35 protein-coding genes and 2 pseudogenes are annotated in these 47,478 nt (G+C 35.4%); 14 read left to right on the top strand and 23 right to left on the bottom strand.

Annotation, left to right across the window (positions count from 1 at the left end; translation table 11 throughout):
* The first annotated feature begins 536 nt into the window (after positions 1-536).
* Together FGQ66_RS15835 and FGQ66_RS09835 are read left to right on the top strand one after the other, a co-directional pair.
* Positions 537-1,016 carry a helix-turn-helix domain-containing protein gene (locus tag FGQ66_RS15835; protein WP_138302335.1) on the top strand — a complete coding sequence of 160 codons (480 nt, stop codon included), beginning with the start codon at positions 537-539 and terminating at the stop codon, positions 1,014-1,016.
* A gap of 172 nt (positions 1,017-1,188) precedes the next feature.
* Positions 1,189-1,395, top strand: a complete 207-nt coding sequence (locus tag FGQ66_RS09835) for a hypothetical protein (protein ID WP_081133992.1) — start codon at positions 1,189-1,191, stop codon at positions 1,393-1,395.
* A 211-nt stretch (positions 1,396-1,606) separates the two neighbouring features.
* Here the strand turns inward: FGQ66_RS09835 and FGQ66_RS09830 are convergent, their stop codons facing one another.
* Positions 1,607-2,215 carry a hypothetical protein gene (locus FGQ66_RS09830; protein ID WP_138302307.1) on the bottom strand — a complete coding sequence of 203 codons (609 nt, stop codon included), beginning with the start codon at positions 2,213-2,215 and terminating at the stop codon, positions 1,607-1,609.
* A gap of 564 nt (positions 2,216-2,779) precedes the next feature.
* Here FGQ66_RS09830 and FGQ66_RS09825 point away from each other — a divergent pair.
* Entirely contained in the window at positions 2,780-3,988 is a 1,209-nt protein-coding gene (locus tag FGQ66_RS09825; protein ID WP_138302306.1) for an MFS transporter, read from the top strand.
* A gap of 472 nt (positions 3,989-4,460) precedes the next feature.
* Here FGQ66_RS09825 and FGQ66_RS09820 read toward each other — a convergent pair whose 3' ends face one another.
* Both FGQ66_RS09820 and FGQ66_RS09815 read right to left on the bottom strand, forming a co-directional pair.
* On the bottom strand, positions 4,461-5,654 hold the full coding sequence (locus FGQ66_RS09820; RefSeq protein WP_053108761.1) for an MFS transporter: 1,194 nt from the start codon (positions 5,652-5,654) through the stop codon (positions 4,461-4,463).
* A 161-nt stretch (positions 5,655-5,815) separates the two neighbouring features.
* On the bottom strand, positions 5,816-6,634 hold the full coding sequence (locus tag FGQ66_RS09815; RefSeq protein ID WP_138302305.1) for a MurR/RpiR family transcriptional regulator: 819 nt from the start codon (positions 6,632-6,634) through the stop codon (positions 5,816-5,818).
* A gap of 160 nt (positions 6,635-6,794) precedes the next feature.
* Here FGQ66_RS09815 and FGQ66_RS09810 point away from each other — a divergent pair, with 160 nt between their 5' ends.
* From FGQ66_RS09810 to FGQ66_RS09800, 3 genes are read left to right on the top strand one after another with little or no spacing between them, the layout of a single operon-like run.
* Complete coding sequence (locus tag FGQ66_RS09810; RefSeq protein WP_115235252.1) at positions 6,795-7,484, top strand: N-acetylmannosamine-6-phosphate 2-epimerase; 690 nt, start codon at positions 6,795-6,797, stop codon at positions 7,482-7,484.
* A 10-nt stretch (positions 7,485-7,494) separates the two neighbouring features.
* Positions 7,495-8,997, top strand: a complete 1,503-nt coding sequence (locus FGQ66_RS09805) for a PTS transporter subunit EIIC (protein ID WP_081133998.1) — start codon at positions 7,495-7,497, stop codon at positions 8,995-8,997.
* Between the two features lie 11 nt (positions 8,998-9,008).
* Positions 9,009-9,491, top strand: a complete 483-nt coding sequence (locus tag FGQ66_RS09800) for a PTS sugar transporter subunit IIA (protein ID WP_005877164.1) — start codon at positions 9,009-9,011, stop codon at positions 9,489-9,491.
* Positions 9,492-9,703: 212 nt separating this feature from the next.
* Here the strand turns inward: FGQ66_RS09800 and FGQ66_RS15830 are convergent.
* The 3 genes and pseudogenes from FGQ66_RS15830 to FGQ66_RS09790 form a co-directional block, all read right to left on the bottom strand.
* A pseudogene (locus FGQ66_RS15830) lies at positions 9,704-9,820 on the bottom strand (DUF3788 family protein); the annotation flags it as partial.
* A gap of 119 nt (positions 9,821-9,939) precedes the next feature.
* Positions 9,940-10,824, bottom strand: coding sequence for a diacylglycerol/lipid kinase family protein (locus FGQ66_RS09795; RefSeq protein WP_138302304.1), 885 nt, complete (start codon positions 10,822-10,824; stop codon positions 9,940-9,942).
* Between the two features lie 91 nt (positions 10,825-10,915).
* Positions 10,916-13,039: a VWA domain-containing protein gene (locus FGQ66_RS09790; protein WP_138302303.1), complete on the bottom strand. Its 2,124-nt coding sequence runs from the start codon at positions 13,037-13,039 to the stop codon at positions 10,916-10,918.
* A 208-nt stretch (positions 13,040-13,247) separates the two neighbouring features.
* Here FGQ66_RS09790 and FGQ66_RS09785 point away from each other — a divergent pair, with 208 nt between their 5' ends.
* A complete protein-coding gene (locus FGQ66_RS09785) occupies positions 13,248-14,768 on the top strand; it encodes an AcpB/EbpR/MafR family transcriptional regulator (protein ID WP_138302302.1) in 1,521 nt (506 codons plus the stop codon).
* Between the two features lie 502 nt (positions 14,769-15,270).
* On the opposite strand, the gene FGQ66_RS09780 is transcribed toward FGQ66_RS09785, so the two are convergent.
* Positions 15,271-15,966, bottom strand: a complete 696-nt coding sequence (locus FGQ66_RS09780; RefSeq protein WP_138302301.1) for a DUF4767 domain-containing protein — start codon at positions 15,964-15,966, stop codon at positions 15,271-15,273.
* Positions 15,967-16,388: 422 nt separating this feature from the next.
* Between FGQ66_RS09780 and FGQ66_RS09775 the strand changes: the two genes are divergently transcribed.
* A complete protein-coding gene (locus FGQ66_RS09775) occupies positions 16,389-16,880 on the top strand; it encodes a hypothetical protein (protein ID WP_138302300.1) in 492 nt (163 codons plus the stop codon).
* 464 nt (positions 16,881-17,344) lie between these two features.
* Positions 17,345-18,397: a zinc-binding alcohol dehydrogenase family protein gene (locus FGQ66_RS09770; RefSeq protein WP_138302299.1), complete on the top strand. Its 1,053-nt coding sequence runs from the start codon at positions 17,345-17,347 to the stop codon at positions 18,395-18,397.
* A gap of 174 nt (positions 18,398-18,571) precedes the next feature.
* Here the strand turns inward: FGQ66_RS09770 and FGQ66_RS09765 are convergent, their stop codons facing one another.
* Genes FGQ66_RS09765 through FGQ66_RS09740 form a run of 6 tightly spaced genes read right to left on the bottom strand, consistent with a single transcriptional unit; the run spans position 18,572 to position 27,129 of the window.
* Positions 18,572-20,278 (bottom strand): DUF4091 domain-containing protein, encoded by a 1,707-nt coding sequence (locus FGQ66_RS09765; protein ID WP_138302298.1) that lies wholly within the window; start codon positions 20,276-20,278, stop codon positions 18,572-18,574.
* On the bottom strand, positions 20,275-21,273 hold the full coding sequence (locus FGQ66_RS09760; protein ID WP_230315280.1) for an alpha/beta hydrolase: 999 nt from the start codon (positions 21,271-21,273) through the stop codon (positions 20,275-20,277). The genes FGQ66_RS09765 and FGQ66_RS09760 overlap by 4 nt, the downstream gene beginning before the upstream one ends.
* Positions 21,274-21,295: 22 nt before the next feature.
* Positions 21,296-22,645, bottom strand: coding sequence for a glycoside hydrolase family 1 protein (locus tag FGQ66_RS09755; protein WP_138302297.1), 1,350 nt, complete (start codon positions 22,643-22,645; stop codon positions 21,296-21,298).
* A complete protein-coding gene (locus FGQ66_RS09750; RefSeq protein ID WP_138302296.1) occupies positions 22,645-23,523 on the bottom strand; it encodes an ROK family protein in 879 nt (292 codons plus the stop codon). Before FGQ66_RS09750 ends, FGQ66_RS09755 begins: the two co-directional genes overlap by 1 nt.
* Positions 23,524-23,545: 22 nt before the next feature.
* Complete coding sequence (locus FGQ66_RS09745; protein ID WP_138302295.1) at positions 23,546-24,907, bottom strand: PTS sugar transporter subunit IIC; 1,362 nt, start codon at positions 24,905-24,907, stop codon at positions 23,546-23,548.
* A 2-nt stretch (positions 24,908-24,909) separates the two neighbouring features.
* The gene (locus tag FGQ66_RS09740; protein WP_138302294.1) at positions 24,910-27,129 is read right to left on the bottom strand and encodes a glycoside hydrolase family 3 N-terminal domain-containing protein; all 2,220 of its coding nucleotides are present in this window, start codon (positions 27,127-27,129) and stop codon (positions 24,910-24,912) included.
* Positions 27,130-27,231: 102 nt separating this feature from the next.
* Between FGQ66_RS09740 and FGQ66_RS09735 the strand changes: the two genes are divergently transcribed.
* Positions 27,232-28,404 (top strand): AraC family transcriptional regulator, encoded by a 1,173-nt coding sequence (locus FGQ66_RS09735; RefSeq protein WP_138302293.1) that lies wholly within the window; start codon positions 27,232-27,234, stop codon positions 28,402-28,404.
* A 438-nt stretch (positions 28,405-28,842) separates the two neighbouring features.
* Here FGQ66_RS09735 and FGQ66_RS09730 read toward each other — a convergent pair whose 3' ends face one another.
* The 3 genes from FGQ66_RS09730 to FGQ66_RS09720 all read right to left on the bottom strand — a co-directional run bounded on the left by FGQ66_RS09730 (position 28,843) and on the right by FGQ66_RS09720 (position 32,615).
* Entirely contained in the window at positions 28,843-29,154 is a 312-nt protein-coding gene (locus FGQ66_RS09730) for an RNHCP domain-containing protein (RefSeq protein ID WP_138302292.1), read from the bottom strand.
* A 647-nt stretch (positions 29,155-29,801) separates the two neighbouring features.
* A complete protein-coding gene (locus tag FGQ66_RS09725; RefSeq protein ID WP_138302291.1) occupies positions 29,802-30,812 on the bottom strand; it encodes a hypothetical protein in 1,011 nt (336 codons plus the stop codon).
* A gap of 6 nt (positions 30,813-30,818) precedes the next feature.
* Entirely contained in the window at positions 30,819-32,615 is a 1,797-nt protein-coding gene (locus tag FGQ66_RS09720; RefSeq protein WP_138302290.1) for an ABC transporter ATP-binding protein, read from the bottom strand.
* Between the two features lie 373 nt (positions 32,616-32,988).
* On the opposite strand from FGQ66_RS09720, the pseudogene FGQ66_RS09715 reads away from it, so the two are divergent.
* From FGQ66_RS09715 to FGQ66_RS09705, 3 genes and pseudogenes are all read left to right on the top strand, one after another.
* Positions 32,989-33,143: pseudogene (locus tag FGQ66_RS09715) on the top strand (ISL3 family transposase); the annotation flags it as partial.
* A 307-nt stretch (positions 33,144-33,450) separates the two neighbouring features.
* On the top strand, positions 33,451-33,636 hold the full coding sequence (locus FGQ66_RS09710; RefSeq protein WP_138302289.1) for a type II toxin-antitoxin system HicA family toxin: 186 nt from the start codon (positions 33,451-33,453) through the stop codon (positions 33,634-33,636).
* A 39-nt stretch (positions 33,637-33,675) separates the two neighbouring features.
* The gene (locus tag FGQ66_RS09705) at positions 33,676-34,053 is read left to right on the top strand and encodes a type II toxin-antitoxin system HicB family antitoxin (protein WP_138302288.1); all 378 of its coding nucleotides are present in this window, start codon (positions 33,676-33,678) and stop codon (positions 34,051-34,053) included.
* A gap of 222 nt (positions 34,054-34,275) precedes the next feature.
* Here FGQ66_RS09705 and FGQ66_RS09700 read toward each other — a convergent pair whose 3' ends face one another.
* Positions 34,276-34,875: a metallophosphoesterase family protein gene (locus FGQ66_RS09700; protein WP_138302287.1), complete on the bottom strand. Its 600-nt coding sequence runs from the start codon at positions 34,873-34,875 to the stop codon at positions 34,276-34,278.
* A gap of 293 nt (positions 34,876-35,168) precedes the next feature.
* Positions 35,169-36,494, bottom strand: coding sequence for a hypothetical protein (locus FGQ66_RS09695; protein ID WP_138302286.1), 1,326 nt, complete (start codon positions 36,492-36,494; stop codon positions 35,169-35,171).
* 246 nt (positions 36,495-36,740) lie between these two features.
* On the opposite strand from FGQ66_RS09695, the gene FGQ66_RS09690 reads away from it, so the two are divergent.
* Entirely contained in the window at positions 36,741-37,892 is a 1,152-nt protein-coding gene (locus FGQ66_RS09690) for a restriction endonuclease subunit S (RefSeq protein WP_138302285.1), read from the top strand.
* A 23-nt stretch (positions 37,893-37,915) separates the two neighbouring features.
* On the opposite strand, the gene FGQ66_RS09685 is transcribed toward FGQ66_RS09690, so the two are convergent.
* The 5 genes from FGQ66_RS09685 to FGQ66_RS09660 form a co-directional block, all read right to left on the bottom strand.
* Complete coding sequence (locus FGQ66_RS09685; RefSeq protein WP_138302284.1) at positions 37,916-38,839, bottom strand: site-specific integrase; 924 nt, start codon at positions 38,837-38,839, stop codon at positions 37,916-37,918.
* Between the two features lie 76 nt (positions 38,840-38,915).
* Positions 38,916-40,157: a restriction endonuclease subunit S gene (locus tag FGQ66_RS15300; RefSeq protein WP_212745822.1), complete on the bottom strand. Its 1,242-nt coding sequence runs from the start codon at positions 40,155-40,157 to the stop codon at positions 38,916-38,918.
* Entirely contained in the window at positions 40,157-41,746 is a 1,590-nt protein-coding gene (locus FGQ66_RS09675) for a type I restriction-modification system subunit M (protein ID WP_138302283.1), read from the bottom strand. The genes FGQ66_RS15300 and FGQ66_RS09675 overlap by 1 nt, the downstream gene beginning before the upstream one ends.
* A gap of 50 nt (positions 41,747-41,796) precedes the next feature.
* Complete coding sequence (locus FGQ66_RS09670) at positions 41,797-44,784, bottom strand: type I restriction endonuclease subunit R (protein WP_138302282.1); 2,988 nt, start codon at positions 44,782-44,784, stop codon at positions 41,797-41,799.
* Between the two features lie 2,460 nt (positions 44,785-47,244).
* The coding region (locus FGQ66_RS09660) for a type I restriction endonuclease subunit S (RefSeq protein ID WP_412766604.1) at positions 47,245-47,478 on the bottom strand (234 nt) is incomplete at its 5' end.

Raw genomic sequence — 47,478 nt, 5'->3', positions numbered from 1 at the left:
GCCTCTATCAACAATTATTACTAAAAAGTAACTATCGCACAAAAAAGTAGGTACTTCTTTTTGAGGGAAATACAGACTATCAAAAAAAAAACTAGAAAGGGTGACAAAAATCATTTTAGATTTATCGATTTTAAAGAGTTACTTTGGATTGAACAGAAAACAAATGATGAAAATTTTTTCTTGATTATGAAAAAAGTAGACACTACAGAAACTGTTTTTTAGTAGCCCTTTCGTTTATACTATTACTTATATAATGAAAAAATTGAAACTTAAAGTGTATCATCACGACGGACTAAACTTGGAAACCTTTGAAAAAAAACATTATTGTACATAAGGATTAGTATTTATAAAATTCGGAACAGTTTTATTCATTTATCTGTAGGATGTTCCTGTTGATTTAAAGCCAATTCGTAAAGTATCTATTTCTCAAAGTTTAACTTTTTTGAGTGTGGTGAAATAAATTCTATAGTTTATTTTAACCTTTTTCAGATTTTATGACCTGAAATTTATACAATTCAAGAAAAGAGGGCTGAAAAATTTCATTAGCAGAGCGATTAAAATATTACAGAAATAAATCCGGACTCTCACAAGCTACTGTAGCAAAGGAGTTAAAGGTATCCAGACAAGCCATTTCGAAATGGGAAAACGGCAGAGGTTATCCTGATATAGATAATTTGATTTTATTGAGTAACACGTATAAAGTATCTATCGACCAATTATTAAAAGAAATTGAAGAAGTCCAAGAAGAAATTACTAATAACAAAATTGAATATACTCAGAAAAGACAATTTTTAATATTGAACAAAAAAAAGACTGAAGTTGAATCAAATGATGAAGGTCTTATATTATTGACTATTGCAACCAACACTGTTTTGTTGTTCCCATTAGGTCTTCTCATTATTCCGTTTATTCTCATTCGCAACAAAAAAACGAATAGTTTATATAAGCTTGTATATTTTGTAAGTATTTTTTCTTTCTTGATTAATATTTTTTGTTTGGTAGATTTTATTTTTTAAAATCCCGGTACATTTTGGAAGATGTAATAATCGAAATAGTAAAATAATGTAAACTATCGATAATTGAAAACATAAGTAAAGAATAAATGATGTCAATCAAACATAATAAAATTAAGATTGTTTCAAAAAAATCTTACATTCAAATATAGTTTCCTAAAAAGGAGGTGTAAAAATGGAATATTTAGATAAAAAAAAATTAGGAGTTTTTTTTATCAGTACGTCTTTTGTCATAGGGCTATTTTTAATTTTCAATACATCTATATTTACTCCGACTAACGAATTGTATATAACTGCTCCTACATTGTATAGAAATATAACTATATTATTACTTTTAAATTGGTTATTTATTTTGGGAATAGTATTGATAAAGAAGGAGTGAATAAAATGGCTCTATAATTTATGGGGGCACTACAGAATCAAAATTAATTCTTCAATTCGATTTTTTATTAATGACTTTAGTCAGTTTCACACTCTTTGCGTGCAGAACAAAAAAATCTGAAACAAAATCGTATTCATTTTGTCTCAGATTTTATTTTATAAACTCATCAGTCCTTATTAATAAAGAGCAAATGAAATCTACCACTCCTTTATTAATATCGAATCAATGCGTATTCTCCATAAGTTGGGACTTTTCTGGTATAAGAATTAACGGAATAAATCCTTCCTGTAGCCAAATCATACTGTTCCCTAGTGCCTCTCTCAACTGAATATCTAACTCTATAGCCTACATAAACTCTCTGATTAGCACCAACATTCAATGTATACCCTGTGGAACTTGTTCGTGAAGCCGAAGCTGCAACTTGGATCCCATAAACATTTCCAGTTGTTGTAGCTCCAAACGTTGTTGATCTATTCGTAGTGATTGATCCACCTTTGCTGCCAGTTTTTAAGTTATCAGAAACTCTTCTATAGCCAGACCATTCGTAGAAAGTCGTTACGTTCTTTTTTCTGTATCTTATTGTATTAATCATTCTACTGGCATTTTCATTATTAAATTCGGATTCTCCATGACTAGTTGAATTTTGTCTTTCATCAAAAAAAATTTCAGTTTCATTTACTATATCGGGATTTATTTCATTTAAAGAAGAACTATCATGCATCAAATCATTTTCAGAAGCTAAAACTGTTTTAGAATTAGCTATTCCTAACCCCACCAGACTTATCATACCAATCTTAAGTAGTACAGAACTTTTACCCATTGTTTTTCTCCTCCTTAATTTTTCTACAAATCAAAAAATAATTTTTGACATACAACCATACATTTGATAAAAAAAGAAACGGACAAAAGACTAGAGAGATAATACAAATAAAAAAAATTGAATAAACTCATAATTTAAAGATAAATGAATAACTGTACAAAGCAAAGAAACAATCCGTTTACATAGGAGAAACGAACTATTTACATCCAATAAAAACTATTTTATGGTTCAAGGGAAGTTCCTTCATTTTAAAGCGATACATTTTGAAATAATGGCTCATTGTCAAATAATGTTGGTGATGAGAAATCTTAGAATAATTTGGACAGAACAGAAAGAAGAAATCCTCTTTTTGTTCTGTTTATTTGGTTAAAATGTTCAAAAATATAAAATACGTGTATTTTATAAACAAAAATTAGAAAACACTCATTAAACTATCCGTTAGAAATACCTCTATCAACAATTATTACTAAAAAGTAACTATCGCACAAAAAAGTAGGTACTTCTTTTTGAGGGAAATACAGACTATATTATGTATTCGTCAGGAAAAAACAAGGAGGATATCAAATGAACAAAAGAATTTCACCCATACTTACATTACTAGCATTAGTTATCAATGCTTTTGCTATCGGCTCAACAGAATTTATCAGCGTAGGCTTGATGCCACTGATCGTTAACAGTTTCCACGTCACTTTGGCACAAGCTGGCTTGACAGTTTCCCTTTATGCAATAGGTGTGACCATCGGAGCACCATTATTGACCGTTTTAACAGGAAAATGGAATCGAAAATATCTGATGATCGTCATCATGCTTCTATTTATTATAGGAAACCTAGTAGCAGCTTTTGCACTATCGTTTTCTATGCTCTTAGCCGGAAGAATCATCTCCGCTTTAGCCCACGGTCTGTTTATGTCTGTTTCTAGTGTCATCGCGGCAGATGTCGTTGAACCAAATAAACGAGCAAGCGCCATCGCTATCATGTTTACTGGTCTTACTGTTGCCACTGTAACTGGTGTACCTCTAGGAACATTTATTGGTCAACAAACAAATTGGCACTTCACGTTTATCTTTATTGCGATCATAGGGGCTATAGGCTTGATTGCAAACCTCTTCTTGATTCCAAAACAACTACCGATCCCTGGGGTTGTAGATCTAAGAGGAATCATCCGTATTTTTAAAAATAAGTTTCTGTTAGGTTCATTCATCGTCACTGCTCTTGGTTATGGTGGCACATTTGCAGCTTACACGTATTTAACACCGATTTTAGAAGATAAAATTGGGTACTCTGCCCATGCTGTAGTTCTTTTACTAGTAGTTTACGGCATCATGGTCGCTATAGGAAATACAATAGGTGGGCATTTTTCAAATAAACAGCCACTGAAATCACTTAGCTTGATGTTCGGACTCCTTTCTCTGTCTCTTGTCTTTTTATTTGTAGCGATCTTGAGTAATCAACTGATTTTGGCAACTCTTGCTACCTTGGTCTTGGGATTGTTTTCATTTATGAATGTTCCTGGATTACAACTCTATGTCGTTCAACTAGCTGAAGAATACACCCCTAAAGATATTACTTTAGCCTCAGCATTCAATATCTCAGCATTTAATATTGGCATTGCATTCGGTTCATTCGTTGGTGCACAAGTAACAAAATCAATTGGCGTCACTTATACACCAATTTTTGGTGCCATCATTGTCCTGTTGGCAGTATTCCTAGTTTTTCAATTGTTACACATTACAAGAAAAACTTCTTCATTAAAAGAAAAAACAGCAGAATAGCTAGTTATCAAAGAGGTCAAAACAAAAGTGTTTCTTACTTTTGTCTCACGCTCGTTTTTTTTTTGAAATTTCCGAAAAACATGACTTTTGGACGCTGTTTATTTGAGAGAGGCTGGGACAGAAGTGTTTAACGCCGATAAATAAGAAGAAATGAACGAAAATTGCTTTTCAAATTTTTGTGAATTTCGCTTATTTCCGAAGGAGTTGCTTCTGCTCCCGCCGTTTACTCGAGAGTTTGTAGTAAACCTGATTTTTAGATTTGTTCCACATTCTTTAGTTTTGAAACAATATTTTCTCTATACAAAAAAGACTAAAAGAGATATTTTTCGCTATTTTAGTCATATCATTGTGTGAACTAAACGGCATTTGAAAGATTGCTTCGGCGGAATCAAGCCGGATAATTCAAAAATATGGAAAGCTATTTTCAAATTATCCGGCTTAATTCTTGAAGCAGAGCATCTTTCAAATGCCTCTATTCTTGCAAACTGATTTTCAATTCTTTTACTCCCGTGATCGTCATCAAAACGAGTAAGCTGACTAAATAAATACTGCTTAAGAAGATGATAACGGCTGTTAAATTATAGTGATCCATCAAAAATCCGATCACAATGGAAGAAAATCCACCGACTGCACGTCCTAAGTTCATAATGAAATTATTGGCGGTGGCTCGGATCTCAGTTGGGTATAGGCTGCTGATGATTGCTCCATAGCCGCCGTACATTCCATTGATAAAGTAACCAACAACGACAGCAGCGGCTACTAAACTCCACTGGCTATGTGCCATTACTAGTAAGAATACTGATAGAGAGGAACAGAGCAAAAATATAGTGAATGCGGTTCTTGGCCCTAATTTATCCATGATGATCCCAAAGGTCAGCATACCTAAGGACATTCCGACGATCGTACTGACCATCCATAGTGAAGAGCCAGATACTGATAATCCTAATTGTGCTTGCATGATCGATGGCAACCAGTTCATCAAGCCAAAATAACCCGCGATTTGGACTGTTACCATGATGCTTAGGCCGATTGTTTGCCATGCAAGATGCTTTGTTTCAAAGAGATGACTCAGTTTCGTCGTTTTACCAGTAGCTCTTGTTTTTTGAAAATCCTCTGGTTCTTTTAAGCCTCGGCGAATGACCAAGACCATCAATACAGGTAGCACCCCGATAACGTATAACATTTTCCAACCCAACCAAGGAATAACAACAGCAGCTAAAATCGCAGCCAAGGCAGCTCCTACTTGTGCACCGATCCCAGCGATCGAAGAAGCTCTTCCGATTTGTTTCTTTGAGAAACTTTCAGAGATCAAAGACATACACGCCCCATATTCTCCTCCTGCCCCGATTCCTGCAATAAACCGAAAAAGATAAACAAGATAAATGTTTGAAGCAAAGAACATCAATAACGAGGCGATTGAAAAAAGTAGCACCGTTTGAGAAAACACCTTTACTCGTCCATATTTATCTGCCATAAGACCAAAAAAAATACCTCCAACGAGCATCCCCAAATTAGTGATCGTAGCAATCATTCCTGCTTGCGTTCCACTAATATGAAAAGTTGCTATCATTGAAGATAAAGAAAAAGCTAAAAACATGATATCCATATTCTCTAATGCGATTCCTGCTGATGTTGACAATAAGACTTTTCGTTGATACTTCGACATTCCTTTTTACCCCTTTTCCTTGACCCTAAATTGATAAAATCATATATAAAATCCAAGGAAAATGCAAGCACTTTTAGTTTTTTATTATAAAATAACAAAAAACGTTATTTATAAGAGATGCAATTGTTTTTTTATCACTTTTTATTCGAAGTATTATTCGATCAATCAATGCTTTTATCTAAGATGGATCGTAGCACTCTTTCCCGTAACTCGACTGCATTGATTTTATTCTTTTGCTCATATCCCTGTACAAGTAAATCGCAAATATACAGTTGTGAGATTTTTCCTGCTAACGATCCACCATTCAAAAATTCTTCAATGGCTGTTTGTAAGACAAGGTCGGCTGTTTGCCCAATGGGGGAATGAATATAATTGGTGATCGCTAAGATTTTTGCGCCATTTTTTTTAGCGATTTCTACTGAATCGAACGTATCCTTCGTTTTTCCAGATAACGAGAATGCCACGATTACATCCCCTTCTTTTAGCAAAGAAGCAACTTGTGCTTGAAAATGCGGATCTAAAACAGCCTTTGCTTGGACACCCACACGTAAAAACATACTTTCTAGGTCAAGACTCGTATTTCCACTAGACCCTACCCCAAATATATAGAGATGATTTGCTTCGCTAATTAGTTGAATCGCCTCATCTAATTTTTCTTCATTTAGTAAACGAGCCGTAGAATGAAGAGCTTCAGTTAAATTATTCGCAATTTCATCGTAATATTTTCCACTAGATGGCTGTTCTTTTTTTTGACTAAAATCTTCTTTCGCAATTTCGATTTTCAAATCTGAAAAACCAGAAAATCCTAATTTTTGGCAAAACCGGATGATCGTTGCATCTCCAACTTTGGTTTTTTCTTTGATATCGCTCATCGTACTGTAGATGATTGTTTTTCCAGAAGTAAGAATTAAATCAGCAACTTTTTTTTCGGATTTAGTCAATAATGGATAATGCTCTTTGATCAGATAAATATAATTCATACAAACTCCTTTATAGCAAGTTATTTTCTCCATTATACTCCAAAAGAATAAAAAAAACTCCAAAATTATCCAATTTCTACTTTACAGTTATGAAAGCGGGTGCTATATTTAATTCGGAGTTATTATCCAAAAATAATTCAAAAACGGAGTGTTTAGGAGAATGGATAAACAATCATTTTTAGAAGCAATTTCAGGTGGTCTGATCGTGTCTTGTCAGGCATTACCTGGTGAACCATTTTATACAGAGGAAGGAGGTCTTATGCCCTATTTTGCTCTAGCTGCACAAAGAGCTGGTGCGGTGGGCATCCGTGCAAATTCTGTTCGTGACATTTTGGAAATCAAAGAAAAAGTTTCCTTGCCTATGATCGGCATCATCAAAAGGGACTATCCCCCAGAAGCGCCATTCATTACAGCAACTATGCGTGAAGTAGATGAACTCGTTGCTACTGGTGTAGAAGTGATTGCGTTGGATTGTACGCTTCGCAAGCGCCATGACGGGTTATCCATCAATGCGTTTATTGCTCAGATCAAAGAAAAGTATCCTCATCAGCTGTTCATGGCAGATATCTCTACTTTTGAGGAAGGAAAAAATGCTTGGGAAGCTGGAGTTGATTTTGTCGGGACAACGTTAAGCGGCTACACGGAAGAAAGTAAAAAACAAGATGGTCCAGATATCGAATTGATCGAACAACTAGTCGAAGCAGGAATTCGTGTCATCGCAGAAGGGAAAATCCACACGCCAGAACAAGCCAGACAGATCAAAGAACTAGGTGTGGCTGGAATCGTCGTTGGTGGTGCGATTACCCGACCACAAGAAATTGCTGAACGTTTTATTCATGCATTAAATTAGGAGGAGAAAAATGTTTAAGAAATTTTCACAATTAGGCCGTGCATTCATGTTGCCGATTGCTATCTTACCTGTTGCCGGATTACTTTTGGGTCTCGGAGGCGCACTAACAAATGAAAGCGCCATAAATGCCTACCCGATTTTAGCCCAACCATGGCTCCACACGATTTTAAGTATCATGAGCTACGCCGGAAATGCTGTTTTTGCCAATTTAGCATTGATTTTTGCTATTGGTGTTGCTGTCGGCCTTTCAAATGGTGATAAAGGAACTGCTGGTTTAGCTGGCGGTGTCGCTTATTTAGTCTATACTGCGACGATCAGTGGGTTTCTTGAATTATTTTCTGCCAAAGGAGCAACTCTTGATACTGGAGTTGTTGGTTCTATTGCTATTGGCGGAACCGTTGCATTCTTACACAATCGTTATCGAAAAATCGAATTACCGCAATTCTTAGGGTTCTTTGGTGGATCACGTTTTATCCCAATTATTTCTAGTTTAGCTGCAATTATTATTGGTTCCTTCTTTTACTTGATTTGGCCACCCATTCAGAATGGTTTAGTAGTTGCCGGAGAACACATTGCGCAAATGGGTAGTCTAGGAACATTTTTATATGGCTTCTTACTTCGTCTTACTGGCGCTGTTGGTCTGCATCACACGATCTACCCACTCTTCTGGTATACCTCTTTGGGCGGTACAGAGAGCGTAGCCGGTGTCTCAGTATCCGGCGCACAAAATATTTTCTTTGCCCAATTAGCTGACCCAAATCATACTGGATTATTTACTTATGGTACTCGTTTCTTTGCTGGCAGATTTGCAACGATGATGTTTGGTCTCCCTGCAGCTTGCTACGCAATGTATCGTGCTATTCCTAAACAAAATCGTAAGAAAAATGGCGGACTTTATTTCAGTGGTGCATTAACCTCATTTTTAACTGGGATCACTGAGCCTGTAGAGTATATGTTTTTATTTGTTGCTCCATGGTTATATGTTATCCATGCCTTTTTAGACGGACTATCTTTTTATTTTGCAGACATCTTAAATATTCGAGTAGGTAATTCTTTTTCAGGCGGCCTGATCGATTTCTTATTATTTGGTGTACTTCAAGGAAATGATAAAACCAACTGGATCAAATTGATTCCTTTTGGACTTGCTTGGGCAGTCATTTACTTTGTCGTTTTCACTTTCTTCATCAAGAAATTCAAAGTTGCTATCCCTGGTATGACGGAAGAAACAGATACCCTTTCTGAACAACCATTGAACAAAAATACGTCACTACACGAAGAAGCTTTAACAATCATTAAAGCTCTTGGTAGTGAAGCAAACATCGAAACGGTCGAAGCTTGTGCCACTCGTTTGCGCGTTGCTGTCCTGGATGGTCAAATCGTCGATAAACAAACGATCCAACAATTAGGCGCTACTGCTGTTTTCGAGGTAAAAGGTGGCATTCAAGCTGTCTTTGGTGGAAAAGCTGATTTACTCAGTCAAGAAATCAATCAAATTTTGGAAAAGGATAATTAGGAGGACTTGTTATGTTCAAAATGTTCAAAAAGAAAAAACAAGAAACGATTACCGCTCCCTGCTCAGGAAAAGTGATTCCAATTTCTGCTGTGAAGGACCCGGTTTTTTCACAAAAATTGCTAGGAGACGGCTTTGCTGTCATTCCAGAGGATCAGACAATCTATGCACCACTAGCTGGTCGAGTAACAACGATTTTCCCAACAAAACATGCCATCAGTATAAAAAGTGACTCAGGAATCGATTATTTGATCCATATCGGTCTTGATACGGTAGAGATGAAAGGCGCACCTTTCACGATCCTTGTAAACGAAAACGAACAGATCACCATTGACACCCCTTTAGTTGAAGTGGATTTTGATCAGATCATACAAGCAAAAAAAGATCCTGCCGTGATTGTTGTTTTCACAGAAGCAGAACAGATCAGCGAGTTGGTCTTACAAACTGGCGCCCTTCTTCATGGAGAACCGTGTGGTACGATCGAGCGAATGAAATAAAGATGTCATCTCCAAGAAAGACCGGTATACTCTGAATCTTTCATAGCTCTTTCCCTCAAAAGCCAAAATCAAAAGAAGGCTGATGTTGTTTTTAGTATTTACCTTCAAAAATAAAACCAAATGAACAGAGGTCGAGACAAAAGTCGTTTAGGTTTGAGACATTGGAGAAAAAAAGTGTGGGACAAAAGTAAGAAACACTTTTGTCCCATTCTTTAAAAACGAATAAACGGTGAGAGCAGAAGCAACTCCTTCTTAAATAAACTGAAATTCACAAAAATTTGAAAAGTAATTTCCGTTAATTTCTTCTTATTTCTCGGAGTTAAACACTTCTATTCCAGCCTCTTTTTTCAAATTTCCGAAAAACCTGACTTTTGGACGCCGTTGATTCGAGAGTCTGTAGCAAACCTGATTTTTAGTTTTGTCCCACACTCGTCCATTTGGTCATTTTTTAACAATAAACTGTTAAATGTGCTGGTAAGATACTGATTTTAACAGGCAGTTTAGCCCCTTCGTCCCCATCGACATTTGTGGCTAATTCCGCGTTGTCTGACAAAGAAACTTTGACTTTTTCACATGCTTGATATGCTAGGTTATCCGTTGATTCGTCCACACCTTTTAATAAATCTGGTAAAGTTTTCAATGTATCAAGGAGAGAAGAATCTTTTAAATAAATCAGATGGAGCTTGCCATCATCAACTTTTGCATCGGGAATCAATGTTTCAAAACCGCCAATAGAGTTGGTCAAGCCAACCAATAACGTACTACTTTCGATTTTTTCTTCCTGACCGTCCACAGTTAAATGGAAAGAATAGGATTGTGTCCCAGCTAATTGCTTGATCCCAGAAATAAAATAAGCAAGTTTACCTAACTTTGTCTTCTTTTCAGGATCGACATCATTGATTGCTTCGGGAATCGTCCCGATTGCTACCACGTTCATAAAATAATCTTCGTTGATTTTTCCAATGTCTAAAGACTTAAAAGAATCGATTGAAAGATTCTCAATCGCCTCTTCTGGTTCTAATGGGATCTCTAAAGCGCGAGCTAAATCATTCACTGTTCCTAAAGGGATAAAACCAAAATTTGGTCGATGTTCCTGTTCAGCGATACCGCTGATTCCTTCATTGACGGTACCATCTCCTCCCATGACAAAAACACTGTGATATCCTTCAATCGTAGCTTCACGTGCAAAGTTTTTCGCATCACCTGCTTTTTTAGTGTGCAAAACAACCACTTCATCAAATATCGTTTTTAATTTTTCATGGGCAAGTTGTTCATATTCTTTTGCTTGCTCTCCTCCGGAACTTGGGTTCACCACTAACAACGCTTTTTGCATAGTATTCTTTCCTTTCTATGGCTTTTTTTCAACTATAGCATAGAAAAACTCGAAACATCTACTTATAGACATTTCGAGTTTCGAGTAATAGTTATCTTATTTTTCTAACAAAAGCATACCCAATGATTCCTACGAGGATCGTCCCACAAAAAGCAATAAAGGAAGAGTTTCGTTCATTTGTTTTAGGTAATGATCCCTTCTCAGAATCATCTGAACTTTCTATGCCGATCTGGATTGTATCTTTCGCGTCCTTCTTGCTCGATCCTGTGGTATTTGAGTCTGTGATACTTGAGCTTGTTGTGCTTGGTTCTGTGGTACTGGAGTCTGTAGTGCTAGAGTCTGTGGTACTTGGCTCTGTAGTACTTGGTTCTGTAGTGCTTGGTTCTGTGGTGCTTGGTTCTGTGGTGCTTGATTCTGTGGTGCTTGGTTCTGTGGTGCTTGGTTCTGTGGTGCTTGGTTCTGTGGTGCTTGGTTCTGGGTCTTTTTTCGTATTGGTAATCACAAAGGAATTTTCATTACTCCTTACTGTACTGTCAAAGTCAGTTGGGACATTGGTTTCTTGTATACTGTAACTAAAATCTTCACCGTTATTATTATACTTTGGCAAAACTACTTTCTGACCATTTATAGGAACTTCTTTGATCACAGCATGATAACCTTCTTCTTTACTTAAGGTTAGCTCATCAGAAATTTGCCAACTTGATGACTGGGAAACAGTATCTCTGCCCAACAGAAACGTAATTGATCCAGGTATATCCGCAACTTCTACATTTAACCACTTCTTTGTTATATCCAATTCAACTACGGGTGCCTTGATTGAAGGAATCGGAAAATCCAGCAGTTCGCTTTCATTATCAGGCGTCAAAGTTGTTCGACCATTGCATAAATACCATGTTTCACCTTTAAAATCAGCTGACTCAGTATTTATACGTACTTGATAAGTTAAAGTTATTCGTTCATTTTCACCTAATGCTATATTTTCAACTGTTATGATTTGGTTTGTTTCAGTAACTGTCACGTTATCTAAAATATCATCCGCCTTTTCCCACTCACCTTGTCTATTTTTGCGCCAGCCGTTTAACTTATACTGACTAGAATCAAAATTACCAGCTCCTTGAAGTAAAATATTTTCTCCCATAGGATCTGTGATTGTTCCATTAGAAATTGTTTTATCGATTCGATTGGCAATCTCCGTTAGCGCAGAACCTAAACCACTAAGATTCTCATCCGTTGTCAGATAGTTCTCTGGTTTTGAAGTAATATTCCGTCCAATATACTCCCCTCTGGCTGAAGGGGCTGTTGCTACAGAGTAGCAGTTAAAACCAGATTCCTTTACTGATACGATCGTGCCCAGTGTGGTATCTGTCACTACACTACTATTGACAGGAATGCCATTTGTATCAGTAGAGCTGTTGCTTGTCGTATAGTACTTCTCAGAATCAGTTTGATAATCTTTGATATAATTCTCCGTATGATACCCGTTATAATCAACGATTTCCCCGTTGTTTTGATATTGCGCTGCACCTTCTACTGGGAGATAACTTCGGTTGGCGCTATTGTCGCCTATATGAATAAATAGCTTTTCAGCTTCCGGTCTACTCTCTTCTAACAGCATCCGTTGGCCTTCGATCAGACCTTTTTGCATGAAAGTTCCAGAATGTGATACGACCTTATTTTTTAAGAAATCTTCTAAATAATTGATATCCGTTGAAAATCCATTTGTTGAATAAACATCACGATTATAAGCAACGATCCCGATTCGGATCATACCATCAGCTAGTGAATCAGCTAGTTCATTTCCAAATACTTGGAGCCCTTTTAGCGCATTCGTCAATTTTTCGCCATTCATTGAAGACGAGTAATCGATAACAAGCACTAAGTCGATTGGTGTATTTACTTGATTCCCTTTCACTGCCAGAGTTACATCAAATAATCCCTGCTCATCAGCCACTTCTTGTACGCTTTTCTTCATATATGCTATATCGGAATAATTGACATACCCTTCCTCATCAAAATTACCATCTGGCGCATTTCCATAATTATAGTTATACGTATTTCCTTCAGTTTTACCATTTTTCAAGTACTCCCCAGTTGTATCCTTTTGATAATTAAATGAATATGTCTCAGCAAAAACGGGTGTACTGATCAAAATCATGAATAAGCCAATTATTCCTACTAGTACTAAATTGGTACTTCTCATTCTATTAGAAATCATCTTCCTCTCCTTATCTCCCAACTTTTTTATAAACTGATACCTGGAGCCATCAGATATATAAATTTTTACAAAAGTTAGTATAGGCCAATCAACGAAAAGAAAGAGTCAAAAAAATGTATAGTTCAGATACAAAAAAATATTTTTTTTATGATATGATGGCAAAAGAATCAAACATGGACGAAATTATGTATAGATAGGAGAATCATTTATGGAAATCTTCAACTCCTTCTTTGGTAGCGATATAAAAAGAGAAATTGAGTTATTGTGCTTTTTGTATAAGCAAAATCGTTTTGTAAGTATTGAAGAAATCAGCCATGTTCTCAAAATGGATCGTCGTTCCATTCAGAAATACTACGATTTTCTGGTGCATAGTCCTTTACTTACATATGAAGATAGAGAAAATATTTTAATTAGTAAATATGGCCTCGGTTATAAATTCGTTGGAACAAAGAAAGATTATAAAGCTTTGACAAAACAAGTGCTACAATCAAATCCTTTTTTTGAGTTATTTGAAACACTTTTCTTAGAAAATGAAATCAATCTAGTAAAATTTGCTTATGAGAATTATGTATCTGAATCCACTGTACGAAAGAGACTCTATGAGCTAGAAAAATTACTTGATCCTATTGGTTTTACTTTGAAGAAAAACAAAGGCTATGTCTATCTGGAAGGCAACGAAGCGCGAATCCGTTACTTCATGGTAACTTTTTTTTGGCGAATTTTCTCCGGATTACATTGGCCTTTTCCAAATATCTCAGAAGAAAAGTGCACCCAAATCTCTAGAAATATTTATCAAGCAGCCCAGATAGAAGTCAATGAAATCGAAATAAGAATAACCACTTATCTTTTAGCAACGAATGTTGTCCGATATAGGAAAGGTTATCGGATAGACCCAGATACTTTAAGACTGGAACCTCCGCTAACTGAAGGAGACCAACTTCTTTTCTCACAATTGATTGGCAAAGATACGCTCATTTTTAAACAGTTGCAAAACGAACTAGATCAACACTATGTATTTGACTCAACAGAAATCGATTTTATTTATTATTGGTTGCAGTCAAGTCTCGGTTCTTCACTTTCTGATGAGCAGCTGAATGATTATTTTCCTCACAGTTTTAGTCAATCAAAAACAACTACTGATTTAAAAAAGCTGATAATCGCAATTTCTAAAGATAGCGATTTAAAAAAACTCTCAGCTAAAAAGAAACAGTTGATTCTACGTACGATCCTTACAGGCTTTCTTTCAGTTGAACTGTTTGGTGACACTGATCATACTTTGACAGGATATGATATGTATGATTTTGTTTCACAAAATTTTCCTAATCTTTTTATCCAATCAGAAAAAATACTAACAACGCTGAATATTTATGAAGAAGAAAGAAAAAGAAAAGGTTTGGCATTACATGTTGCTACAGCTTGGACGCTCATCTTTCCACCTTCTAAATTTATGAAACCAATCAAAATAAAATTGGAAACAGACCTACCACCTGTTCTCGAGCAAAACATCAAAGAACGGATCGAAGCACCATTCAAAAATTTTTACAACATTGACATTCGATCTAAATTTAACGATGACGAGTATGATCTTTATTTAAGTACTGCTTCTTTGACCGAAACACTTATCGAGCACCCCGTCTTATTGATCAATGCCCAAGTTACTCTCAATGACCTACTCATGATCCAAAAAGAAATCGAAGCAATTTCTCAAAACAACATGTCCCGTATTTGATTAGACAAAGGACATGTTGTTTTTTGAACTTCACACACCATTTGTCCATATTTTCCTTCAATAAGCCTCTTTGACTATCTACCCTTTTTTCTAAAAAATAGAAAAAGTAATTCTCTTCCCACCCTTTCAGTTTGTGTTTTATGCTAAAAGTTATTTGTCACAAACAAACGTTGCGGCCCAACAAATTAACTTTACGGCTCGTTCCCTTCACCTCGTTGGATGTCCGATTTTCATTATCAAAAATATGGAACAAATCTAAAAATAAGTTTTGCCACAGACTCTCGAATAAACGGTGTCCCAAAGTCAGGTTTTTCATAAATTCCAAAAAAAAAAACGAACAATACGTTTTTTGTATTGCTCGTTTTTCTCTCCAATTTCTCAAACCTAAACAACTTTTGTCTCGACCTCTACTTGATTTTCTATTTTTTATAAATAACCATAATCCCCACTTATTTTTAAGAACAAAGGCCTATTGATCCTAGAACGAGTGCCTTTCTTACACTTATTGTCCAGTAACGATTTGTGAAAATCCATTTTTCAATTCTTGATTATCTGTTTCTCTTAACTCAAGATAGTTGTTCGGATTCCCTTGATTTTGACTGGTGACCAAAACTTTAGGAGTTCCTCCCTCAATGGTGAAAAAGTAAACGTGTCTTGGTTTTTGTCCGGATTGTGTTTGCGCATCTGAATAAACTGCTACTAATCCGTAGCCAGATGGTACTTCTCCATTTTCTGACCAAGTTAACGAAATTGGTGTATTGGCAACCGTTGCTTGCCAACCATTCATATGGTTCAAAACTCCATCAGGTAACTGTAATCCATAGAGATTTACATTATTACCCGGTCCATAGGCTTGATAACTTTGTCCCATGGTTTGACCCCAACTAGCCATAAAGCTAGCCAATTGATTGCTTTTATCTGCACTCCACAACAGATTTGAAACCGTAGTTGTTTCTGTTGCTGTACTAGAGCTGGTATCTGTGCTACTTGTTGAATTGGTCGTTGTGCTGCTTGTCGAGCTGCTTGTTGTACTGTTTGTTGTACTGCTTTCTGAACTTGCTTTGCTACTTGATTCTTTTGTTACTGCTATACTACTTTCAGCAGACTTTGAAGACTGAGCCGTCGCTTTTTTTGTTTGTTGACATGCAGCCAATAACACTGTTGACAATACTAAACAAAACATCACCGTTTTTTTCATCTGTTTTCTCCTTATTCCCCAAACCTCAATTTTTTATAACTTATTATAAGCTTGTTTTTATAACAATACAATTACTTATTTTAGCCCCTGATCGATAACATATTCCCCTTGGTTTTCGGGGTAAAATCTAGGCTTCATGTGCTTTCTTCTTTACCTTGCTCACTTGCTTTCCCAAGAAAAATCACTCCTCGATTCTTTCGTGACCATCTGTTCACCACGTAGAAAATAATGTTATAAAAAAGAAGAACGCAATTCAAAAGCAGCGAGTTGTTGGATAGGATTCGAAAGAATGATTTCTGGATATAGCATAGCTCCATCTACTTTGATTTCTTGATTTTAAAGGATTAAATCGTAAACTATAAAACTATTACTTTTAGTTTATTTATCAAAATGATAAGATATGGAAAAGGAGTGATTTAATTATGAGTAAAAAAAATGTTGTTATTTTTATATCTTTATTGATTTTATCTACTTTCTCGTTAAGCGCTTGCGCATCTGCGGATAAAGACAAGATAGAAAATGTCGTCATCGTTCAAGTCACAAATGGTGGTACTTTGCAAAATCGTGGAGGTTATACCATAGAAAATGGAACTCTTGCTATTTTTAAAGAAATCCAACTATCTAAAAATATCAACCAAGATCCCTCTAGCTTAACCACTTCAGATAGTGAAAAAGAAGAAATAGAAAAATTACTTGCGAATGATTTTACTGAAGAAGATCAACACCCTGAACAAACTGGGCTATTTCAAACATACGATCGGAAAATAAAAAAAGCCTATGCTCAGATCGATAAAGAAAACAAAAAAACGTATCTCTATGGTGAGCATTATAAAAAAGAATTTACTTGGGTAAATGATCAAGGAACCCGCCTAATGGATTCGAATAAAGTGGAATATAGTTTTAGTCAAAAATAGATTTTCTAGTTTCTGTCACATGAAAAAATTGGACAGTTTCTTGTGTTTATAGGCAAAAATATCAGCCCTTTTCAATAAGAAATCAGCTGATATTTTTGTCTATTTTAGTTAAAACAATAGGAACTAGTCGATTAAATCGTTATTGCTCTCGCTATATCTTTATATAGAACTTATGTCCGACAAAATACAGACTTGCGTTTTCTTGTATTGCTCACGCTTTTGGTACAGCACGCGACTTTTATAGAAGAAATATAGCGTATCAAAGATGCTTTGTTTTACAATAGAAATGAAAAGATTTAAGCTAGTGCTGTTGAAATAATGCTTAGTTTTCGGATGGATTCAGGAGACAACCACCAAGTGATGCTCGTTTTCCTATCTTTCGACCTTCTAAGCTGATTCTATATCGCTTCCTTTACGTCAAAATAAAGGAAGACGTTTTATCCACTAGCAGAGGAGGAAGTTTTATGTCAAATGATCCATTGATGCAGGCTGTTGGCTTTTTTGAAGGCTTGCCGATCGATGACCCTAAAAGTTTCATTGATCAAAAAAAAGAAATCCCTATTCCTGAAGCAAGGGATATACTGGTAAAGGTCAAAGCGGTATCCGTCAACCCTGTTGACACTAAGTTAAGACAGACCGCACCTAAAAGCGATACGCTAAAAGTACTAGGATTTGATGGCGTAGGTGAAGTCGTCAAAATAGGCGAAAAAGTTTCTAAGTTCAAAATCGGGGATCGAATTTTTTATGCAGGTACTACAACACGTTCTGGCAGTAATCAAGAATATCAACTCGTTGATGAACGGATTGCAGCTTTAGCACCAAAGCATCTATCAGATGAAGAAGCCGTAGCCCTTCCCCTTACCTCCTTGACGGCCTATGAACTACTGTTTGATAAATTTGGATTGATTCCAGAAGAAAATGCCAATCAAGGAAAGAAAATCTTAGTGATCAATGGTGCAGGTGGTGTGGGCTCTATCTTGAACCAGTTAGCTAAATGGGCAGGATTAGAAATCTATGCTACTTCTAGTCCTAAAAACTTTGAATGGCTCACTTCAGTTGGTGTAGATCATCCACTAGATTATCATCACGATTTAAAACAAAGCTTGCAGGAACTAGGTGTAGAGGCTGTTGATTATATCGCCGTCTTATTCGATATCACCCATTATTTAGAACAAATCACTCATCTGATCAAACCGTTTGGACATGTAGGCACGATCGTTGGGGTCAATGAACCGCTGAACTTAAGTGCTTGGAAAAATCTATCAGTCAGCTTGGATTGGGAGTATATGTTTGCGAAAACTGATCATGACTACCAAATCGAAACACAAGGTGAAGCATTGGCAATGATTGCTTCGCTAGCAGAAAGAGGCGTCCTAAAAACAACCTTGACAAAAGTCTACTCGGATGGCATCAACGCAAAAAATTTGCGGGCAGCTACAAAAGAAGTCGAATCCGGACACATGTTAGGTAAAGTTGTTCTTAGCGGTACATTCAACGGCGAAGTTGCTCCATTTTAAAAGTTGAAGCAAGTCTTCTTTTGATACATTCCATCGCTTGAAATAAAGGCTGAACAATAAACACATGATGTGCGTTTTCAAAAATGTTCCGTGCAAACGACAAATTTGGGAACGCACATCAATTTTTTAATTAAAAGTGTTTACCAAAAGAACCAATCACAATTTTTTCTTCCACTATTCCCCCTGATTTATTCGGATCAGTGCGTTTCTTAATTGTTGGTACTTTTCTTCAGTTAACTGAAATGCCTCAGGATTCGCCTGATGACTATTCAGCATCCAATCTTTAGGGTCAGTGACAACTAAAAATTCATCAAGCAATTGTTGGACTTTCTTTTCGTTTTGTTCTTCTGCATGTTTCAATAACCAAAAGTCTTCTATTCCTCTTAGAAGTTGTTTGTAGCGAAGGGATAGTAATAAATCACCGTTATACCCTGGGTAGATCAAACAGTTGTCGCCAATCGGGAGTGCCCCCGTGTTATAGCGGATATCTGTTCGAGCATTTGTTGGCCAGCAGTTCAGTGCCCAACGCAATAAGCCATCCGTTTTAAAGTAATAAGCAAGTAACCCTTGGACTCGTGTTTCAAGCAATGGACTGTGTAAAAAGGTATTAGGTTTCGTTGGATAATTACAGATATAGTAGTTCAGTTTTTTTCCAAATTTTTCTAGTAATTGCTGTTGGTTGTTACAAGTACAATAAAACGAAGTCACAGGATAATCAATGACTGATTCTAATGAGTTTAAAACTGATTCTTTGTCAAAAGCAACTTTGATTTGAATAGATGGCTCGATGGCCTTTAAGTCATTGACTGCTTGGATAAATGCTTCTACTTCATGTGACTTAGGTTCATCTGCGGTCACATAGGTTCGTTCCCACACCCCAATCTCTTTCAAATGAAAAACAAGTTGTTTTAAGTACGCAGTAAAATCAGCTGCTTGTTCAATAAACGTAATCTTATCTGTTGATTCATCAAAATAGCGTAAGACGATTTTTTCTGAATGTCCCGACTGCTCATTCAAAGGAAAATAAGGTGGTTTCCAAACACCTAAAAGACCAAATAGATTGATTTCTTGATTGATACCGTATTTTTCAAAACAAGCAAGATAGCGATCCAAAATCGAAAAATCACAAATAAGTGCCCCTTCTATATTTTTCCGAATGGGAATCATTGAATATTCATATAGATTCGCTGGATAATCTTTGACAATATAGTTGAACCAGCCTTTCCAAGGAATCTCACCTGCGATCACTGTCACTGCCTTTTGACCAATTGCAGCTAACTTGTCAGCCATTTGATCAACCAAGCCAAAATGAGCATCTCCCCACAGAGGCACATGGAAGGTGCGTGCCAAATTGGAAGGTTGCTGCCAGATATCCAATCGAAAGTCTTGTTGCACATCATCTGGAAAAGCAAAATCCAAAACAGATACCTCAATTGATTTTTCCGCGACTAATTCATCCTCTTGATTAATGAACGAACGGTATACAGAAAGTTGGACTGGATAAGTACCCGGTTTTACTTGTTTATCGATAGGGATCTCTATATAAATAGGTGCATAGCGATCGCCACTATACGTATACGCTGTTTCTCCAATCAGCTTATCCGCATAAGCCAATCCATCCGTTCCTAAATAATAGTCAACAAATTGCGCTTGATAAGGTAAATCGCTTTTGATAGCAATTCGATACATGGGGATCTCGATCTCATCAGGAATTGAAAATTGCTTATTTAAAATAAAGTGATTCTTTTTGCCATCATGTAATAAAAGCTGAAAAGCGGCACAACTATTTTTAGAACTAGTAATCGTGGTGATTTGTGTTGGTTCTTCATGAGAAAGTTCTGTTGAAGCTTTATAACTTTCATCTACGATCATAAATTTCATTCTTTTCCACCTACCCTTTTTGATTGTTTCATTTGTTCATGCACCTTTGCTATACGTGCTGTGGAGAAAACTTCTGGTGAGAATTGCTGCAATTGATTCAATGAAAACCGACGAAGGATCTTGTAATAACTCTTTTCCGCTAATTTTGGGAATTCTTGGAATAAGATTGCTTGATTCGTTCCATCTTCTAGCAATTGCTCTAACGGCAGTTCGAGAACATTTTTTTCCATTGGTCCATTGACTGTTTGATTTACTGGCTGGGTTTCTTGCTTCCAATTCAACTCTAACCACTCACAAACGAGCTTCAACCAACGCGCAAAGCGTAAGTCGATCATTTCTGGTGATGCACCAAACCATTTAGTTCCCAGTGAAAGTCCATGACGCCCTTTTTGAAAAATATGGCTTTCAAATGGCACATCATGTTCTTCCAAAGCACTCAAATACAGCAAAGAATTCTCGATCGGTACGACATTATCTTCAAACGTAGAAAATAAAAAAGTTGGCGGTGTTTCTTTTGTTACACAAGTATCTAAAGAAGGCGCTTTGATTTTCATCACCTCAGCAAATGACGACAAAATCGCTGGATAACCTAAAATACAAAGATTCGGTTTTTCTTCTAACAACGTAGACATCGCTGCTGCAAGGTGTCCACCAGCAGAAAAACCAATCACCGCAATCTGATCTTGCGCAACTTTGTATTTCGCATCGATCTTTCTGATCTCTGCTAATGCCTGTTTCGCATCCTCTAATGATCGTTCGAAATCTCGATTTTCACCCACATGATAACGTAGTACGCCAGCATGATATCCCTTTGCTACAAATGATAAAGCGATTGGTTCAGCCTCTCTCTCACTACAAAAACTATAGCCACCCCCAGGGATCACTAAAACAAACGGTCGTTCTTCGATACGCTCCATCGCTGTTTTTTGATCATGCAAGTAAAAAGTCGCCCCAGAATCAGCACGTTTATCAAAAACGATTTTTTTAATATACATAACCGCTCCTCTCGATCATTCGTTATAATCCATTATTTTTTATAACTTTTTGATACCAATAAAAGCTATCTTTTTTATAACGAGCAAGATCCAACAACTCTGTTTCCGTTCGATTCACGTAAATAAATCCATAACGTTTTTCGATTCCTTCATGCGTGCTGATCAGATCAATGGCACTCCAAGGACAATAACCAATGATTTCAACACCATCTTGTACGGCTAATTCCATTTGCTCGATATGTTGTCGCAAATAATCGATCCGATACTCATCATGGATATGTCCATCAGGTGTCAAGGTATCTTTTGCACCAATACCATTTTCAGTAATCAACAGGGGCAAACGATAACGTGAATAAATTTCGTTTAATGTAAATCGAAAACCTTCTGGGTCAATAGGCCAACCAAATTCAGTTAAAGGTAAGTGGGTATTTTCCGTTGCTTGGAAAAACCCAGGAATACCAAAGCCGGACTGCTGATCCACCTTGTTTTCTTTTTCGTAATACGACGACACTGTCATCGTATTATAGTAATTGAACGCAATATAATCACATGTTCCAGCTGCTAAGATTTCTTGATCTTCTTCAGTGACCACAGGTGCTGCACCAATTGTTTCTAATAAATGCCACGCATTATGATTATAGACACCAAAAACTGCCACATCCAAAAACAACCAATTTCGCAATGCACTCATATATAACGCAGCTAACTGATCCTCTGGTTGGTCACTAGCTGGATACACACTAGCAATATTCGGTGCTGGACCGATTTTTCCAGGATAAGCTTGTTCATGGAAATTCTTCGTTACCAATGCTTGCGCGACTAACATATGGTGATTCTCCTGAAATTTTTCTTTCATCGTTTTATTACTTGTGCCAATGACTGATCCCGCTAACGCCATCACATTTTGCTCATTGATCGTTTGCCAGTATCGAACCTTGTGACTAAACCGTTCAAATAAAAGCGCACAATAGTTTGCAAATTCAGTAATTGTTTCTCTGTTTTCCCAGCCCCCTTTTTCCGCCATATAAACTGGCAGATCAAAATGGAACACTGTGACAATCGGTTCGATCCCTTGCATGATCAACTCATCGATCAGGTTTTCATAGAAAGCCAGCCCTGCTTCATTCACCTGTCCATTCGGTAACACCCGACTCCAAGAAATAGAGAAGCGATAAGCTTTTAATCCTAGCTCTTTGAACAATTTCACATCTTCTTTAAATCGGTGATAATGATCGATTGCTACTTTAAAATCTGTCGTTCCTTCCGGGATCTCTTTGACATCTTGAACAGAAGGTGCTTTCCCATCTGCTGACCATGCACCTTCCACCTGATAGGCGCTAGTTGATGCCCCCCATAAAAAATCATCTCTCATTATCTACTAACCTCCGCAACACCAATCAAATTTGCAGCTGATTTAAATGCAGTGCATTCGATCGGGATCTTTCTTAATGTCTGCTCGATCACTGGCGCCGTTCGAAATAGTTTCTCATAATATAATCGAATCGTTGTTATCACTATTTCTTGCTGACTGATTCCCCCACCAATGACGATTTTTTCTAAATCTAAGATCGTTTGTAAATTAAAGCAAAGAACTGCCACCCCATAGCAATAACTGTTAAAAAGTTGTTGTGCTTCAGCATGCTCCGTTTTTTTCAATTGTCGAAAAACTTCTTTCCCATCTGCTGGGACATCCAATAACTTCGCAAGACGGTGAATAAGTACCACCGCTGAAAGCCCCATCCCTGCAAAAGAATCAGTCCCTGCAATCTCACGGTCACGAATGAAAAAGCTCACCTCACCCGCTTGCCGATGGGTTCCTTGATAGACTTCACCATTGAGGATGATCCCCAGACCAACACCTGTTCCAAGGACCACCGCTGCAGCATTTTTAGTTTTTCGTAAATTTCCTTTTTTCCATTCTCCAAGTACGGCTGCCTTGGCATCATTTTCAATGACGATCTCGCCTGAAAAAAACGGCTGAATAAGTTGGATCAGGTTGACTTGATCTAAATAAGCGATTGCCCCACCAAACGCTACTTTTCCTGTTTCACTTACCGCCCCAGGCACAGCCACAGCTATTCGCTCATATGCTGTTTCTTGGTGATAGGATTGGATGATTTCTTGAAATAATTGAGTCAAATCAGGTAAGTTTTTCGGTGTAGCTACGCTTTTTTTATTCATTAACTGCCCGTCAAAAACCACCGCAGTTTTAATAAACGTCCCACCAATATCGATACTTAATGTTTTCATTTTTCTCTAACCTTTCATCAACCTATGCTTGGATCTCGTTGTTCTCTGTGATTGCTACTGTTTGTAACGTTTCTACTTCTTCTTGTTTCTTCTCTTCTAATGCACGTTCTAATTCATATTCCTTTTTATCAGCAATCTTGATGAATGGATACCACATAATTACCCCGATAGCTAAGCAGATCACCATTAAAATAGTGTAATTTAAACCACCAGCAAAAGGCATTTTTATAAAAGTAGGCGTTGTCCATGGAAGCAATGACATTGTTGGATTTAGCGAAATCGGTAAAATAGTCGTCGTCAAGCCCCATGTCACAAAGCCAGCAATCAGTTGTGTAAAGACTTGCGGAATAAAGAAAATAGGATTTAAAATAATCGGCATCCCAAACATCAGCGGCTCAGTAATATTGAAAAGTGACGGAATAAAGGAAAGTTTCCCTAGTTGTTTCATCTTCGCTGACTGACAACGAATCATGAAGAATGTCACAAATCCCATAAAACCAGCAGCATACATTCCCATGTAGATAACAGAAGGAATCAAATAAGGCAGTTTTTCGCCACTTTGAAAAGCAGTCATGTTCCCAACGATCATCGTCATACTGATTGCTCCAAGTGGTCCCTGTAATACAGCATTATGGATACCAAAGAACCATAATACTGCCAACAGTTCCATGATGATGATGATCGAGATCGGACTTGCAACCAACGAATTCAACGGTGCATTGATCACGTCAATGAAAAATTGAAAAATACTACCTGATGCTGTATAGCCAAATCCAACACGTAAACAAAAGACCAACGTAAAGATGATCGTTACCACAAAAACGGGTGAAAGTGATTGTGTAACCATTGGTGGCACACTTTCTGGCAATTTGATCATTAATTTCTTAGCAGATAAGAAAGCATAGAAACGTGTGACTAACAGCGCCACAAGCATACCGATAAACAGCCCTTGTCCACCAAGATAGTCTAATCTTAAAGCCCCGATCGCTTGCTCCGTCACTTCGCCATTTTGCGTGACAGTTGTCATGATTTGCTGCGGCATCAACATGATAAAACTAGCCAAAGAAATCAATGCTGCATTTCTTTCGTTCGTTTTCAATTGTTTGGCGTACGAAAAAGCCAAACTATACACAACGTATAAAGAGAAAACACCTGTAACGCCATTCGTGATTGCTTCAACATGCTGATAAACACCAATCTTCGTTAAATAATCGATCCAACCAGGTATGGGGAAATTACCAACAATCGTTAACAACGCAATCCCTAAAGTCAATGGACTTGTCCGAATAAACCCTTCCATCAAAGCAGCCAAAACTTTATTCTGTTGCAGCTTTTGTGATAACGGTAACAATCGATTTCCTAAAAATGCTTCTAATTTTTCCATATTCATTCTCCTTTAACTAAATGAAATGTTTGATTATTTTTGATACCCAAAAGATCCAATTGTAACGTATAGTTACCGGATGTCAGATGACGCACTCCTTCATTGTCAAAATAAGCGAATTCTTCCTCAGATAGCGTAAAAGTGACCACTTTTCGCTCCTTTGCCGCCAATAAAAGATGTTGTGTCGCAATTAGCCGTTTCATCGGCCGAACAATTTCTGCTGGATGATTCAAGAGGTAGATTTGTGGGGTTACCCAAGCTTCTCTCTCACTTTGGTTCACGATCTCATAGCAGCAGTGAATACCATCAGTTTTCTCTTCTACACCTTGCCATGTACCTTCAAAATCCGCATAACTCTTGCCTGACCCAAAGGAAAACAGCGGCTCGTTCGTTTCATCGATATATTTAGAAACAAACCGTTCACTATGTGCATTTTCCCCCAATGGCCGTCCAGTAGAAGTTTGCGCCGAATAAATCGGTATCTGTCCTTCACTTCTTGGGAAAGTCATCGTCAAACGCGCAGAAGGACTCGCTTTGCCCACTAAGAGGTTACAGATTCCTCTTCCACCCATGACGCCAGGAAACCATACCAGTAATAGACTGTCAAAATACGATTCAACCTCTGTCAACACTAAAGGACGTCCAGTATAAAGCAATCCCACTATCGGTTTCTTCAACTCTGCTAACTTTTTGATCAGTCGAATTTGTTTTTCCGGTAATCGCAGATTCGTCTTCGAGGCACCTTCTCCACTTTCTAAAAAGTTTTCACCAATCGTCAAAAGGATCACGTCTGCCTTTTTAGCTTGTTCCAGTGATTGTTCCAATAGAAATTCTTCATCCTCGATAGGGCCGTTCAATTGTTCAAATCCTGCTTTCAACGGTCCAAAAGAACTGTAATCTTCATACAAGTTAAAGCCTCTTGAAAATAGAAGCTGGTCTTGCTCAAATTGTTCCAACAACCCTGCTTTCAACGTCAATACATCCGAGGACCTCCCACTAACTGATGCCCAAAAGCCCAGAGTAAAATGACTTTCAGCGTACGGGCCGATCACCGCGATCCTTTGATCCTTCGTTTTCTTTAAAGGAAGTGCCGTTTCATTCTTCAATAAGACACAACTCTTTTCAACTAACTTAGTGGCTACTTCCTTTGCCTCATCCGTCAAAACTTCTCCCGTATTCGGTTCAGTCAATCCTCTAAAAGGCTGTTCAAATAGCCCCAATTTATTTTTTAAAATCAGTATTCTCCACACCGCTTCATCTAGCAATTCTGCAAAAACTCGATCTTTGGCTAGTTCCGGTAAAGCATTGGCATAGACAGCCGTCATCATATCGAAATCAACACCCGCCTCTAGCGCCTTTTTGGCTGCATCTTTTTCATCTTTTGCAAAGCCATGTGACACTAATTCTTGGACCGCCGCATAATCTGATACCAGTACACCATTAAAGCCAAAGCGCTCTCTTAAGATCTCTCGATTCAGCCATTTGTTCCCTGTCGATGGTACCCCATTCAATAAGTTGAATGCCGTCATTACTAATTCGCAATTCGCCTCTACAGCAGCTTCATAAGGTTGTAGATACTCATTGAATAATTTTTGATTCGACAGCTCCACCTGTTGGTATTCCCGACCACCCTCTGGCGCGCCATATGCCGCAAAATGTTTGATACAAGCAGCCACATGATTTTCTTGTAAATAGTCAGCCTTTTCTCCTTGATAACCAGTCACCACACGTTTGGCAAACTCTTTACTCGTGTAAACATCCTCTCCTGGTGATTCCATCACTCTACCCCAGCGTGGATCACGCACTAAATCTAGCATTGGAGAGAATACAACATGGATCCCATTCAAATAACTTTCCTTCGCAGAAATCTCTGCTGCCTGTTGGATCAAATCAAAATCATAAGAACCAGCTTGCGCCAAAGGCATTGGGAAAATTGTCCGAAAACCATAAACAATATCCGACATAAATAACAATGGAATTTTATGAGAGCTATTTTCTAAAACGTCTTTTTGGATTTGGTATAGTTTTTGGTGGTCATTCACATTGTAGATCGAACCAATCTCATAAAAATTTGGTTCTTTCTGAAACCCTAGATCTTTGGCAGGCCCAGTGTTCATCACGCCACTTTCAACAAAAAGATCGCCATTCAGTTGGATCGTCTGTGCAATCTTATCATGGACCGATAATCTGTGAAATAATTCTCTTAACTTTTGTTCTTCCATCTCGCCCTCCTGTAACCGTTTTAAATTACAGCTTGATTATATAAAGAATCCATACTAAGATATATTAAAATAGATGACTTTATATCAAAAAAGGAGTATCCCATGGAATTCGATGCATTAGCGCTGATTTTAAAACAACTTTATCATAAATATTTGATCCCATTTTTTATCCTTGATGAAAACAACAACATCCTCATCCCTGAACACTCTGACTGGACTGGTGACTACTTAGATCATCACTATTTAAATTCTGCCCCAGAAGATATCGTCCATTTTTTCGAGGAACCCCACTACTTTTTTTGTAATTTTAAGTGTGAGCTACCCAACTATGATACTTGTCGAGTATTGATCGGACCATGTGGCATCTTAGGTACAAAAAAAAGCACATTTACTTTCCATGACCACGATTATTTAGCTGGCGTACATTATGCCAAAGAAACCCAACAAGCATTTGTTGAGTTTGTCGAAGTATTTTATGCCTTGCTGAAAGGTCAGCTTCTTTCTAAAGAACAACGCAAATGGATCTTCCAAAATCAAAGAACCGGCGCCCATACAGAAACAATCGTCACCGACAATCTTTATAATCGAAGACTTGAAGACCCATTTCTCGATTCCTTTGAATTCGAACGCAGATATGTAGAAGCCGTTCGTCGAAACGAACCCGAAAAAATCGAATGGTTATTCAAAAAAGTAAATCATACGTATAATTCTAAACTGTCACTTAATGGCATCGAAAATCTGAAATATAAATACTCCGCCCTCATCACGATCTTGACCCGAGTAAGCGTCAATGAAGGCGTTCCAGTCAGCCAAGCATACAGCCTCTCTGACTCATTGATCCAAAACCTGAAAGAGATCCATACAATATCGGAATGCATGTCCTATATCAAAGCAAGCTCTTTACAATTCATGCAATTGATCCACGACTATCCTTATTCCGAAAAAAATTATCTAGTAAAAAATCTATTGAATTATATTGATGCCCATATTTACGATCGGATCACGATCAAAGAACTAGCAGCCTATGTACAAAAACATCCGACACACATTACAGCAGAATTTAAGAAAGCACTCGGTCAAACCATCCACACCTATATCAATCAGAGGAAAATTGCCGAAGCCAAACATCTGCTGCTTTTCACAGATAAATCCTATAAAGAAATCGCGCCATTACTCAATTTTTCAAGTCAAAGTCACTTTATCCAAGTATTCAAACAATTTGAAAAGCTAACCCCTCTAGAATTCAAAAATAAATATGTATTCCCTATTTTTTGATCGATAAGGAAGTAGTCTTACTGCACAAAAATGAAGAATATGGGACAAATCTAAAAATCAGTTTTGCCACAGACTATCGAGCAAAGAGCTCCAAAAGTCAGGCTTTTCGGAAATTCCAAAAAAAACGAGCAATACAAAAAACGTATTGTTCGTTTTTCTCTCCAATTTCTCAAACCTAAACGACTTTTGTCTCGACCGCTTCTAAGTATGACTAGATGCTAGGAGTACAAGCTTCTCCTTCGAAAATAAGTCGAAATTCATAAAAAAATTTAAAAAGTAATTTTCGTGATTCTCTTCTTAGTTTTCGGAGTCAAGTGCTTCTGTCCTAGTCTCGTTAGTCTATTTTTAGTTGACTGTAAATTTTGTTCTTATTGAATCATGCTAACTTCGTATTTAGTACTTCTTCACGTATGGTAATGAGGGAAATTCTATTGACCTTTATCTAATCATGTTGTGAACCCACTGAACAAACTCATCTTCTTGAACAGTATTTTCTGCGATAATATTCCATTGTTCTTTCCCACACGTTTCACATTTATGCATGATTTGATACCCTTTTTTTGACGTATATCTATAAGTGACCGGTTTCATTAATCCAAAGCAATCACTATTCCGATCCCCTGGCATACGATCTACATGAAGAGAATACAAACAAAATGGGCAATGATTTCGATAAGAACCATTCGTCAATCGCTGTACCTCTCTATTACAATATCTACAAATAAATCCATTGTTTTCATTCGCTCTCATTTACTTTCCTCCAATAATAAAATAATTATTTTTGGAGAAAAGGGTTCCGTTTATTCTTTTTCGCAGGCTTCTTTGAGTAGTGACATATTCACCGCAATCATGCGATTACTTCTGCTTCCTACTTCATAGAATAAATTCTAATCCGAACCTCTCATAGTTTTATGATTTGTTGTACTATGCACTGTGTCGCAGACTTACTCCACGCCCCAGCAGTACGTGTATCTCAAAGTCACTGCCCTTGGCATCGTCCCCTAGAAAGTAATGGAGCTATTTTTTACTAAAAACATAATGCCTCCTTCATAATTTTTTATAAAAAAATCAACGTAAAACCAAACTACGCTAACTTTAATTTTTGACTGTACTTTACTGCTATAAATCATATTGATCAAGCTTATTTTGTCACTTAATACAAAATATGTCTTGTTCTTTTATATTAACAAACTTTACTTGGAAAATCTCTTTTGTTTAAACTAAACTTTTTTGAAATTCTTTATAGGTAGTTCATGTTCTTGTTTTTTTAAGTCAATAAGTTTTATTAAGCCCTCTATTCTTCTATCCATAGTTTTTTTTTGTTTTTGTTGAAATTAACTATAGTCAAAAAACTTGAGGATACCATCTAAGCTTCAACTTAAATATTTTAATTATCATCATGACAATATTTCTTCAAGCATTGTTATAACGGTAATTAGACACCTTTTTTCTTTTTTCATTAGTTTCAACAATTCAAAACATATTTTTTCGATATATTCTGTTTTTTGTTTTTTATAATTATAAGTATGTACATTGTATTTTATTGTTAATTTTTTGATTTCTTCACATTTACTTACTAACTCTTTAAATTCATTGATCACTCTATCCAGTTCAGTTTTGTTGAATAAAATCTCTTTTTTTATGTATTTAAAAGATCTTAACAAGCACTTTTTTTGCTCTAATAATTTATGTACATTTCTTATATCATACTCTAGTAAGTATTGGGCGTAATATTGCAAGATATTATGATAGGTATTGTAACCAAAACTAAAATTAACTAAATAGTCATTTAAATTATCTCCACGAAAATATTTAACTAGCCTTTTATAAAAGATCGTTAAATCAAACTTAAATGTGCATACTGTCGGTTTTATAAAAAATATATCCGAAAATTCCTCATGGATTTCATTTAAACACTCATATGAATTTTCAAACTCTACAAATGAAACTTCTGAAATTTCTATTAACCCATTCATACCATACCCCAATAAATAAAAAATGGATTGGTCCAAATCAAAGCCAATAATCAAGTTATCGTGAATCCAATTCTCCGTTTTATAGGCAAAGCGATTAGGTAAAAAATATTCATTTAAAAATAGATAGACATAGGTATCATTTTTTATAGTATGAACGATCAAATCAACTATATTTATTTTATTTAGATATCTTTTCATGAAATTTCTTTGTATCTTACTTTCTTCTAAGTTTGGTACAACATATGGCCATGTATGATACCCTTTTAATTGACTATTTTTTTGAAAGACATCCTTATTCATACATAAATCAAAGTATTCCATTGCTATCCATCCTTCAAAAGAAGGATATTGATTGATGATGTTATATCTAAATGATTCATCATTATAACAAGATACAATTGGTTTCGTTGATATTGGTAATATTTTTTTCATCTCATCTTACCCCATAGAATATAGTTCTGATTGCAGCAAGTATATTTTACTGTATAGACCTTTTTTATTTAGCAATTCTTCATGATTTCCTTTTTCAGTAATTTCTCCATCAGCCAGACAAAAGATATAGTCACAAAATTTAGTACTAGCTAATCTATGGGAGATAAAAAAAGTCATTTTATTTTTTGTTAAAAGATTAAATCTTGAGTAAAGTTCCATTTCAGCTATTGGATCCATGGCGGCTGTTGGTTCATCTAATATAATAATTGGAGACTGCTTTAACTCTGCTCTAGCTAAAGCTAATTTTTGGCTCTCTCCACCAGAAGGTTCAAATCCTCTCTCATCAAAATTTTTATATACAGATGTCTCTAATCCTTTTTCATATTTTCCAATAGAAAAACCATTTTTTTTCAAAGCATGATAAATCGATGAATCAGAAATATTCCTTTTATTATCAAATACTAAATTATCTTTTATACTAAAAGAAAACAGTTTAAAATCTTGAAAGACAGTTGCTATTAGTTCAGAATATTTTTTATTGTCAATTTTCTGTATATCAATACCGTTGATCAATATTTTCCCCCTCGTTGGTCTATATAATCGGCAAACTAGTTTGATCAAAGTTGTCTTTCCTGCTCCATTTTCACCAACTATTGCTACTCTGTCACCTGATTTTATTTTAAAATTGATTCTTTTTAAGGTGTAGTGAGTAGCGTTAGGATATTTAAACCAAACATCGTTAAATACGATTTCGATAGCAGTAAAATCAATCTCTTTATTCGTTAGATTTGTATTTTTTATTTGTGGTAACTGCATGTATGACAGCAAGGAGTCAAAATAATTTTGATATTGCCTGATCGTTGCCACACTCGCTAATACCTGTTTTAACAATAAATTAAATGTATTAATCGCTGAAATGTACATTGAAAAATCACCTATCGTAATTTTCTTAGATAAAAATTGTACTATTAAAAATATGTATGTGATACTTTCTCTTATAAAGTTTGAAATTAAGTTAGTATTTTCTACCTTGATTGATTCATTTACTTGATTTGTATAAAACACATTAGCTTCACGTAAATGCTTTTCAACTTTGTCAGTCAACCATGATGCTAAATCAAATATTCTAATTTCTTTAGCATACTGAAACGATTCAATAATATTAATTAAATAAGTTGTCTTTCTTTCAATAGGTGCTTTTTCCATGTCCCAATCAACATATTTCTGTTTTATTTTATTATCAAAATAGCTTGTACTAAGCGATAGAATGATAAAGATAAATAACAAGAAACCATTCAAAGTTGAAATAATTCCCATAATTCCCACAAATACAAATATGTTTCCCATAATACTAGCAAAATGATCAAAAACAGCTCCAAAGCCCTGCCCATCACCATATAAAAATTTTGATGCTTTTTCTTTATGATCTAAGAATTCTGCACTTTCAATTCTTTCAAAATCAGCTGTTGCAATCTTCTTTGTTAATTCCGATTGAAATGTAATAAACAAGAATGATTTTTGTATAAATGCCTGCTTTTTTACATAATTCGCTAGATATCCCCCAATCAATTGGCATCCCAATAATATAGTTACATATAAGAAAAGACGTTCTATTCTTTGTGAGCTGATCAATTCATCAATAATAAATTTAGGTAAAATAATCAGCAGTAACGGCATGATGGAGAAAATCAATTGATATAAAAATGTATAAACAATATACTTTTTATTATGTTTCCAACAATAGGAAATAAAAAATTTTATGCTATTTATCTCTTTCCCCTCCTTTTTAGTAAAAATATTCACTAGGAATATCCGTAGCTGAAATCTTGAGCGGTAATCGAAGAAAGCTCATTTTTTCTTCTTTATAACTTTCCAAACTTTTCTAATTATATATACGTCAAATTATATCAATAAGTATAAAAATAATAGAATAAATTATCATAAATAATGAAATAATAGAACGCACTATAGAAGATAGATATATTGGAATGTCTTTCTTCTGTGTTTAGAAAGTTTAATAAAATGTGGATTTAATCATTCTATTGAACAATCTTTTATTCTAATGCCGATAATAAGACTATCTAGAACAATATATATACTCACTGTATAACGTTTTATCAAAATTTCGTTCTCCTAGATAAAGATAAAACCTATAAATTTCGTGTAAAGCAATAGAAAAAGGACCCTGCCAAAAGTATTGATGATGGATGAATTTCGTTCGCACGCTTCGATTGAGGATAAAATAAACTTTACTTGTGCAGATGTTAGACAGGAAAACTCATTGATAATTTGCCTACACGCAAATTATCGCGATTAACACACTATTTTATCTTACGGATTTAAATCATTTGAGAACATGAAAATCAAGATTTTTTTGATCAATCAATTGATTCAAGTGAAATAACAAAAAAATCTTAGACAGAAGGTTAGTCTTCTATCCCAGATTTCATTTTACAAAACTCATCAGTCCTTATTGACAAAGAACCCAAATACTTTCAGTCAAATCAAATTTATAGCCTTATGTAAACTTTAATACTCCTTGTAGCACTATGATTAATATTAAATCAATCGTACACCTCAACTTTTGACTTTAATGCGCATTATGCGTATAATGAATATTGTAAGGAGGTAGTCGCGAATGCCACTTACTGGGAAAGAAATGCTCAATCTCGCTAAAAAGCATAAATGGCGAGTGGCGAGAATAACTGGGAGTCATCATATTATGGTGAAAGAAGGCTATCCGCCAGTTCCGATCCCTGTACATAACAAGGACTTGAAAAAGGGAACAGAGCAAAAAATACTAAAGGATTTAGGGCTCAAGTAGCCCTTATCCTTAGTATCAAAACTGAAAGGAATGATGGAAATGAAAAAAAGTTATCCAGCAATTTTTACGCAAGAAGATGATGGATTTTCTGTAGTTTTTCCTGACTTCGCTGGTGCTACTGAGGGAGATAATTTAGAGGATGCTATTTCAAGTGCAAAAGAGTTTTTAGATGGTCTATTAGCCTTTTACATCGATGAGGATCTAGAAATCCCCGAGCCTACTGCTATTAAAGATCTGCAAGAAAATACTGATAATAAATTTGTCTCTTTAATTCAAGGTGATCCTGCTCCTTACGTTCAAAAAAAGACAGTTCGGAAAAATGTCACAATTCCAGAATGGTTAGCTATTCGAGGCGAAAAAGATAAAGCGAATTTTTCACAAATTTTGTCAGATGCCTTATTTAAAAAATATGGTTGATTTTCTCAAGACTAAATGAATAAGCAGAAGAGGTCGAGACAAAAGTCGTTTAGCTTTGAGAAATTGGAGAAAAAAACGAACAATACGTTTTTTGTATTGCTCGTTTTTTTAAATTTCCGAAAAACCTGACTTTTGGATGCCGTTTATTCGAGAGTCTATAGCAAACCTGATGTTAGATTTGTCCCACACTTTCTTTTCATAATTGATTTTTCTTGAATCAAACTATAGTGTGGGAATCTCAAATTTTTTTATTTTTTCTTCAACTAGCTGAATGGCTGTGTCCAGCTTGATTGGTCTGCCAAATTTTTCTGGTAATGAATGTTCACCTAATTCTGGACTATCAATGCCAACATTTAAAATATTTCCAATAGGGAGCATTTTTTGATGGATATGTCCATAGAATCCAAACTGTTTTGGACTGTCTAATAACATCGGATAATGCGTCAAATGGATCGTGCGTTTATGGTACTTGAATTCCAATCCATCTGCAAAAATAAATTTTGGTTGTTGCCGATAGGAATAATTATGCTCGGCTAAATAATCAATCAAATTTTGTTTATCATGATTTCCTCTAATCAAAACAATTTGACCTTTGAGTTTTTTTAATAAGGTGAAGACCTCATGCTCGCTAGAATAGTCCATCGCTAGATCGCCCAAATGATAAATCACATCTTCACCTGATACTTGTTTATTCCACTGCTTGATCAAAAAATCATTCATCTCTGCTACCGTTTTAAAATGGCTACGGGTCGTTACAAATCCATCTTCCCCAAAAATATTCTTATGAAATAAATGCAGATCACTCGTTAGATAAATTGCCATATTATGATTTCCACCTATCTGTTAATCTATCTTTGTTTGATTTTATCTTAGCATAATGATATTCTCAAAACTTTATTTTTGGGTTTTGGGGCAGCGCCCAATTCAAAAAAATAAAAAGAGATTGTCATTTTTATTTTTTTTCGTAATAAATTTAGGGAGGAGACTATTTCAGTGAATGATACTGATTGTACCTCTGGTCTGCCACTTACTGAATGATCTACCGCGGCGAATGTCGCTACCTCTACTGTCACACTTAGTATACTTTCAGATACAGATTTTATCCGTTCTTATGACTATCCAACTTCAAAATCATCTACTGCAATAAATACCCGCTGTGATTTTAAATCCTTACCAGGTAGATAAACTATTTCTTGTTCTCTATTTTTTTCCAACAAGAGACGTTGTGTCAAATCTCCAACTCGAGAATCCACTAAATTCATCTCAGATAAACTAACAAAATTATTAATTTGCTTTAGTCGTTCAGGATGCTTTAACAGATATTTTTTCCCCAACAATCTGTATCTTTCTCTAACTATTGGTCTATATTTCTCCTTGATAAATTTATCAACTGTCAAATAAAAGCTAGTATCATATTGCTCTTTCATTTGTTCGGTTAACTCTTGAATAACTGAATTTTTTTCACCTAGTTTCATCCTAATCGCAATTTCGGAAAGTTCAGCTTGTATGCTTAATTGATCTGCTTCATAAACTATTTTCATTGTGAAATTTATATCTTGAATTTTTTCTTCAAGTGCCGAAAGTTTATCCTTTTCAAAAAAAGCTTTTGACTTAAAATCTTCCAATTCTTCAAGTTGACGCAATAGCCGTACTCTATATTCCTCGTATACATTTTTAGCATCTTTCAATAAGGTACGTATTTCCCCGATATCATGATCATCGGCATTTTGCTTGTTGGCGATTTTTAATAATCTATCTTTTACAGTCAAAAGTAATCCAATTTTCTCATCATGATGGTAGTTGATGAGTTCATCGATTCTTTCAGATATGCTCTCCATCTGCGCATTGATTTGATGTAAGTAATATTGTCCAGAAACAAGTGCCATCGCTTGCATACTTGCTGAAATTGCTACCATTGGATTCGCTTTAATCACATCTGTTACTTCAACAAATCCTTGATGCCCTACTAACTTTTTCGCTACATTACGAACCATTGTAGAATAACTACCATCAGCGAATTTTGAAAGTTTCTCAGGACTAACTGATGTAGTAAATAACCCATTGGGAGCTGCTTGGGCAAGTTGATTTATTGTAAAAGATTGTTGCATGAATGGCATAGAAGCATTTACAAGTTTTCCACTAACATTATTCACATTGGAAAATGCAACTTCACGGTACTTTTTTGTTGATGCCTCTCCAACATTTGGTCGCTTAAAGAATAATTCCTTACCTAAACTGTTTTTAAGTAGTAACTCGGTTGCTGTCGATAAATCTCGATAATCCTCTTCTGCTATTACCTCATGTATGTTGTCACTCTTTTTTAACTCGGTTGTATCTTGTAACCCTTTCCTTGTACTATTTTTATATCTGCTCTTTCTTACAAAGAAAGATACTCCAACAACTGCTATAAAAAGGAAAAAAATTACAATTATTATCCCCATAGTTTTACCATCCTCTAATTAAAATTTATACTCATTATATCAGTATATGACTCTATTTTAACTATGCTTTACAGAATATATATATTCAATAAATATTCAAATTATAATCATTATACTGATATTAATAAAAATAACTCCAGAAAACTATTTACTAAAAAGAATATTTTAAAATAAGAAGTTCATGAAGTAATTTAGGAAACAACATTATTTATATACGCTTGGGAACAGCGTAAGTCATCTAGCCTGATGTCATTTTCAAATGGTATTAATGCTCCAAAAGAGAATTATGGTAAAGGTCGTAAAATGATTAGTGTAATGGATATCCTTGATGAGCAGCCTATAAAGTATGAGTATATTCGAAATTCTGTTCAAGTTGATGCAAAAATTGAATCAAAAAATAAAATTGAGTATGGAGATTTAGTCTTCGTTAGATCATCTGAAGTTCCAGAAGAAGTAGGATGGGCTAAAGCCTACTTAGAGGAAGAATATGCTTTATATAGTGGATTTTCGATTCGAGGGAAGAAAATAAATGAGTTTAATCCTTACTTCGTTGAACTTACATTAAATTCTATCAACAGAAAACAAATAGAAAGAAAGGCAGGCGGTAGTACCCGATTTAATGTTAGTCAAACTATTTTGAATAGCTTAGAGCTACTAATGCCGAAAATTGAAGAACAGAATAAAATTGATAAATTCTTCAAACAACTCGACGACACTATCGCTCTTCATCAGGATAAGTTAAACAAATTGAAGCGATTAAAAAAGGGATTCTTACAGGTTTTATTTGCAAATAAAACAACTAGTCCAAAAGTCCGATTTGCAAATTTCACCGAAGAATGGGAACAGCGTAAGCTATCTGATGTGGCTAGTATTGTCGGAGGTGGCACGCCAAGCACAAGTAATCCTGAGTATTGGGAGGGTGACATTGACTGGTACGCTCCAGCTGAAATTGGTGACCAAATTTACGTTAATAAAAGTCTGAAAACAATTACTGAATTAGGTCAACAAAAGAGCTCTGCTAAGATTTTGCCAATTGGAACTGTTCTTTTTACCTCTCGTGCAGGGATTGGAAATACTGCGATACTGGCGAAAGAAGGCACAACAAACCAAGGTTTTCAATCAATTGTTCCACACGAAAACAAACTCGATAGTTATTTCATTTTTTCAAGAACTCACGAGTTGAAACGATATGGTGAAGTAACTGGTGCAGGGTCAACTTTTGCGGAAGTGTCAGGTAAGCAAATGGCAAAAATGCCAATCCTGATACCATGTATTGATGAACAAAGAAAAATTGGGGCATTCTTTGAACAACTCGACAACACCATCGCTCTTCATCAAAATAAATTAAAAATTCTCAAACAATTAAAAAAATCTTTCCTACAAAAAATGTTTATATAAAAAGGCGCAAAAGCGCCTTTTTATTATACTAGAGAAGCCAATTGTCTCATAATTTTATCATTGTCTTGGTTTTCTAGTTCTTGAATAATGTGAAGGTAAGTTTCTTGAGTTGTGGTCATACTAGAATGGCCTAGTCTTTTGGCAACACTTGCTATTGATACACCAGCAAATAGTAACAATGAGGCATGTGTATGTCTTAAAGAATGAACCGTTATGACAGGTATTTTTGCCTTAGTACATAAAACTTTCATACGATTATTGATCGTAGAATTAAAAACACGTTTTTTAACAAATATTGGTTTGTCACATTCTAAATCTTTTATTAATTGTGAAAATTGCATAGCTAGTTGCCAATCCATTTGAATTTTTCGAATTGAGGACACGTTTTTTGTAGCCTGAAATTCTCCTTTCGAATTACGATAATTCCATGTTTTATTAACAATTATTTTTTGATGAAAAAAATCAAAATCATCAGGTGTAAGTGCTAATGCCTCAGAAAATCTTAAACCAGTTTTTGTTATTAATAAAATAAACCAATCCCAATTTAATTCTTGTTTTAAATCTAATTCACGTAATAATAACTGAACTTCATGTTGATTTAAAAACTTTGGTTTCTTTTCTTTGGGTACTTTGCCTTTAATGATAATTTTACGAGTAGGATTTTGAGACAATATCCCTTCATCGACTGCATCTAATATAGCTCCTTTGACTTGGTGATGAAAATCCATCGTAGTTTGTTTTTCATGATTTTCTGCATATGCATTCAGTAAAGTTTGATAGCTCCTTCTATCTAGATCACAAAGTCGCATATCTGGTGCTAGCTTAGTCACCCAATGTAAACTCATATAATATTTTTCTAGAGTTATTGAACGAATAGAACCAACTTTATACAATTCTATCCATTCCTCAAAATACTTGTAAAACAGCTGTGTCTTTCTTTTTTTCAATAGAAAATCCTCCTACTAATTTTTAATATTACCCACTAATTATTAGGAAGTTTAAGCTGATTGTGAAGATTTATTTTCAAATAAACATTAATTGGAGAAAAGCTTTTTTTAATTGTTTAAGACTAGATATTTTTTTTTGATTAAGAGTGATAGTGTCATCAACTTTTTTAAAGAAACATCCAATTGCGTTTTGTTCCTCATAGTTTGGAATCATAATTTTAAAATTGGAATACTCTTCAGCGTTAACTCCTGGTTGACCGGAACGTTGCGAAGTAATCTTAATAAACTGGTTATAGCTATCATTAAAAGTTGTTTGAAATACGAATTCTGAGCTAATTTTAGATTTTATTCTAGCTCGAATGAGGAATCCTGCATAGTAAACTAGTCCATCACTTTCTCTATAAATGTATGTTTTTCCAACACTTGCTCCAGTTCTCGCAAAAAGGATATCACCTTTTTTAAGTTTGTAATTATCAGCATTTGCAAAATCAATATCTGGGGAGGTTACTCCACTTTGATTAAACTTGTGACTGATATCATCAATATCAGTAATACGAATATACTTATTACTTCCATCGAATTTTTTAGCAGATGCATTTAGCCCATATTCAAAACTTTCAGCTAATTCCCCCAATTTACGCTGTTCCCATTCTTCGTTGAATTTTGCAAATCGGACTTTTGGACTAGTTGTTTTATTTGCAAATAAAACCTGTAAGAATCCCTTTTTTAATCGCTTCAATTTGTTTAACTTATCCTGATGAAGAGCGAGAGTATCGTCCAGTTGTTTGAAGAATGAACCGATTTTTTGTTGTTCAACATGTTCAGGGATAGTAACTTCAAATTTTTTCATTTCTGAAGCCAAAATATGCTTAATAGTATTACCTGTAGTTATATTTTCTAGTTTCCTTTTTGCTGTTAATGTTTGAAATTGATAATTTAAGAAGAAAGGACTAGTTTTTGTTTTATAATTTGAGAACATAATTAATGCATGTGCTGCTGTCTTATCTAAATCTTCTGGTATTACTGCTGTGTGTCCTACATGACCAGATTGGACCATTACAATATCGTTTGTATGCAACCATTTATCTTTTTGTTTCTCATAAAATTCATCATTTATAAATACTTCGGTATTTCGATTTATTCTTCCATCCTTAACATTATTTGATTCAAGATAAAAATGACCTTCATCAACATAGTATGGAGTTGCTGTTCCCACAAAAGCATTGCTAATTTTCCCAAATATTTCGTCTAACTTACGCTGTTCCCAATCTTGGACAAACCCTTCAAATCTCAGTTTTGGAACTTTTTTTTCATCCATTATTTAAACACTCCTTTAGCTGCCTCTATTATATCTTTCGTTTCAGGAGTAATCGCTAGTTCATTAAGCATAGCTGAAAAATCTGCCTCTGCTTGTTTAATTTCAGCATTCAATTTGCTAATTTCTTGACTTACTTCAACAATATCAATTGGCTCCTCCTCTTCGAAAGTATCAACATAACGAGGGATGTTTAAATTATAGTCATTCTCCTTGATTTCCTTCAATGTTGCTAAATGCGAGTATTTTTCTTCTTCTTTGCGATTGACCACAGTATCAACAATCTTTTCTACATCATTTGAACCTAGTTGTTTTTGGTTTTTCAATTTTTTAAATCCCTTACTTGCATCAACAAATAAGATATCTGAATCAACACGATTTTTTCTTAGTATTAGAACACAAACAGGAATGGATGTATTTAAAAACAATTTATCAGGAAATCCAATGATTGCTTCTATCTGATGTCGCTCAACCAATGCTTTCCGAATACGACCTTCGGCAGCGCCGCGGAATAATACACCATGGGGTAAAATAATCGCCATACGTCCGCGATCTTCCAAGTGATATAAACAATGTAAAAGAAATGCATAGTCTGCTTTTGTTTTAGGAGCAATCCCATACTCCCGCCAACGAGGATCATCTTCACGCTCTTTATTATTCCAATGTGCTGAATAAGGTGGATTAGCCATCACTGCACTAAACATTCTTGGATTATCTTTTCCATCTACCACACCGTCAGGCCAATCGCTTTCCAGTGAATCTGCATGATTGATATTGATGTCATTGTATTCAATCCCATGCATCATCAAGTTCATTCTTGCCAAACGATAAGGTGTCGCATCCTTCTCTTGACCAAAATACTTAATCATCCCACGTTTACCAGAATTTTTCATGTAACTTGCAGTAGTAAGTAGCAATGACCCTGAACCAACCGTCGGATCATAAATTGAAAAGTTGTCTTCCTCTTCTCTTCCTGCTGTTAAGATACGTGCCATTACTTGAGAAATTTCTTTTGGCGTATAATATTGCCCCATATCAGAAGCTAGTACCGTAGCGAATTGAGCAAGTAAATACTCATAGATATCTGAAACAGTATCTTTTCCATTTGAAAAATCAAATTCGGGTGAAGAAAGCAATTCAATTATAGAAATCATTACGCTGGCACGTGCTTGAGCATTCGCTCCTAAATCAGCACTATCAAAGCGCATGCCATCAAATATACCTTCAAAATCTCCCTTAGCTTCGAAGTCAATTTGTTGATTAAAGTGGCCAAATGCCTCTGTCATCATCCCAATATTAAAGCGATCTTCATCAATTGCTTTTTTCCAATCATTAAAGAAATCATTTGGTTGAATTCCATAACCAAGATTCTTCTTCATATACTCTAAGGCTTTGGCAGAATTTTGGGTATAAACACTCTCCCACGTTTCACCACGTAAAACTCCCTCTAACCAATGAGTCGCTTTTTCTGATAAATATTTGTAAAATAAAATACCAAAAATATAATCTTTATAGGCTGTTAGACCAATTTGCCCACGTGTTTGATTGAGCATTGCCCACATTTTTGTTTTTTGTTCATTTGATAATGCCATTCACTATTTCCTTCTTTTCTATAAATTCTTTAAACTCAGATCAAGTTTTCTTACAAAGAATTGAAAAAGTCCATCATTGCTTCTTCAAATCCTGCTGCACCAAAGAAACCAATTTTTTCTTCTTCTTCAATTTCATGTACAATATCTGCTAATTTTGGGTTGTCATTAAGTGTATGACCTGGAAGATACAAATCAAAAGCTTCTACAATCCGATTGCCATTGACGTCTTGATTTGCTGCCCAACGACGAATTTTCAATTCTTTACGTTCTGTTCGATATTTCTTTCGTGTTGCTTGAAGTGTTTCTTTCGTGAAGTGTTCTGTAATTTCACCAGTTTCAATACCATCGATGATTTCACTAATCTCTTCACGGCTTTCATTATCCATCGGTAGAATATGTTTATTGATTTCTTCTTTATTTTCTTCAGTCTTCTCGTCCATAAAGGTATTTAGAAGTTCTACTAGCATATCATAATCGATAATTTGATGGTCGTACAATTCGATGCCAACTTTAATCTCAGTAATATCTGGGCGTTCATCTTCAGGTAATCTTTCTCTAGCATCATTCAAACGGGCTTGCAAAGCTCCGAATTCTTCAATACTGGAAATATCTAAACGAACCTTTTTACCTGTTGGTTCATGATGATCATCCAGTTCATCAATCTCGCTACCAAGGTCATAGCCCTGTTGTACTAATCTTTGAATTTTATTTTGAGTAGCCAATGCAAGACCTACAAATTCTTTTAAATCTTTCTTTCCTTTTGGAGTTTGACTGAAGTCCTCACCCGCCAATTCCTTTAGCCTACTCACAGCTTCTTGTAAATCATTTATCTGCTGGCTTTGCGGTTTAGCCAAAATATCGTCGTTCTCTAGGTCTTTTGTACGCTCATTTTCTGAACCTTCTTCTGCTTCTTGGAGCGTATCATTTCCACCACGTGTGTATATGCGTAAGGCATTTTCCACAAACTCTTTCATTTCATCTCCTTGACGATAGAAACGAACTTTCCCATGTGGTTTACTATTACGATCTAATGTACGATTCGTACGAGACATAGCCTGAATTAACATACCTTCACGTAACATCTTATCCATATAAATCATATTCACAAACTTGGAATCAAATCCTGTAAGTAGTTGGTCAGAAACAATCACTAAATCTAATCTCTCTTCTTTTTTCCCTTGGTTGTATGGTTTTTTACGTGCCAATCGTTTCGTAATGTCAATCATATATGCGCGAGCTGGATCTTTCGCGTTCAAAATACTTGGGACATTAAATTTTTGTGTATAGTCCAAAATTGCTTTTTTTAACGCTTCATTTTGTTCCTTTGTACCATGTTCATTTGATTCATCACGAGAAAAGGTCATAGCCACATTTAAATATGGCGCTTTTTCTTTAAATATATTGTAGTAATGAACAACTGCCTGCTTACCAGATACAGCTAACATTGCTTGAAATGCATTTTCCTCTCTCTTTCCAGCAATCAAAGCCCCACTGGATGTCTTTTTCCAATTATCAAGGATATCTTGCACTACTTCTTGACGGTATACATCACTTTGATAGACTTCTTTTTCATATTCCTTTTCGTTAAAATCATTTTGTGGGTTTTCCACAACCCAGTGAGGTTTAAAATAAGTGACGTCAAAGCCCAAAACATTACCATCCCCGATTGCATCTTTGATAGTATAGGTATGCAGACGTCTACCAAAAATATCGTGTGTCGAAATATCTCGCGTAGTTTGAACATCATTTATTTCATCGCTATAAAAATTAGGTGTTCCTGTAAAGCCAAACCATGTTGTATTTTTAAATGCCTCTTTGATTAAATGAACGGATTCACCACTTGCACTTCGATGAGCTTCATCCATAATAATCACGTTCCAGTCATCATTTTTTAAGCCTTTCTTTACTGCTTTTGTCAGTCCTTGTACAGAAATCAATAAAATTTGAGAAGCCCCTTTTTTCTTCAACTCGTTTTTTAATTGTTTCCCATTCACTTTTTTTATGCGCTTTTTAAAATGAATATACGCAAAATCTCTAAAATTTTCGAGAGTTTGATCAATTAAATCCACGCGATCTACGATAAACAATACATTCTTAATCCTTGGTGCAGATGCAAGCAATTGTGCTACCTTGAAGGATGTGACAGTTTTTCCTGAGCCTGTCGTATGCCAAATATACCCACCTTCCTTTTGAATCAAACCACTTGTTTCCATATCTTTCATACGTTGTAAAATTGTTCGTGTGGCTTGTATTTGATAACTACGCATCACCATCAAATTATCGCTTGACGCATCTGGTATCATATTAACCGTTACAAGTCTATGAAGGGCAGGAATTCCTAATACTTGATGAGTAAATTCAAATGCGTCTGTAATATCTTTATTGTTGTCATCACGCCAACCAAATACAAATGTTTTATTGTAATGCTCAAAAGCATTCGGACGTGCAAAGTAATGTGCTGAATGTTGGCTCATGATGAATTGAACCTGAACAAAAGAAAATAGCCCGGTGTATAATCCATCACCATGGTATCCTTTTAATTGTTCAAAAGCGTGCCATTGATTTTGCAAATGCTCGTCTTTTTCCTCAATATGGACGACTGGAATACCGTTTATAAGTAAAGCCACGTCAATTATACGTTTTGTTGTCAGCCCTTTGGGTAAATCACAAAAGTTGATCTGATTAACAACTTCATAACGGGATCGGCCCCCAGCTACATCATCTTCATAAAAGATTTCTACCTCTAAGCTGGAACTATCATCGCGAATAATGGGGATTGATCCTACTCCTCCCGCGCCAACTAATAGTAGTTGTGCATCATAAGGAGTTCGAATACGGCGTAGTTCCTCAAGAATTAAACCAAATTCTATATCTGATAATGGTATGCCATTTAATTTATGTGCATTTATTTCGTTCAAAACGTCACGCCAATGTTGTTCCAGTTTTTTTATACTAACATTGGAAAAATCTTTACGATACGTCCATCCTTCAGCTTCAAGTTTTTTTATTAACGCTTCTTCAAATTTCGCTTCAGCCAATTAAGCCCACCCCTTCAGTCAGATAGTAGAAATTCTTTTCAGATCATGCATTGATAGTCATATTTACTAACACTATCTTCCTATTTTTATTAGTTTTTACGGATACTATATACAGATTTATTATATCATGAATCAACCTTTAAATTTAAAAGCCAAATAAATAAGTATATTTATACTATTTTTATCTTCTAAAGATATTCTATAAATTTATACAGAATACTTAAAAATTTAATGATATTTGAATTAATAAAAATAACAAAAAAAATCATACTAATTAAATCTATTTATTTTGAATATACTACCGATTATTGAAACCATCTCTTTAACATAAAAATATTTATTTCTCTTAAAAATTACTTACGTATATCAATAGATTTACTTTTCGACTAACAATCAATTATTATATAGTCACATGTTGCACATCCTTAAAGATCATAAAAAAAAGCAAAAGAAAAAAGGCTTACGCCCTTTATCAAAAAACTATGCGGAGTATCTCTCTCTACGCCATGCGATTGCAATGTTATTCGGTCACACATTCTGCAATACCGTACCAGTCGGAGCGACCGCTGGCATATTGCAGCCTTACGAGATGTGGTCAGGCATGACAGCCTACAAATTTCACAGGAGCATTCGGTATATTTATGAAATAATCATTATATTTCCGCCTTCTGCTACTCTCACGCATTTCTTGTCTTATAGATCATTTCTAATCATTTCACAGCGAGGGACTTCTTTGGATACTTCCGTCAGTGTTAAATGCCAATCCCTTGCCATTTTCTTTACGGAGGGGCTAAATCTTATCAACTTAGCTTTCTATTGTCGTCCCGACAAGTCTGCTACCTTACATCTGGTCACACTTTGCACACGTTCTTTGCGTTCCAATGCTTTTACATTGACTTTCCTCTTGTTACCAAGAATACTCACTTGATACGCAACAGTATCCCATTACGTCATCAACAACGACTTATTCCCAAACGTTCCTTGACGAGTTGCTTAGACCCTTATACACAAGGTTCTGCATCGTTTTTTGATAAAAAGTATCAACCTTTCACCATTTCCCTGTAAAATAATTGTCCCATATCTAAAAACAATTTACAATCGTTTTCAAAAAGAACATTCATTTTTTATTCCTGATTTTGAAAAGTATCGTCAGAAGAAAATTTTAGCCCAAATAAATTGGTTCTAATCTCGCTATTTTTGACTGCACATAGACTTTTGCACAGATAAATTCACTACGCCAATATTATGTAAAAACTTCATCTGACACGTTCAATAAGTATCTCATGTGTTTCTACTATCATTTCTAAAAAAGTGATCATGAAACAAGGTAATACAAACGTTGAATGTGGCCAATCTTACTTGTATTCGAGAAGCTGGGTACTATGACCAAAGATGTTAGATTATATTAAGCTGTGTATGCTATTGCAAAATGATTATCGTATTATCCACAAAGTAACACTGTTGCTCTTCTTATGAAACACTGAATTTGATACTGTTGCTCATATTTCATTCTAGATAATTTCTCATTTTTTATTTACAAAGAGAAAAAAGCTAAAACCCTTATATATCAAGGGTTCTAGCTTACAACTGGGTTCTACCCCACACTACCTTCCATATAGATTTTTAAATTACACACTAGTTTAAACTAAAACAAACAAGGAAAAACTTACCATTTAATCAAAAAATTAGCTCATATGAATATATTAGAATGTAAATTAGACTGGTCAAAATCTGGTCAAAAAAGAGGACGAATACAGGTAGTCCTCTTTTTTGTTATTTTGATATTCTAAATCATTTTTTATTGGATTATTCCCTTGTTCGATATAGACCCAAATTGATCTATCAATAATTATCAAACTGAGTCATATAGAGACAAAAATTTCAAAAATGACCTGTTAAATGGTCATCGAATATCATTTAAAATCAATACGACGGAGTCAGACACGGAGTCAAAACAAGCCCGCTGAGAGTAAAAAATATACAGTCCCATAGGTAAAGTGCCACAGGACTGTATATTTTTTTATTTGAGATTACCTGAAATGATTCCATTTACTTTTTATCTCATTTTTTCCTACTAGTTAGTATCAAATACTCTCCTATTTTCTCAATAAACTATTTTGGGTTACATGGTATCTGAAACAGCTAAAACCTTGTCATTACAGCAAAAAATCACTTTATCTTCGTTTCATTTCAGATACATTTCACTTAAGCGGATTCCAAAAAAACAAAAGAAAAAGGAACCCCTAGTTAGCCTATGCTTTTTATTGATTCCTCTCAAAACACGGTCATATAACAACGGGGTGGGGTAAACGAATGAAAAAGGTGGAGGAAACATTATTCAATAGCTGTCTTAAATACTTCGTTATAAAATGTGAACAAATAAAAGACATCTATCCCTATTTTCTACACTTCCACTTTACTACCATCTTTGAATCGTACAATTTTCTTAACTCTTCTCGTTTACCTCAATTCATTCTCAAGTGGAATCAACTCATCATCTAACATTTTACGCCAGGCTCGCTTCATTTCTTGTGGGTATTTAAATGGCTTCGCTTCTGGATGCTTAGCTTTATATCCTTCGTAATCCTTACTGTTGATAATTGCTTTCATATTAGGGATTGGATCTTCACCTGGCATATATTGCAGATTAGAAGCATGTAATTCTTTCTCAGAAACAAACCACTCATTGGAAAA

Origin of the sequence: Enterococcus sp. BSD2780061688st2 D3, assembly GCF_005844145.1 — a bacterium.
Taxonomy (GTDB): domain Bacteria; phylum Bacillota; class Bacilli; order Lactobacillales; family Enterococcaceae; genus Enterococcus_B; species Enterococcus_B durans.
The sequence above is the reverse complement of the archived record's forward strand: the minus strand, read 5'-3'. Positions and strand labels throughout refer to the sequence as shown.

Coding starts and splice junctions, on each gene's coding strand:
- FGQ66_RS09800 (WP_005877164.1), top strand. CDS start 9,009: ATGTTCAAAATGTTCAAAAAGAAAAAACAAGAAACGATTACCGCTCCC.
- FGQ66_RS09740 (WP_138302294.1), bottom strand. CDS start 27,129: ATGGAAGAACAAAAGTTAAGAGAATTATTTCACAGATTATCGGTCCAT.
- FGQ66_RS09675 (WP_138302283.1), bottom strand. CDS start 41,746: ATGGCATTATCAAATGAACAAAAAACAAAAATGTGGGCAATGCTCAAT.
- FGQ66_RS09705 (WP_138302288.1), top strand. CDS start 33,676: ATGAAAAAAAGTTATCCAGCAATTTTTACGCAAGAAGATGATGGATTT.
- FGQ66_RS09765 (WP_138302298.1), bottom strand. CDS start 20,278: ATGAAATTTATGATCGTAGATGAAAGTTATAAAGCTTCAACAGAACTT.
- FGQ66_RS09760 (WP_230315280.1), bottom strand. CDS start 21,273: ATGTATATTAAAAAAATCGTTTTTGATAAACGTGCTGATTCTGGGGCG.
- FGQ66_RS15300 (WP_212745822.1), bottom strand. CDS start 40,157: ATGGATGAAAAAAAAGTTCCAAAACTGAGATTTGAAGGGTTTGTCCAA.
- FGQ66_RS09745 (WP_138302295.1), bottom strand. CDS start 24,907: ATGGAAAAATTAGAAGCATTTTTAGGAAATCGATTGTTACCGTTATCA.
- FGQ66_RS09835 (WP_081133992.1), top strand. CDS start 1,189: ATGGAATATTTAGATAAAAAAAAATTAGGAGTTTTTTTTATCAGTACG.
- FGQ66_RS09810 (WP_115235252.1), top strand. CDS start 6,795: ATGGATAAACAATCATTTTTAGAAGCAATTTCAGGTGGTCTGATCGTG.
- FGQ66_RS09795 (WP_138302304.1), bottom strand. CDS start 10,824: ATGCAAAAAGCGTTGTTAGTGGTGAACCCAAGTTCCGGAGGAGAGCAA.
- FGQ66_RS09785 (WP_138302302.1), top strand. CDS start 13,248: ATGGAAATCTTCAACTCCTTCTTTGGTAGCGATATAAAAAGAGAAATT.
- FGQ66_RS09710 (WP_138302289.1), top strand. CDS start 33,451: ATGCCACTTACTGGGAAAGAAATGCTCAATCTCGCTAAAAAGCATAAA.
- FGQ66_RS09730 (WP_138302292.1), bottom strand. CDS start 29,154: ATGAGAGCGAATGAAAACAATGGATTTATTTGTAGATATTGTAATAGA.
- FGQ66_RS09695 (WP_138302286.1), bottom strand. CDS start 36,494: ATGGGGATAATAATTGTAATTTTTTTCCTTTTTATAGCAGTTGTTGGA.
- FGQ66_RS09725 (WP_138302291.1), bottom strand. CDS start 30,812: ATGAAAAAAATATTACCAATATCAACGAAACCAATTGTATCTTGTTAT.
- FGQ66_RS09780 (WP_138302301.1), bottom strand. CDS start 15,966: ATGAAAAAAACGGTGATGTTTTGTTTAGTATTGTCAACAGTGTTATTG.
- FGQ66_RS09770 (WP_138302299.1), top strand. CDS start 17,345: ATGTCAAATGATCCATTGATGCAGGCTGTTGGCTTTTTTGAAGGCTTG.
- FGQ66_RS09790 (WP_138302303.1), bottom strand. CDS start 13,039: ATGATTTCTAATAGAATGAGAAGTACCAATTTAGTACTAGTAGGAATA.
- FGQ66_RS09775 (WP_138302300.1), top strand. CDS start 16,389: ATGAGTAAAAAAAATGTTGTTATTTTTATATCTTTATTGATTTTATCT.
- FGQ66_RS09690 (WP_138302285.1), top strand. CDS start 36,741: ATGTCATTTTCAAATGGTATTAATGCTCCAAAAGAGAATTATGGTAAA.
- FGQ66_RS09815 (WP_138302305.1), bottom strand. CDS start 6,634: ATGAATTATATTTATCTGATCAAAGAGCATTATCCATTATTGACTAAA.
- FGQ66_RS09830 (WP_138302307.1), bottom strand. CDS start 2,215: ATGGGTAAAAGTTCTGTACTACTTAAGATTGGTATGATAAGTCTGGTG.
- FGQ66_RS09755 (WP_138302297.1), bottom strand. CDS start 22,645: ATGAGAGATGATTTTTTATGGGGGGCATCAACTAGCGCCTATCAGGTG.
- FGQ66_RS09750 (WP_138302296.1), bottom strand. CDS start 23,523: ATGAAAACATTAAGTATCGATATTGGTGGGACGTTTATTAAAACTGCG.
- FGQ66_RS09805 (WP_081133998.1), top strand. CDS start 7,495: ATGTTTAAGAAATTTTCACAATTAGGCCGTGCATTCATGTTGCCGATT.
- FGQ66_RS09820 (WP_053108761.1), bottom strand. CDS start 5,654: ATGTCGAAGTATCAACGAAAAGTCTTATTGTCAACATCAGCAGGAATC.
- FGQ66_RS09700 (WP_138302287.1), bottom strand. CDS start 34,875: ATGGCAATTTATCTAACGAGTGATCTGCATTTATTTCATAAGAATATT.
- FGQ66_RS09825 (WP_138302306.1), top strand. CDS start 2,780: ATGAACAAAAGAATTTCACCCATACTTACATTACTAGCATTAGTTATC.
- FGQ66_RS09735 (WP_138302293.1), top strand. CDS start 27,232: ATGGAATTCGATGCATTAGCGCTGATTTTAAAACAACTTTATCATAAA.